This window comes from Afipia sp. 1NLS2, from assembly GCF_000178995.1.
Lineage (GTDB): Bacteria > Pseudomonadota > Alphaproteobacteria > Rhizobiales > Xanthobacteraceae > Afipia.
The window spans coordinates 1-55396 of sequence record NZ_ADVZ01000005.1; the positions used below are offsets into that span (position 1 = coordinate 1).

58 protein-coding genes (1 of these 58 cut by a window edge) are annotated in these 55396 nt (G+C 62.2%); 13 read left to right on the top strand and 45 right to left on the bottom strand.

Annotation, left to right across the window (positions count from 1 at the left end; genetic code table 11):
• Positions 1 to 216 precede the first annotated feature (216 nt).
• Positions 217 to 3198: an excinuclease ABC subunit UvrA gene (gene uvrA / locus AFIDRAFT_RS16120; protein ID WP_040298702.1), complete on the top strand. Its 2982-nt coding sequence runs from the start codon at positions 217 to 219 to the stop codon at positions 3196 to 3198.
• A gap of 75 nt (positions 3199 to 3273) precedes the next feature.
• Here the strand turns inward: uvrA and AFIDRAFT_RS16125 are convergent, their stop codons facing one another.
• On the bottom strand, positions 3274 to 3681 hold the full coding sequence (locus AFIDRAFT_RS16125) for an SPW repeat protein (protein ID WP_009340658.1): 408 nt from the start codon (positions 3679 to 3681) through the stop codon (positions 3274 to 3276).
• 221 nt (positions 3682 to 3902) lie between these two features.
• On the opposite strand from AFIDRAFT_RS16125, the gene AFIDRAFT_RS16130 reads away from it, so the two are divergent.
• Positions 3903 to 4187, top strand: a complete 285-nt coding sequence (locus AFIDRAFT_RS16130) for a GNAT family N-acetyltransferase (protein ID WP_040298591.1) — start codon at positions 3903 to 3905, stop codon at positions 4185 to 4187.
• Between the two features lie 55 nt (positions 4188 to 4242).
• Positions 4243 to 4488: a GNAT family N-acetyltransferase gene (locus tag AFIDRAFT_RS16135; protein ID WP_502685481.1), complete on the top strand. Its 246-nt coding sequence runs from the start codon at positions 4243 to 4245 to the stop codon at positions 4486 to 4488.
• Positions 4489 to 4540: 52 nt separating this feature from the next.
• Here AFIDRAFT_RS16135 and AFIDRAFT_RS16140 read toward each other — a convergent pair whose 3' ends face one another.
• Together AFIDRAFT_RS16140 and AFIDRAFT_RS16145 are read right to left on the bottom strand one after the other, a co-directional pair.
• Complete coding sequence (locus AFIDRAFT_RS16140; RefSeq protein WP_009340661.1) at positions 4541 to 5329, bottom strand: fumarylacetoacetate hydrolase family protein; 789 nt, start codon at positions 5327 to 5329, stop codon at positions 4541 to 4543.
• A gap of 237 nt (positions 5330 to 5566) precedes the next feature.
• Positions 5567 to 5926 carry a DUF3597 domain-containing protein gene (locus AFIDRAFT_RS16145; protein ID WP_009340662.1) on the bottom strand — a complete coding sequence of 120 codons (360 nt, stop codon included), beginning with the start codon at positions 5924 to 5926 and terminating at the stop codon, positions 5567 to 5569.
• Positions 5927 to 6235: 309 nt separating this feature from the next.
• On the opposite strand from AFIDRAFT_RS16145, the gene AFIDRAFT_RS16150 reads away from it, so the two are divergent.
• From AFIDRAFT_RS16150 to trmFO, 4 genes are all read left to right on the top strand, one after another.
• The gene (locus AFIDRAFT_RS16150) at positions 6236 to 7138 is read left to right on the top strand and encodes a DUF2189 domain-containing protein (RefSeq protein ID WP_009340663.1); all 903 of its coding nucleotides are present in this window, start codon (positions 6236 to 6238) and stop codon (positions 7136 to 7138) included.
• A gap of 71 nt (positions 7139 to 7209) precedes the next feature.
• Entirely contained in the window at positions 7210 to 7767 is a 558-nt protein-coding gene (locus tag AFIDRAFT_RS16155) for a type 1 glutamine amidotransferase domain-containing protein (RefSeq protein WP_009340664.1), read from the top strand.
• Positions 7768 to 8284: 517 nt separating this feature from the next.
• Positions 8285 to 8443 carry a DUF1127 domain-containing protein gene (locus AFIDRAFT_RS19605; RefSeq protein WP_002715731.1) on the top strand — a complete coding sequence of 53 codons (159 nt, stop codon included), beginning with the start codon at positions 8285 to 8287 and terminating at the stop codon, positions 8441 to 8443.
• Between the two features lie 126 nt (positions 8444 to 8569).
• Entirely contained in the window at positions 8570 to 10003 is a 1434-nt protein-coding gene (gene trmFO, locus AFIDRAFT_RS16160) for a methylenetetrahydrofolate--tRNA-(uracil(54)-C(5))-methyltransferase (FADH(2)-oxidizing) TrmFO (RefSeq protein ID WP_009340665.1), read from the top strand.
• On the opposite strand, the gene AFIDRAFT_RS16165 is transcribed toward trmFO, so the two are convergent.
• From AFIDRAFT_RS16165 to yajC, 5 genes are read right to left on the bottom strand one after another with little or no spacing between them, the layout of a single operon-like run.
• Complete coding sequence (locus tag AFIDRAFT_RS16165) at positions 10000 to 10866, bottom strand: phytoene/squalene synthase family protein (RefSeq protein ID WP_009340666.1); 867 nt, start codon at positions 10864 to 10866, stop codon at positions 10000 to 10002. The two genes, trmFO and AFIDRAFT_RS16165, sit on opposite strands and share 4 nt — an antisense overlap.
• On the bottom strand, positions 10863 to 11246 hold the full coding sequence (locus AFIDRAFT_RS16170) for an Mth938-like domain-containing protein (protein WP_009340667.1): 384 nt from the start codon (positions 11244 to 11246) through the stop codon (positions 10863 to 10865). The genes AFIDRAFT_RS16165 and AFIDRAFT_RS16170 overlap by 4 nt, the downstream gene beginning before the upstream one ends.
• Positions 11243 to 12295, bottom strand: a complete 1053-nt coding sequence (gene secF / locus AFIDRAFT_RS16175; RefSeq protein WP_197083244.1) for a protein translocase subunit SecF — start codon at positions 12293 to 12295, stop codon at positions 11243 to 11245. Before secF ends, AFIDRAFT_RS16170 begins: the two co-directional genes overlap by 4 nt.
• 18 nt (positions 12296 to 12313) lie before the next feature.
• A complete protein-coding gene (secD, locus tag AFIDRAFT_RS16180) occupies positions 12314 to 13912 on the bottom strand; it encodes a protein translocase subunit SecD (protein ID WP_009340669.1) in 1599 nt (532 codons plus the stop codon).
• Between the two features lie 40 nt (positions 13913 to 13952).
• The gene (yajC, locus tag AFIDRAFT_RS16185) at positions 13953 to 14297 is read right to left on the bottom strand and encodes a preprotein translocase subunit YajC (protein ID WP_009340670.1); all 345 of its coding nucleotides are present in this window, start codon (positions 14295 to 14297) and stop codon (positions 13953 to 13955) included.
• Positions 14298 to 14489: 192 nt separating this feature from the next.
• Here yajC and AFIDRAFT_RS16190 point away from each other — a divergent pair, with 192 nt between their 5' ends.
• A complete protein-coding gene (locus AFIDRAFT_RS16190) occupies positions 14490 to 15485 on the top strand; it encodes an ATP-binding protein (protein WP_009340671.1) in 996 nt (331 codons plus the stop codon).
• Positions 15486 to 15574: 89 nt separating this feature from the next.
• On the opposite strand, the gene AFIDRAFT_RS16195 is transcribed toward AFIDRAFT_RS16190, so the two are convergent.
• The 3 genes from AFIDRAFT_RS16195 to AFIDRAFT_RS16205 form a co-directional block, all read right to left on the bottom strand.
• Entirely contained in the window at positions 15575 to 15814 is a 240-nt protein-coding gene (locus tag AFIDRAFT_RS16195; RefSeq protein ID WP_009340672.1) for a hypothetical protein, read from the bottom strand.
• Positions 15815 to 16064: 250 nt separating this feature from the next.
• Positions 16065 to 17369, bottom strand: coding sequence for a LysM peptidoglycan-binding domain-containing M23 family metallopeptidase (locus tag AFIDRAFT_RS16200; protein ID WP_009340673.1), 1305 nt, complete (start codon positions 17367 to 17369; stop codon positions 16065 to 16067).
• Between the two features lie 144 nt (positions 17370 to 17513).
• Positions 17514 to 18167, bottom strand: a complete 654-nt coding sequence (locus tag AFIDRAFT_RS16205) for a protein-L-isoaspartate(D-aspartate) O-methyltransferase (protein WP_009340674.1) — start codon at positions 18165 to 18167, stop codon at positions 17514 to 17516.
• Positions 18168 to 18327: 160 nt separating this feature from the next.
• On the opposite strand from AFIDRAFT_RS16205, the gene AFIDRAFT_RS16210 reads away from it, so the two are divergent.
• Positions 18328 to 18705: a response regulator gene (locus AFIDRAFT_RS16210; RefSeq protein ID WP_009340675.1), complete on the top strand. Its 378-nt coding sequence runs from the start codon at positions 18328 to 18330 to the stop codon at positions 18703 to 18705.
• A gap of 2 nt (positions 18706 to 18707) precedes the next feature.
• On the opposite strand, the gene surE is transcribed toward AFIDRAFT_RS16210, so the two are convergent.
• The 12 genes from surE to AFIDRAFT_RS16270 all read right to left on the bottom strand — a co-directional run bounded on the left by surE (position 18708) and on the right by AFIDRAFT_RS16270 (position 32070).
• On the bottom strand, positions 18708 to 19472 hold the full coding sequence (surE, locus tag AFIDRAFT_RS16215) for a 5'/3'-nucleotidase SurE (protein WP_009340676.1): 765 nt from the start codon (positions 19470 to 19472) through the stop codon (positions 18708 to 18710).
• Positions 19473 to 19476: 4 nt separating this feature from the next.
• Positions 19477 to 20937, bottom strand: coding sequence for a serine--tRNA ligase (gene serS, locus AFIDRAFT_RS16220; protein ID WP_009340677.1), 1461 nt, complete (start codon positions 20935 to 20937; stop codon positions 19477 to 19479).
• Between the two features lie 131 nt (positions 20938 to 21068).
• Positions 21069 to 21896 (bottom strand): twin-arginine translocase subunit TatC, encoded by an 828-nt coding sequence (tatC, locus tag AFIDRAFT_RS16225; protein WP_009340678.1) that lies wholly within the window; start codon positions 21894 to 21896, stop codon positions 21069 to 21071.
• Positions 21893 to 22339, bottom strand: a complete 447-nt coding sequence (gene tatB / locus AFIDRAFT_RS16230; protein WP_009340679.1) for a Sec-independent protein translocase protein TatB — start codon at positions 22337 to 22339, stop codon at positions 21893 to 21895. Before tatB ends, tatC begins: the two co-directional genes overlap by 4 nt.
• A 58-nt stretch (positions 22340 to 22397) precedes the next feature.
• Complete coding sequence (locus AFIDRAFT_RS16235; RefSeq protein WP_009340680.1) at positions 22398 to 22637, bottom strand: twin-arginine translocase TatA/TatE family subunit; 240 nt, start codon at positions 22635 to 22637, stop codon at positions 22398 to 22400.
• Positions 22638 to 22808: 171 nt separating this feature from the next.
• On the bottom strand, positions 22809 to 24578 hold the full coding sequence (locus tag AFIDRAFT_RS16240) for a cytochrome c biogenesis protein DipZ (RefSeq protein ID WP_009340681.1): 1770 nt from the start codon (positions 24576 to 24578) through the stop codon (positions 22809 to 22811).
• A gap of 105 nt (positions 24579 to 24683) precedes the next feature.
• Positions 24684 to 25439, bottom strand: coding sequence for an SMC-Scp complex subunit ScpB (gene scpB / locus AFIDRAFT_RS16245; RefSeq protein WP_009340683.1), 756 nt, complete (start codon positions 25437 to 25439; stop codon positions 24684 to 24686).
• A 21-nt stretch (positions 25440 to 25460) separates the two neighbouring features.
• A complete protein-coding gene (locus tag AFIDRAFT_RS16250) occupies positions 25461 to 26294 on the bottom strand; it encodes a segregation and condensation protein A (RefSeq protein WP_009340685.1) in 834 nt (277 codons plus the stop codon).
• A complete protein-coding gene (gene nagZ / locus AFIDRAFT_RS16255; protein ID WP_009340686.1) occupies positions 26291 to 27313 on the bottom strand; it encodes a beta-N-acetylhexosaminidase in 1023 nt (340 codons plus the stop codon). Before nagZ ends, AFIDRAFT_RS16250 begins: the two co-directional genes overlap by 4 nt.
• Before the next feature lie 47 nt (positions 27314 to 27360).
• Positions 27361 to 28917 carry an SPOR domain-containing protein gene (locus AFIDRAFT_RS16260; protein WP_009340688.1) on the bottom strand — a complete coding sequence of 519 codons (1557 nt, stop codon included), beginning with the start codon at positions 28915 to 28917 and terminating at the stop codon, positions 27361 to 27363.
• A gap of 103 nt (positions 28918 to 29020) precedes the next feature.
• Positions 29021 to 30814: an arginine--tRNA ligase gene (gene argS, locus AFIDRAFT_RS16265; protein WP_009340690.1), complete on the bottom strand. Its 1794-nt coding sequence runs from the start codon at positions 30812 to 30814 to the stop codon at positions 29021 to 29023.
• A gap of 50 nt (positions 30815 to 30864) precedes the next feature.
• On the bottom strand, positions 30865 to 32070 hold the full coding sequence (locus AFIDRAFT_RS16270) for a deoxyguanosinetriphosphate triphosphohydrolase (RefSeq protein ID WP_009340692.1): 1206 nt from the start codon (positions 32068 to 32070) through the stop codon (positions 30865 to 30867).
• A gap of 95 nt (positions 32071 to 32165) precedes the next feature.
• On the opposite strand from AFIDRAFT_RS16270, the gene erpA reads away from it, so the two are divergent.
• A complete protein-coding gene (gene erpA, locus AFIDRAFT_RS16275; RefSeq protein WP_009340694.1) occupies positions 32166 to 32495 on the top strand; it encodes an iron-sulfur cluster insertion protein ErpA in 330 nt (109 codons plus the stop codon).
• Positions 32496 to 32503: 8 nt separating this feature from the next.
• On the top strand, positions 32504 to 33286 hold the full coding sequence (gene xth, locus AFIDRAFT_RS16280; protein WP_009340696.1) for an exodeoxyribonuclease III: 783 nt from the start codon (positions 32504 to 32506) through the stop codon (positions 33284 to 33286).
• A 107-nt stretch (positions 33287 to 33393) separates the two neighbouring features.
• On the opposite strand, the gene AFIDRAFT_RS16285 is transcribed toward xth, so the two are convergent.
• The 10 genes from AFIDRAFT_RS16285 to AFIDRAFT_RS16330 all read right to left on the bottom strand — a co-directional run bounded on the left by AFIDRAFT_RS16285 (position 33394) and on the right by AFIDRAFT_RS16330 (position 44387).
• Positions 33394 to 34209 carry a tetratricopeptide repeat protein gene (locus AFIDRAFT_RS16285; protein ID WP_009340698.1) on the bottom strand — a complete coding sequence of 272 codons (816 nt, stop codon included), beginning with the start codon at positions 34207 to 34209 and terminating at the stop codon, positions 33394 to 33396.
• Positions 34196 to 35920: a dihydroxy-acid dehydratase gene (gene ilvD, locus AFIDRAFT_RS16290; protein WP_009340701.1), complete on the bottom strand. Its 1725-nt coding sequence runs from the start codon at positions 35918 to 35920 to the stop codon at positions 34196 to 34198. Before ilvD ends, AFIDRAFT_RS16285 begins: the two co-directional genes overlap by 14 nt.
• Before the next feature lie 655 nt (positions 35921 to 36575).
• Positions 36576 to 37994 carry a dihydrolipoyl dehydrogenase gene (gene lpdA / locus AFIDRAFT_RS16295; protein ID WP_009340705.1) on the bottom strand — a complete coding sequence of 473 codons (1419 nt, stop codon included), beginning with the start codon at positions 37992 to 37994 and terminating at the stop codon, positions 36576 to 36578.
• A gap of 63 nt (positions 37995 to 38057) precedes the next feature.
• Positions 38058 to 38858: an SGNH/GDSL hydrolase family protein gene (locus AFIDRAFT_RS16300; protein ID WP_009340707.1), complete on the bottom strand. Its 801-nt coding sequence runs from the start codon at positions 38856 to 38858 to the stop codon at positions 38058 to 38060.
• Between the two features lie 32 nt (positions 38859 to 38890).
• Positions 38891 to 39304, bottom strand: coding sequence for a hypothetical protein (locus AFIDRAFT_RS16305; protein WP_009340709.1), 414 nt, complete (start codon positions 39302 to 39304; stop codon positions 38891 to 38893).
• 28 nt (positions 39305 to 39332) lie between these two features.
• A complete protein-coding gene (locus AFIDRAFT_RS16310) occupies positions 39333 to 40688 on the bottom strand; it encodes a pyruvate dehydrogenase complex dihydrolipoamide acetyltransferase (protein ID WP_009340711.1) in 1356 nt (451 codons plus the stop codon).
• 15 nt (positions 40689 to 40703) lie between these two features.
• Positions 40704 to 42095: a pyruvate dehydrogenase complex E1 component subunit beta gene (locus AFIDRAFT_RS16315; protein ID WP_009340712.1), complete on the bottom strand. Its 1392-nt coding sequence runs from the start codon at positions 42093 to 42095 to the stop codon at positions 40704 to 40706.
• A 16-nt stretch (positions 42096 to 42111) separates the two neighbouring features.
• Positions 42112 to 43131: a pyruvate dehydrogenase (acetyl-transferring) E1 component subunit alpha gene (gene pdhA / locus AFIDRAFT_RS16320; RefSeq protein ID WP_009340713.1), complete on the bottom strand. Its 1020-nt coding sequence runs from the start codon at positions 43129 to 43131 to the stop codon at positions 42112 to 42114.
• A 335-nt stretch (positions 43132 to 43466) separates the two neighbouring features.
• The gene (locus AFIDRAFT_RS16325; RefSeq protein ID WP_009340714.1) at positions 43467 to 43781 is read right to left on the bottom strand and encodes an FtsB family cell division protein; all 315 of its coding nucleotides are present in this window, start codon (positions 43779 to 43781) and stop codon (positions 43467 to 43469) included.
• A gap of 42 nt (positions 43782 to 43823) precedes the next feature.
• Positions 43824 to 44387 carry an NADPH-dependent FMN reductase gene (locus AFIDRAFT_RS16330; protein WP_009340715.1) on the bottom strand — a complete coding sequence of 188 codons (564 nt, stop codon included), beginning with the start codon at positions 44385 to 44387 and terminating at the stop codon, positions 43824 to 43826.
• A 178-nt stretch (positions 44388 to 44565) separates the two neighbouring features.
• Here AFIDRAFT_RS16330 and AFIDRAFT_RS16335 point away from each other — a divergent pair, with 178 nt between their 5' ends.
• The gene (locus AFIDRAFT_RS16335; protein WP_009340716.1) at positions 44566 to 44769 is read left to right on the top strand and encodes a hypothetical protein; all 204 of its coding nucleotides are present in this window, start codon (positions 44566 to 44568) and stop codon (positions 44767 to 44769) included.
• 96 nt (positions 44770 to 44865) lie between these two features.
• Here the strand turns inward: AFIDRAFT_RS16335 and eno are convergent, their stop codons facing one another.
• Complete coding sequence (eno, locus tag AFIDRAFT_RS16340; RefSeq protein ID WP_009340717.1) at positions 44866 to 46149, bottom strand: phosphopyruvate hydratase; 1284 nt, start codon at positions 46147 to 46149, stop codon at positions 44866 to 44868.
• Between the two features lie 161 nt (positions 46150 to 46310).
• Here eno and queF point away from each other — a divergent pair, with 161 nt between their 5' ends.
• A complete protein-coding gene (gene queF / locus AFIDRAFT_RS16345; RefSeq protein WP_009340718.1) occupies positions 46311 to 46787 on the top strand; it encodes a preQ(1) synthase in 477 nt (158 codons plus the stop codon).
• Here the strand turns inward: queF and AFIDRAFT_RS16350 are convergent.
• From AFIDRAFT_RS16350 to tpiA, 11 genes are all read right to left on the bottom strand, one after another.
• Positions 46784 to 47521, bottom strand: a complete 738-nt coding sequence (locus AFIDRAFT_RS16350; protein WP_009340719.1) for an anti-sigma factor family protein — start codon at positions 47519 to 47521, stop codon at positions 46784 to 46786. The genes queF and AFIDRAFT_RS16350 overlap by 4 nt on opposite strands.
• Positions 47518 to 48171, bottom strand: a complete 654-nt coding sequence (locus AFIDRAFT_RS16355; protein ID WP_009340720.1) for a sigma-70 family RNA polymerase sigma factor — start codon at positions 48169 to 48171, stop codon at positions 47518 to 47520. Before AFIDRAFT_RS16355 ends, AFIDRAFT_RS16350 begins: the two co-directional genes overlap by 4 nt.
• 30 nt (positions 48172 to 48201) lie before the next feature.
• A complete protein-coding gene (locus tag AFIDRAFT_RS16360) occupies positions 48202 to 48552 on the bottom strand; it encodes a cupredoxin domain-containing protein (RefSeq protein ID WP_009340721.1) in 351 nt (116 codons plus the stop codon).
• Between the two features lie 11 nt (positions 48553 to 48563).
• Positions 48564 to 49496 carry a metallophosphoesterase family protein gene (locus AFIDRAFT_RS16365; RefSeq protein ID WP_009340722.1) on the bottom strand — a complete coding sequence of 311 codons (933 nt, stop codon included), beginning with the start codon at positions 49494 to 49496 and terminating at the stop codon, positions 48564 to 48566.
• 61 nt (positions 49497 to 49557) lie between these two features.
• Positions 49558 to 50445 carry a 3-deoxy-8-phosphooctulonate synthase gene (gene kdsA, locus AFIDRAFT_RS16370; RefSeq protein ID WP_009340723.1) on the bottom strand — a complete coding sequence of 296 codons (888 nt, stop codon included), beginning with the start codon at positions 50443 to 50445 and terminating at the stop codon, positions 49558 to 49560.
• A gap of 71 nt (positions 50446 to 50516) precedes the next feature.
• Positions 50517 to 51404: a VOC family protein gene (locus tag AFIDRAFT_RS16375; RefSeq protein ID WP_009340724.1), complete on the bottom strand. Its 888-nt coding sequence runs from the start codon at positions 51402 to 51404 to the stop codon at positions 50517 to 50519.
• A 14-nt stretch (positions 51405 to 51418) separates the two neighbouring features.
• Positions 51419 to 51751, bottom strand: a complete 333-nt coding sequence (locus AFIDRAFT_RS16380; protein WP_009340725.1) for an NIPSNAP family protein — start codon at positions 51749 to 51751, stop codon at positions 51419 to 51421.
• 117 nt (positions 51752 to 51868) lie between these two features.
• Entirely contained in the window at positions 51869 to 52675 is an 807-nt protein-coding gene (locus AFIDRAFT_RS16385) for a COG3904 family protein (protein WP_009340726.1), read from the bottom strand.
• Between the two features lie 80 nt (positions 52676 to 52755).
• On the bottom strand, positions 52756 to 54387 hold the full coding sequence (pyrG, locus tag AFIDRAFT_RS16390) for a CTP synthase (protein WP_009340727.1): 1632 nt from the start codon (positions 54385 to 54387) through the stop codon (positions 52756 to 52758).
• A gap of 185 nt (positions 54388 to 54572) precedes the next feature.
• Entirely contained in the window at positions 54573 to 54926 is a 354-nt protein-coding gene (gene secG / locus AFIDRAFT_RS16395) for a preprotein translocase subunit SecG (protein ID WP_009340728.1), read from the bottom strand.
• 124 nt (positions 54927 to 55050) lie between these two features.
• Positions 55051 to 55396: the 3' portion of a triose-phosphate isomerase gene (gene tpiA, locus AFIDRAFT_RS16400; protein WP_009340729.1), read on the bottom strand. 413 nt of this gene lie beyond the right edge of the window; only the last 346 of its 759 coding nucleotides appear in the window; its start codon lies off the right edge, out of view — the gene reads right to left on this strand; it ends in the stop codon at positions 55051 to 55053.

A 55396-nucleotide genomic window follows, 5' to 3' on the forward strand; every position in this document is an offset into this window, starting at 1 on the left:
AAAGAAACGAAAGGCAGAACGCCTGTCAGTTCCTGGCGCGAAGCCCTCACAGATCAGTCGAGACCAAATGATTCCGGTGATCTGGCAAAGCCGACACTGGAAATTTCCGTCCGTTCTTCCTACGTTCCAGTCACGGCCAACCTCTTATGCCTGACGCGCGATCCGGTTTTGCCCGGCACGGCGTTCTTGCTTGTGCCCGGCCCGCTGGAACCGATCATGGACGAAGTCATCAAGGCAAAACAACGTGGACAGGAGGCGAACGCCTCTCGCGCCATCACCATTCGCGGCGCGCGCGAGCACAATCTGAAGAACGTCGACCTCGAGGTGCCCCGCGACAAGCTTGTGGTGTTCACCGGTCTGTCAGGCTCGGGTAAATCCTCCCTCGCCTTCGACACCATCTATGCGGAAGGCCAGCGCCGCTACGTGGAATCGCTGTCGGCCTATGCGCGGCAGTTCCTCGAAATGATGCAGAAGCCGGACGTCGACCAGATCGACGGCCTTTCGCCTGCGATCTCCATCGAGCAGAAAACCACGTCGAAGAACCCGCGCTCGACGGTCGGCACCGTCACCGAAATTTACGACTACATGCGCCTGTTGTGGGCACGGGTCGGTGTTCCCTATTCGCCCGCAACGGGACTGCCGATCGAAAGCCAGACCGTCTCGCAAATGGTGGATCGCGTACTCGCGTTGCCGGAAGGCACGCGACTTTATCTGCTCGCGCCAGTCGTGCGCGGCCGCAAGGGCGAATACCGCAAGGAACTTGCGGAGTATCTCAAGAAGGGCTTCCAGCGCGTCAAGATCGACGGCTCGTTTCATGAACTCACCGAAGCGCCCGCGCTTGACAAGAAATTCCCGCACGACATCGACGTGGTGGTGGACCGCATCGTGGTGCGCCCCGACATGGCCCAGCGTCTCGCGGAATCGTTCGAGACCGCATTGAAACTCGCCGAGGGCCTCGCGGTGGTCGAATTCGCCGACAAGCCGGCCGCCTCAGACGCCGAGAGCAAGAAGCCCGAGAAAAAAACCGCGAAAATCCACGACAAGAGCGGACCCGAGCGGTTGCTGTTCTCGGAAAAATTCGCCTGTCCGGTGTCCGGCTTTACGCTGCCCGAGATCGAGCCGCGGTTGTTCTCCTTCAACAATCCGTATGGCGCGTGTCCCGAATGCGGCGGCCTCGGCATCGAACAGCATATCGATCCTGAACTCATCATCCCGGACAAGGACCTGAGCCTGCGCAAGGGCGCGATCGCGCCATGGGCAAAGTCGTCCTCGCCCTATTACATCCAGACGCTGCAGGCGCTCGGCAAGTTCTACAAATTCACACTCGACACCAAGTGGAAGGATCTGCCGAAGAAGACGCAGACCGCCCTGCTCTACGGCTCGGGCGAGGATGCCATCAAGTTCTCCTATGAAGACGGCACCCGCTCCTACGACACCAAGAAGCCGTTCGAAGGTATCATCACCAATATCGAGCGCCGCTTCGCGGAGACCGAAAGCGAATGGGCACGAGAGGAGCTTGGCAAATACTTCGCCGACGTGCCTTGCGCCGGCTGCCACGGCTATCGACTCAAACCGGAAGCCCTATGCGTCAAGATCGGCGGCAAACACATCGGCGAAATCTCAGAACTGTCGGTAAAGAAAGCCGGCGAATGGTTCGAGACCGTACCAGACCTGCTCAACAAGCAGCAGAATGAGATCGCGGTACGCATCCTCAAGGAAATCCGCGAACGCCTGTCGTTCCTGCTTGATGTCGGTCTGAATTATCTCACGCTGTCACGCTCCTCCGGCACGCTGTCCGGCGGCGAAAGCCAGCGCATCCGCCTCGCCTCGCAGATCGGCTCAGGCCTGACCGGCGTTCTCTATGTGCTGGACGAGCCCTCCATCGGCCTGCACCAGCGCGATAATGCGCGCCTTCTCGACACGCTCAAACGCCTGCGCGATCTCGGTAATACCGTTATCGTCGTCGAACACGACGAGGATGCCATCCGCCTCGCCGATCATGTCGTCGACGTCGGCCCCGGCGCAGGCATCAACGGTGGCTATATCGTCGCGCGCGGCACGCCTGTCGAGATCATGAAAAACCCGAACTCACTGACCGGGAAATATCTCACCGGCGAGAAGTACGTGCCGATCCCCGAGCGTCGCCCGCCGAACCACCGGCGGACACTGAAAATCGTGAACGCGCGCGGCAACAATCTCAAGAACATCTCGGCGGAAATCCCGCTCGGCCTGTTTACCTGCGTCACCGGTGTGTCCGGCGGCGGCAAGTCGACGCTGCTACTCGACACGCTCTACAAATCGATCGCACGCAAGCTCAACGGCGCCGCCGACGCCCCCGCGCCGCATGACCGGATCGAGGGACTGGAACATATCGACAAGATCATCGACATCGATCAATCGCCGATCGGGCGCACGCCGCGCTCCAATCCCGCGACTTACACCGCCGCTTTTACGCCGATCCGCGAATGGTTCGCCGGCCTGCCGGAATCCAAGGCGCGCGGCTACGAACCGGGTCGCTTCTCCTTCAACGTCAAAGGCGGCCGCTGCGAGGCCTGTCAGGGCGACGGCCTCATCAAGATCGAGATGCACTTCTTGCCGGACGTGTACGTCACCTGCGATACCTGCAAGGGTAAACGCTACAACCGCGAGACGCTCGAGGTGATGTTCAAGGGCAAGACCATCGCCGACGTGCTCGACATGACCGTGGACGAGGCGGAGGAATTCTTCCGCGCCGTGCCGCGCATCCGCGAGACGTTCCGTACCCTGCAGCGCGTCGGCCTCGGCTACATCCATGTCGGCCAGCAGGCGACAACGCTGTCCGGCGGTGAGGCGCAGCGCGTCAAGCTCGCCAAGGAGCTCTCAAAGCGCGCCACCGGCCGCACGCTCTACATTCTCGACGAACCGACCACCGGCCTGCACTTCCACGATGTCGCGAAACTGCTCGAGGTGCTGCACGAACTGGTCGCGCAGGGCAACAGTGTGGTGGTAATCGAGCACAATCTCGAAGTCATCAAGACCGCTGACTGGGTGATCGACCTCGGCCCTGAGGGTGGCGATGGCGGCGGCGAGATCGTCGCATGGGGCCCGCCGGAAGACATCGTGCGCGCGCCGCGCAGCTATACGGGTAAATTCCTGGCACCTGTCCTTGCAAAGGGACAAACCGGCCATCTGTGCGCGAATGGCGAAGCGGCAGAATAAAACAAACCCGTTCAGGCGACCGATCCGATCGATCGCCTGAACGCCGAGTTCTCAACCCCGTCATTCAAACAGGGTTTATTGCCCGTGCCGGGCAAGCTCCCGATCGGATAATTCCCAATCCTGCCATAGCTTCAGCGTGGCGAGCAGGAAGACGGCGCCGCCGAGGGCGGCATGCCAGAACCTCAACATGCCGTCGGTCGAATATCCGAACACGTAAGGCGACATGATCAGCCAGACAGCAAGCGCCATCTCGCAACCTTCCTCCCAGCGCCGCAAGGCGATGTATTCGAGTTGCGAAAGGCCGATGATGAGGATGCCTACGACCGCGGTATTCATCAGGATCAATCCCGGATCGGAGAGTAATCCGAGACCGTAGTTGACCTCCCCGTTCATCCAGGGAGAAACGGCGATCAGGATACCGAGCAGCATCCCGACCCAGTCCTCCCACGTCCGATGGGTGTCGAAGAACCGAGCGCCAGACATGGAAACCTCCTGTTTAAAGAGGCATACGGCGGCAGCCTGAACGAGGCGACTTCAACCATCACGACCGGTCGGCCGCAGGGGTATGTCCAGACAAAACCTATGAAACCCCCGAGACTTTACAAGAGCCGTCCGCCCGGCTTTGTTGTCACAGGATCGATCATTCGAAGCACATTCGATCGATATGAGCCTGTCGGGAACGACCCGAAATCCGCGAAGATTAGATGGGTGACACAATGGGTGCGGTTCAGGACAATCCCACGGAAGGCCGCTACGAGTTAACCGTCGATGTCCATCTCGCGGCCACCTACTACAAGCTATCGGACGGCGTCATCACATTCGTCCACACCGAAGTGCCGAAGGAACTCGGCGGCCGCGGCATCGGTTCGCAACTGGTGAAAGGCGCACTCGACGATGTGCGCTCAAGGCACCTCAAGGTTATCCCGCAATGTCCATTCGTGAAGGCCTATATCGATAAGCACGCGGATTACGCCGACCTGCTGAAGTAAGCCATCAATTGGCGATAGGAGTACGCACATTCCAGCCGTTCGCGACAATACGACATTGAGCCGCTTCGAGATGGACGTGGATGGCGATGTCGCCTTCGCACGCTACCGCCGCGAGGGCCGCACCATCGTCATCACCCATGTCGAGACTCCTGCCGCGCTGCGTGGACACGGCATCGCGTCACGCCTGATGGGCGGCGTTCTGGAAACGATCCGGCACGAGGGAGAAAAAGTGGTCGCGGCATGCAGTTTCGCCCGCGCCTTTCTCTCCGAACATCCCGAATATTCGAACCTGAAGTCCTGAAGCCGCATAAAAAAGCCCGCCAATGGCGGGCTTTTTCGTTCGCTTATCAAAATCAGACGATCTTGATCGACATGTCCGGGAAGCCCGCGATCTTGGCAAGCAGCACGTCGCCCTTCACCACCGGGCCGACATTCGCCGGCGTGCCGGAATAGATGATATCACCGGCCTTCAGCTCAAAAGCTTCCGACAGCTTCGAGATCTGCTCGGCGACGCTCCAGATCATCTTGTCGAGATCGGCATCCTGCCGGACTGTGCCGTTCACCGCGAGCGAGATCTCACCCTTGACCGGGTGGCCGACTTTCGCGACCGGATGAATGGGCCCGAGCACGGCAGCATGGTCGAAGCTCTTGCCAATTTCCCACGGCTTCTTCAGCGCGGCCATCTCGTTCTGGAGATCGCGGCGGGTCATGTCGAGGCCAATGGTATAGCCGAACACGCAGTCTAGCGCCTTCTCCGGCGGGATGTTGGTGCCGCCCGATTTCAGCGCGGCGACCAGTTCGACCTCGTGGTGGTAGTTCTTGGTCAGCGACGGATACGGATGGTCGGCCACCTTGCCGGTTGGCACGTTCTGGATCGCGTCGGTCGGCTTCTGGAAGAAGAACGGCGGCTCGCGTGTCGGGTCGGAGCCGCGCTCAATAGCATGGGCGGCGTAGTTGCGGCCAATGCAATAGATGCGGCGAACCGGAAACACTTCGCTCTGGCCCTCGATCGGGATCGTGATCTGCGCCACCTCGAACACCGTTTTCGCGTTCCCCTGCGCCGCCGCCGGGGTGGCCAGCGCCGTACCCGCCAGCACCACCGCGCTGCCGGCCAAAACCGTGCGTCGATCGATATTTGTCATTTGATTTTCCTTTTGTTTCCCAGCGGGCCGTTCGTCCGGCCTCGTTTGAATGCATTTTCATAGCGCGGCTGCCCGGCTGCCGTCATCTCTAAAAACGCGTTCCATCCGGCCAGTCCGCCTACACATTTCCGTCAACCCAGGCGCCGTGCTCTCAAGCAAAAGGCCCGCTGCGCAAGCGCGGCGGGCCCAAAACAGTCGTGACATGACGTCCGTTACAAACCGTACGTTAGAGGCCGATCAATGCTTGATGTCAGCGGGCAGCTTGCCGCCATTCGCAGCAAGCTTGGTCATCACCTGCTTGTGCAGCCAGATGTTCATCGAAGCCGAATCATTGGTGTCGCCGGTGTAGTTCAATTCCTTGGCGAGCTCCTTGCGCGCGGCAAGGCTGGAGTCGATATCGAGCGCCTTCATCAAGTCGACGATCGAGGTGCGCCATTCGAGCTTCTCGCCCTTGGCCTTCACGGCGGCGTCAAGGATCGGCGCCACGTCAACGGTCTGTGCGGGAGCCGCAGCCGGGGCTGCGCCTCCAGCGGGCTCCGCCGCCTGTGCGCTGGTCGTGCCGAAAATAGCGCCCATGATCTTGGAAAAGATGCTCATGCTGAACTCCTTGCTTGCGATTTAAAACAAAATATCGGCGCCGCGAGCGTCACCTGATGCAAAGCCTGCCTTAAGGTGTGCAGCTTGCCAATACGCCCGTCATCCTTCGGCTATCATGTCAGGCCGATGAAAATTTGAAGACGGTATAAGAATGCGCCCTCTCATTCGGATTCGATTGGAACAAATTCACCGAAGCGTGAGTTTGTTCCTGCCAGGGAAGGTTTAGCCTCCCACATCAGACGCGCGTTGCTTCCGCGTGGTCACGGTCGCGAACATCGCGTCAACCGCCATCGAACGGGAGCCTCTGCCATGTCTTCCAGTTATCCCTCTTCCGGCAACACCCTGCCCGTCCCCGTCTACCCGGCCAACGACTTGCCTGCGGTTCGACGAATTCAGATGTCCGATCTGTCCACCTGCCTGCGGAAAGGCTGGGACGATTTCACCGCGCTGCCATCGCATGCGATCATCCTCGCTCTGATCTATCCAGTTATCGGCCTCATCGTCGCACGGCTGATCCACGGCTATTCGGTATTGCCCTTGTTATTCCCGCTGGCTGCGGGTTTCGCGCTGCTCGGGCCGTTCGCCGCCATCGGCCTTTACGAACTCAGCCGACGCCGCGAGGCCGGGCAAAACCCGACGGCATCCGACGCGCTGCACGTTCTGTCATCTCCGTCGCTCGGTGCGATGCTCGCTTTGGGCCTGCTGCTGATGGTCCTGTTTGCGGCATGGGTCACGACGGCACAGGCCATTTATATCGCCTGCTTCGGTTATGCTCCGGCCGCGCGGATACCCGACTTCATCGGCATGGTACTGACCACGCGGCAGGGCTGGACGCTGATCCTCCTCGGCTGCGGCGTGGGCCTGATGTTCGCAATCGTGGCCTTGTGCATCAGCGTTGTCGCGTTTCCGCTGATGCTGGACCGTCATGCCAGCGCGGGACAGGCCATGACGGTTTCCATGAAAGCGGTGGCGGAAAACCCGCAAGCGATGATGGCTTGGGGACTTATTGTCGCAATCCTGCTGGTTCTCGGATCTCTGCCGCTGTTCCTCGGACTTGCGGTCGTTGTGCCCGTGCTCGGCCACGCGACATGGCATCTTTATCGCATGGTCGTCGAACCCGCGACGCAGCCCTATCGGGAGCCGGCACAACCGCCGAGAGAAAAGCGCTACGCTGCCGATTTCCCGGTCAACCTGATCTCCTGGCTGCGGTAACGGCCGCGAAACAAGGAACGTGGCATGGCGCCATCCGTTGACGGCTCGGGCTGCCAGAAACGGAGTGCGCCATGCAACTGTCCGGAAAGAAAATCGCCATTCTCGCCACCAATGGCTTCGAGCAGTCCGAGCTTGAGGTTCCGCTCGCCAAGCTGAAGGCCGCAGGCGCAACCGTCGATGTCGTCTCGCTGCAGCCCGGCGACATCAAGGGATGGGACAAGACTGATTGGGGCCATCCGATTAAGGTCAACAAGACGCTCGATCAAGTCTCGGCCGACGATTACGACGCGCTGGTGCTTCCGGGCGGACAGATCAATCCCGATCTGCTGCGCATCGAGCCCAGGGCGCTCGCCTTTATCAAAAGCATCTACAAGCAGAAGAAGGTGCTGGCCGCGATCTGTCACGCGCCATGGCTCTTGATCGAGGCCGGTCTCATCAAGGGCAAGAAGGTTACATCCTACAAATCGATCAAAACCGATGTGATCAACGCAGGCGGCAAGTGGGAAGATTCCGAAGTGGTGACCGATCAAGGCCTCATCACTTCGCGCAATCCAGGCGACCTCGAGGCGTTCTCGACCAAGATCATCGAGGAAATCCGCGAAGGCAGACACGCACAACGCGCGGCCTGACGCCGTTCGCGCCTCACAGCCTTGTCATTCAGGCGTGGTGTCAAATATCTGGGCCCTGCTGCTCGAGCGCCTTTCATCGACACCAGGCACCGCGCACAGAGCATTCCTGCGCCTTGAGGCGCTCTTCAGACGACATCCGTTGGATGGCCTGAAGACGTCCGACTGTTCCCTGAAAGCCGATCCAAAATAACGAGTAAAATCACATGGCTGCTCCCATAGGCCATGAATTCATATTCAAATTATGATCCATGATTCACAAATTCATTTACGGTTCATGCATATCTTGCATATGTCACGAAGCGCCTCGTCTCACAAAAGAGAACGTGAAAGGCATTTCCATTTATAGAATCATAATAATTTAAGCTGACCCATCGGTCACGAACATATATTACCGTTAGAGATATGCATTATTCGCTTAGCTGCATCGCAACATTTGCGCTGGTATACCAGGAAAAAAAGATTATTACTCTATTCATGCAGTCCTCAAGGACTGAACTACAAATCAAAGGTGACTACCATGATCCTCTCTCTCGTTCGCATCATCAAGGCGTTCCGTGACTACAATCGCGCTTACCGCGAGCTTTCGGAGCTCAGCGAGCGCGAGCTGGCCGACATCGGCATTGATCGTGGCGACATCGAGCGCGTCGCTGCGGGTGCCTACCGCAAGGCCGCTTAAGACGCCTCTTAGAGGTCACACTACGAAACACGACGAACGCCCGCCTCGAGCGGGCGTTTGTTGTTTCTGCCCCCTGAATCATGGTCGCTCGTTGCGCTGCCCGCCGACTGGCCTTAGTGCTGAGCCATGATCGATACCCCTTGGATAACCGAGCCCATTCACGTCATCGGCGGCGGCCTCGCCGGCTCCGAAGCCGCTTGGCAGATCGCCGCGCGCGGATGCCGCGTCGTACTGCACGAGATGCGCCCGATCCGCACCACCGAGGCGCATCGGACCGAGAGCTTCGCCGAACTGGTCTGCTCGAATTCGTTCCGCTCCGACGATGCCGCCAACAACGCTGTCGGCCTGCTCCACGCCGAATTGCGCAAACTGAACTCGCTGATCATGGCCTCTGCAGACGCCCATCAGGTTCCGGCCGGTGGCGCGCTTGCGGTAGACCGCGAGGGCTTTTCGGCCGCCGTCAGTGCCGCGCTGTCCGGTCACCCGCTGATCGAGATCCGGCGCGAGGAGATCGCGGGTCTGCCGCCTGCCGAATGGAGCAATGTGGTGGTCGCGACCGGTCCCCTCACCTCGCCCGCGCTCGCGGATGCCGTTCGCGCATTGAGCGGCGAGGATTCGCTCGCCTTTTTCGATGCCATCGCGCCCATCGTGCACCGCGACTCCATCGATATGTCGAAGGCTTGGTTCCAGTCGCGTTACGACAAGGTCGGCCCCGGCGGCAACGGCGCGGACTACATCAACTGCCCGCTGTCGCGCGAGCAATACGAGGCCTTCGTCGCCGCCCTGATCGCTGGCGAAAAGACCGACTTCAAGGAATGGGAAAGCAATACGCCCTATTTTGACGGCTGCCTGCCGATCGAGGTGATGGCTGAACGCGGACCAGAGACATTGCGCCATGGCCCGATGAAGCCGGTCGGCCTCACCAACGCGCATGAGCCCACGGTGAAGCCCTACGCCATCGTCCAGCTTCGCCAGGACAACAAGCTTGGCACGCTCTACAACATCGTCGGCTTCCAGACGAAATTGAAATACGGCGCGCAAACCAACGTGCTGCGTATGATTCCCGGCCTCGAGCAGGCCGAATTCGCACGTCTCGGCGGCCTGCACCGCAATACGTTCCTCAATTCGCCGAAGCTGCTCGATGCCCGATTGCGGCTGCGCGCGCAACCGCGCCTGCGTTTCGCAGGTCAAATGACTGGCTGCGAGGGCTATGTGGAATCGGCGGGCATCGGCCTGCTGGCCGGATTGTTCGCAGCCCACGAGGCACTCACGCGGCCGATCGCGCCACCGCCCCCGACTACCGCGCTTGGCGCGCTACTCAATCACATCACCGGCGGCCATATCGAGGCGATCGATGCAGGGCCGCGCTCGTTCCAGCCGATGAACATCAATTTCGGACTATTCCCGCCGCTCGCCCAGAACCCGACGAAGAAGGCTGACGGCACGCGGCTGCGCGGGAATGAAAAGACCATCGCCAAGAAACAGGCGATGAGCGCGCGGGCACTGGCCGATCTTGATGTGTGGATCGCGGAGACGTTGAAGGTTACGGACGCGGCCTAATCGCGAAACTCTTCCGACTTGGTTGCCCGCCACAGCGTCCACAACATCCGCAGCCGCGATTGCGGCACCAGCGCGAACGGATTTTGTGCTGGCATGCGTGCGGGATCGAGCGCGCGCCGCACCAGCGCCAGCGGCAAGAACACCCTCTTCGCATCCGCAGGCACCGCAATGAGCAGATCGGCCGCCTTGCCGCGATGGCTTCGCGCCACCTCGGCGAGCACCCTAATCGCAGTCTGCAACTGCGGCGTGGATCGTCCGGCGAAAATATCCGCTTCCTTCACACCCGCTTCGCTCAGCACATCCTGCGGCAGATAAAGCTGCTTGCGCGAGGCATGAAGCGGCAATCCCTCGACTGCCCTGACAATCCCCTGCGCGATGCCGGCATGAAGCGCGGCATGCGCGACCGCCTCGGATGTTCCTCCGAGGATTCGTGCGCTCAGGCTGAACAATCTCCCCGCCGTGTCGTCGCAATAGCGCTCCAACATATCGAGCGACAGCATCGGGTCATCATAGAGATCGAACACCCGCGCATCGACAAGCCGTGACAGCTCGTTGCGTGGCAAATCATGATTGGCCACCGCCGCCATCAACTCGGCTGCGACGGGATTGGCTTCAACGCTGCCGCGCGCGTCACCATCGACCAGATCGCGCCACCATTGCAGGCGGATTTCACCCGGCAGAGGCTGGCTGACGTGATCGCGAATTCGGCGCAGCTCAGTATTGAAAGCGTAAAGCGCCAGCACTGGCCGGCGCGCGCGCGGCGGCATGAACAGCGTTGCCGCATAGCGCTCGAAATCATGATCGCGCACGAGTTGCGCGCAATAGGAAGCGTCGTCCGCGCCGCTCACATCGGCCCCGCTCATACCGCGATCAACGCCGCCGCCACGCGGCGGCCTTCGCCCAGCATGATATTGTAGGTGGTGATGGCGGAGCCGGTCTGCATCGGGTCGAGCACGATTTGAACTGCGTGCAATGCTTCACGTAAAGCGGGATCGGGACGCCAGACTTCGCGGCCCGTGCCCACGATCAGCGTGTCAATCATCCGCGCGTTCTCGAATACACGCGCAAGCGAAGCTTCATCGATCTCACCAGCCCGCGCCACGGACCACGCCCAGATGCCATCCGGCAGGCACAGCAGCGAACCGCGATGCGACATGTCAGCGAAACGGAACCCGCCCTGCCCGTAACCATCGATCGGCGCGGGGCGCGGGAAATGCGGAACCGCTGGCGCGGCCCCGCTCACGGCTTCGAAGACTTGGATGGCTTGGCGGACTTCTCGGGCTTCTCAGGCTTTTCGTCCGGCTCGCCGGTGATTCCCATCCGGTGCGTGCCGACGCCGAGATAGATCAGCATCGGCGCGGCGATGAAGATCGACGTATAGGTGCCGACCAGCACAACACCAAACATCATGGTCGCCGCAAACGAATGGATCGCCTTGCCGCCAAACAACAGCAACGCGAGCAACGCTAGCGTCACCGTGACGTGGGTGATGATCGAGCGCGACAGCGTCGAGTTCACCGACTGGTTCAGCAGGTCTTCCATCGGCATCTTCTTGTAGCGCCGCAGCAACTCGCGGATACGGTCATAGATCACGACCGTGTCGTTGAGCGAGTAGCCGAGAATGGTCAGCAGTGCAGCAATCGAGGTTAGGTCGAAGTCAATTTGCGTGATCGACATGAAGCCGATGGTCAGCACAATGTCGTGGACGTTGGCGACCATCGCGCCCAATGCGAACTGCCACTCGAACCGGAACCAGAGATAAAGCAGGATGCCGACGATCGCGAGCATCAGGCCGAGCGTGCCATAAGCCAGCAGTTCGCCCGAGACGCGCGGGCCGACCACTTCGACACGGCGGTATTCGACCGCATCTCCAAGTGCGCCGCGCACTTTCTGCACCGCCGCCTGCTGCGCGGCATCGCCGCCCGGCTGTTCGGCAATGCGGATCAGGACGTTCTGCGGCCCTCCGAACTGCTGCAACTGTACATCGCCGAGTCCGAGCTTGCCGAGATCGGTGCGCAGCTTGGCGAGATCGGCCGGGCCGGATTTTTCCTGGATTTCAAGCAGCGTGCCGCCCTTGAAGTCGATGCCGAAATTCAGACCATGGGTGAAGTACAGCGTGATCGCGAAGATCGACAGCACCGCTGAGATCGGGAAGCTGAAGCGCCGCAGATCCATAAAATGCAGCGTTGTGTCGTCCGGCACCACGCGCAGCGCGGGAATAACGCCATAGACGCACAACACCGTCAGGATGACGATGAAAACCGCGAGGCCAAGAATAACAAGGTGAGGCATTGTCACGGCGGCAGTTCCTTAAATCGGCACGGTCTGCGGCCGTTTCCATCGCACCCAGGTGGCGACGATCAGGCGCGTGACGGTGAATGCCGTGAACACGGTGGTGACGATGCCGATGCCGAGCGTCACGGCGAAGCCGCGCACCGGGCCCGTGCCGATGTAGAACAGCACTGCGGCAGCGATGAAGGTAGTGATGTTGGAGTCGAGGATGGTCGCGAGCGCACGCGAGAAGCCCGCGTCGATTGCGGAGATCGCGTTGCGGCCGTGGCGCACTTCTTCCCTGATGCGCTCGTAAATCAGCACGTTGGAGTCCACCGCGATGCCGACCGTGAGCACGATGCCGGCGATGCCGGGCAGCGTCAGCGTGGCGTTGAGCAGCGACAGGATGCCGAAGATCATCGCGACGTTGACCGCGACCGCGATGTTGGCGAACAGGCCGAACAGGCGATAGGTCAGCGTCATGAACACGATGACGAGCACCGAGCCGACATAGGAGGCAAGTTCACCTGCCGCGATCGAGTCCTGCCCGAGGCCGGGACCGACGGTGCGCTCCTCGATGATTGTCAGCGGCGCAGGCAGTGCACCCGCACGTAACAGGATCGCGAGGTCGTTGGCCTGCTGCACCGTGAAGTTGCCGGAAATCTGGCCCGAGCCGCCAGTGATCGGCTCCTGAATGACCGGCGCAGAAATCACTTCATTGTCGAGAACAATCGCGAAAGGCTGCTTCACATTCTCGGTGGTCGCCTGTGCGAACTTGCGCGCGCCCGTGCCGTTGAAGCGGAACGAGACAACCGGCTGGCCGGTGCGTTGGTCGAAGCTCGGCTGCGCGTCGGTGAGATCTGCACCGGACACCAGCACCTGTTTCTTGACGACATAAGGGGCATGCGGTGGCTCGGCACCCTTCAGCACCTCGGAATCCGGCGGCACCCGGCCCTGCAGCGCCTGCTCGGGCGACACGGTGGTATCCACCATGCGGAAGTCCATCTTCGCGGTCTTGCCGAGGATTTCCTTCAGTCGCGTCGGGTCCTGCAGACCCGGCACCTGCACGAGCACGCGATCGACGCCCTGGCGCTGGATCAAAGGTTCGACGGTGCCGAGTTCGTTGACGCGCTTTTCAATAATCTGGATCGACTGGTCGACAGCCTGCCGGACGCGGTCGAGAATCGCAGCCTGCGGCACGGTCAGGCGGATCAGACCCCCGCCCGCATCGGACACTTCGAGCGTCCGCTGGCCGGTACCACCAAGAACGCCGCCGATCGGCTGGGACAGTTCACGCAGTTTCGTGAGCGCGGTCGCAAGATCGGCTTCCTTGACCCTGACTTCGACATTGTCGCCCTTGATGCTCAGGCCGGTGTAACCGATCTTGGCTTCGCGCAACGTGCGGCGCGCATCGTCGCGCACCTGATCGAGCTTGTCCTTCTTGACCGAATTGGCGTCGACTTCGAGCAGCAGATGCGAACCGCCCTGCAAATCGAGGCCGAGCACGAGGCGGCGCTGCGCCCAGGCCGGCCAGGTCTTGACGGTCGCCTCCGGGAAGAAGTTCGGCACCGCGCACAGACATACGATCAGAGCCGTAAAAATGACCGCGAGGGCTTTCCATCGGGTAAAATAAAGCATTCGGTCAACCCGTCAGGTCACAGGAAGGCTTGCGCCAGGCTTAGCTGGCGGCTGCCTCTGAAGTGGGCTCGCCCTTCGAGCGGACGGTGGCGATCATCTGCCGCATCTGGCGAATGCGCACGCCGTCGGACACTTCCATCTCGATCTGCTCGTCGTCGACCACCTTGGTCACTTTGCCGACGAGACCGCCACTGGTCACGACGGTGTCGCCGCGGCGGATGTTCTTCACCAGATTGGCGTGCTCCTTGGCCTTGCGCTGCTGAGGGCGCAAGATCAGGAAGTACATGATCACGAAGATCATGGCGAACGGCAGCAGCGACATCAGCATGGAGTTGGTGTCGCCGGCAGCACCGGCAGCCTGGGCGAAGGCAGGAGTGATGAACATACGCAGTATTCCTTGCTGGGCTGACCGGCGGGAAAAGCCGGGTTGAGGCCGTTCGGAGGGGGTAAATTTGCGCGGACTATAGCGGCCAGCGCCCCAATTGCAACGCTGGCCACCCCCATCATTTCCGTGGGTTGCCGGGGTGAGGACGGCTCGCTTAGGGTGCCGCCACAATCAACGGAAACGACCGGAATCATGGCCAAAACCACCCGCAAGACGCCCTCCCGCAAAAGCCGTCCCGCTCGCAAGCCCGCCCCCGCCAAGGGCGACACTCGCAACCGCAAGCCGGTATCGGCCGCGGCAAAGCGGTTAGCGGCAAAACCGGAGGGAATCGAGGAGCGTATCGCCCGGGCGCTGGAGGCCATTGCAGCCGGTCTGCCGAAGTCGAGCGAGGCAGCCTCGACTCCGGAATCGCTGCGGGCGGCGGAGGCCTTCGTCTGGCAGCCAAACGGACGCCTGTTGCCGGTGCCAAAGGTCAGCCGCGTCGACCTCGGCCTTCTGAAAGGCGTCGACCGGATGCGCGACATCCTGATCGAGAACACCGAACGCTTCGCCCGCGGCCTGCCCGCCAACAACGCGCTGTTGTGGGGCGCGCGCGGCATGGGCAAGTCCTCGCTGGTGAAGGCTGCGCACGCGACCGTCAATAATATGGATGGCGTGCGCGGCACGCTGAAGCTGATCGAAATCCACCGCGAGGACATCGAGAGCCTGCCCGCGCTGATGGCGCTGCTGCGTCAGTCCGAATTCAACATCATCGTGTTCTGCGACGACCTATCCTTCGATGGTCAGGACGCGTCCTACAAGTCGCTCAAGGCGGTGCTTGAAGGCGGCATCGAGGGTCGGCCCGAGAACGTCATTCTCTATGCCACCTCCAACCGCCGCCATCTGCTCGCCCGCGAGATGATCGAGAACGAACGCTCGACCGCGATCAATCCCGGCGAGGCCGTCGAGGAGAAGGTTTCACTGTCGGACCGTTTCGGCCTGTGGCTCGGCTTCCACAAATGCAGCCAGGAAGAATATCTGGAGATGGTGAAAGGCTACTGCGCCCATTTTGGCGTGAACCTGCCCGCAGACGAACTTGAGCGCGAGGCGCTGGAATGGTCCACCACCCGTGGCTCGCGGTCGGGCCGTGTCGCCTGGCAATTCGTGCAGGAAATGGCCGGACGCCACCGCGTCAAGCTGGCCAAGTAATTTCAGGATAAGTGATTTCAGAGAGTGACATTCTCAGAGCCCGGAGCGGATGGCGCTCCGGGGCTGACAAATCGGAAGAAAGCCTGCCTCTACAGCAGGTCGCCGTTGCGGGCCTGGGTCGGCCCCATCGGTACGCAGGTGCGCTGACGTTCCCGTCCCGCGATCGCCCCCCTGACCCGCATCACCATGCCGGCCCCGCACGTCTTGGTATCGACGAGCACCGAGACATAGGGCGGAAGAACCAGCGGTTCGCGTTTCAGGAAGGTCGGTTCAGCAGACGCAGGCGCGGCAAACGCCGCAGCTAGAATGAGCAAAGCCACGATACGCATGACATTTTCCTCAACCAACAGACGCAACAAGCACGACTGCCGGAACTCGTTCCGAGCGGAGCGAAATAAATCCCAGACCGGATGAATACGCAACACCGTCGTTAGACGCTGCCGGGAAGTGGCGTCTTTTACCCCGCTGCCGAGGTGTGTCCGGTGTTGCCCGCCGATATACAGGTGAGCGGTGAAGAAAAGGTGACGCATCCGGAGGGTGCGTCACCTTTGCATCAAGTCGAAAAAGAAACGGCGCCGATCAGGCGCCGTTGAGGAATTGAAGCGGGTCGACGGGTGAAGACCCTTTTCGGATCTCGAAGTGGAGCTGCGGGGACCCCACATCTCCCGTCTGACCAGATTTGGCAATCACTTGGCCGCGCTTGATGGTATCTCCGCGCTTGACCTCCAGCTCACTCGCGTGGGCATACGCGGTGACATAGCCGTTGGCGTGCCGCACCAGGATAAGATTGCCGTATCCCTTGAGTTCATTGCCCGCGTAAGCGACGACACCATCCTCAGCCGCCTTGACGGGTGTGCCTTCCGGTACCGCGACATTGATGCCGTCATTCTGCTTGCCATTGGTCTTGGCGCCGTAACCGGCAATCACACGGCCGCGCACCGGCCAGCGGAAGGTCGGCAAGGCATTGGTGGCCTCGGCGGTCTTCACCGAAGACTGGGCATGGGCCTGTTCGATTTCCTTGGTCTCGGTCGCCATCCGCGCCTTTTGCACCGGCTCGGCGGCGGCAGTCACCACGGGCTTCGTCGTGACGGGCGACGACTGTGGGGCCGCCACCACGGCAGGACGAGTTGCCTGCGGCGCCGGTTGCGCGACGGCCAGCGTTTTCGAAGACGACGGAACGGTGATGCGATCGCCGATCTTGAGCTGCGCCGTGACCGGGAGATTGTTCGCCCGCGCCAGTTCCTGGACGGAGATGTGATTGCGGCGCGAGATGTTCATCAACGTGTCGCCGGCAGCAGCGACGTGCACGCTCGACGGCATCGTGGCGGCGCGGGTCGCGGGCGCATGCGAAAGAGCCGGCGCTTCCGCGCGAGCGGCATGCCTCGGAATGATGAGGGACTGTCCGGGCGAAAGCGCACGTGGGCCATGATAGCCGTTAGCGCGCATGATCTCCGCGGTCGAAACATTATAGCGGCGCGCGAGCCCATCGAGGGTGTCGCTGGTGCCGACGATAATCTTCATGCCGCCTTCACGCGGCGTCACGCTGCCGGTGTGCTCGATCGGGTTCGAGGCCGGAGGCGCGTAGGACGACATGCCGCGCCCGCCGCCCGACGTCCCCTGCGCTACCGGATATGACAGCGGCGCCGACACCACGGGCGCCGTCGCCGGACGCGAATATTGCGGCAGCTCACGCTGGGCATAATTGTTCTGACGCACCGAACCGGTCGTTTCCGACCGCTGCGAGGCGAAAGGATTCTGGAAGGAGTTGTCCGAGAAGCGCGAGTCGTAATCCGCGCTACATCCGCCAAAGCTGACGGAGACCAGCGCCATCACCGCAAGAGACGGAGCGCGGCGCGCGCCTAACAAATCGAGAAGACGGGACATGGTTACTCACTGGTACGCAACTGGCACTAAATTGAGTAAACAGCCGTGCAGTAAATAACCCTTTAAGCATCGCGCATGCCCTTGAACACAAAGGGGTAGCGGGAATTTATGGTTACTATTTTCGTAGCAAGCCGGGTTCCAGCCTCACAGCTCTTTCGCAAGTCCCCTGAGCGCGGGAACGAAGCGCACCGGGATCAGATCATCGCGCACGATCCCCGCCTCGGTCTTGCGTAGCCGCACGAGTTGCTGCGCGCCATTCTGCGGACCGACCGGCGCAATCAGAATACCGCCCGGCTCCAGCCGCTCCGTCAACGAGTCCGGAATTGCATCCATTGCCGCCGTCACGAGGATGCGGTCGAAAGTGCCCTGCGTCTCCGGTACGTCGTATCCGTCGCCGAACACGACCTCGATGTTGTCGTAACCGAGTGATGCGAAGCGTCGCCGCGCCGCATCCACCAGCGTGCGATAACGCTCCACCGTCACGACAATCCGGCACAGGCGCGACAGCACCGCCGCCTGATAGCCGGAACCAGTGCCAATCTCGAGCGCGCGGTGTCGCGGATGCGTCCGCAACTGTTCCGTCATGTAGGCGACAACGTAAGGCTGGCTGATGGTCTGGCCGCAGGCGATGCCAAGAGCGGTGTCCGCGTAGGCAAATTCCTTGTCGCGCGGATCGACAAATAGATCACGCGGCACGTCTTCCAGCGCGCGCAGCACCGTCTGGTCGCTGATCCCGCGTCGCCGCAAAGATAGCTGAAAGTTGAGCTTCTCCCGCCCAGATTGCCCTGACGCTGCCATCATCTTCCATCCGATAAACATAGGTTATATCGGATTCTCCGTCAGTAATGGTTTTTGCCTACTTTCCATTTAGCCAATGGAACAAGAACAGGTGACGAACTGCTGAAACCCTCTTATGATCCTGCCCGCGGATCGTACCGGTCCGGCAGGCGGGGATGGAATGGCGAGCAGCGGCGAACGGCGTCGATCTGTGTTCCTGGTCGAAGACGAAGTCATGATCAGGATGATGGTCTCCGACATGCTCGAGGAACTCGGCTATCATGTCGCCGCCGAGGCAGGCGATATCGATGAAGCTGTGCGTCTCGTTCAGTGCACCAATTTCGACATCGCCATTCTCGACGTCAACGTCAACGGCAAGGTGATCTCTCCGGTCGCCGAAGCCGTGCAGATGCGCAATCGTCCGTTCGTATTCGCCACCGGCTATGGCGTGCAGGGATTGCCGGAAAAATTCCGCGACCGCCCTGCGCTTCAGAAGCCATTCCAGATGGAAACGCTGGCGAAGATGATCGAGGTCACGCTGCGCGGCGAAGCCGCGTAACTTCAGAACAACGTCTTCAATTCTTCCGCGAACATGACATCGGTGCGGTCGAGCCGAAGCGGCGTGACCGAAACGTAGTTGTCATCGAGCGCGGCCAGATCCGTGCCCTCACCCGGCGGATCGATTTTCTCGAAAGCCTGGAAGCCAATCCAGTAATACGGATTGCCGCGACCATCCTCGCGCCCATCGATACGCAAAAATCCCTGATTGCGCTTGCCCTGCCGCGCCACCAGGATGCCCTTCACTTCTTCGGGGCGGCACGCGGGAAAATTGATGTTGATGACGGTATCGTGCGGCACGCCGAGCTTCATCACCTTGCGGATGATGTCGGCGCCATAAGCGCGCGCGACATCCCACATCGGCTTGTTGCGGTTTTCCCGGCCGCCGAATTCCTGCGACAACGCGAATGACGGCAGACCGAGAATGGTGCCTTCCAGCGCGCCCGCAATGGTGCCCGAATAGACAACGTCCTCCGCGACATTGCGCCCCTTGTTGACGCCGGAGATCACCACATCCGGCCAGCCCGGCAGCACATGGCGCGAGCCCATTATGACGCAATCGGTCGGCGTGCCATGCACGGCGAAATGCCGGTCGTCGATCTCGCGCAACCGCAGCGGATCGTTCAACGACAGCGAATGCGACACGCCCGACTGATCGAGCTCGGGAGCCACAATCCAGACATCGTCCGACAATTGCCGTGCGATCTCCTCATTGACCTTGATGCCCGGCGCGTGAATGCCATCGTCGTTCGTGCAGAGAATGCGCATCGTCTCAATTATCCTTCGCGATCACCTTCAGACCGCCCATGTAAGGTTGCAGCACGTCCGGCACCGCGATCGAGCCGTCTTCCTGCTGATAAGTTTCCATCACCGCGATCAGCGCGCGGCCGACCGCCGTGCCCGAGCCGTTCAGCGTGTGTACGAAGCGCGGCTTGTTGTCGGACCCGCGATAGCGCGCATCCATGCGCCGCGCCTGAAAATCGCCGCACACCGAGCAGGATGAGATTTCGCGGTACATGCCGTTCTCGCCTTGCCCCGGCATCCAGACTTCGATGTCGTAGGTCTTTTGTGACGCGAAGCCCATGTCGCCGGTGCACAGCGTCATCACGCGGTAATGCAGGCCGAGGCGCTTCAGAACTTCCTCAGCGCAAGACAGCATGCGCTCGTGCTCGTTCTTCGACTCTTCCGGTGTCGTGATCGAGACGAGTTCGACCTTGGTGAACTGGTGCTGGCGGATCATGCCGCGCGTGTCGCGCCCCGCAGCCCCCGCCTCCGCACGGAAGCACGGCGTAAGCGCGGTCAGGCGCATCGGCAATTCTTTTTCATCGAGGATGGATTCGCGAACGAGATTCGTCAGCGGCACTTCGGCGGTGGGAATGAGCCAACGGCGCACGCGACTATCCTCCACCATTTCTGCCAAGAGTGTTTTTGCTCTTTCGCTTGCATTATTAAAATCGAAAATCGCGCCTAGCTTTGCTAACGAGAAAGGCGCGGCATCAATTTCGTGATCGATTGCTTCTCTTTCAAGAATTTCGACCAATTTACGAATATTGAAAGAGCCTGGAGCAGCAAAAAATTGGTCATCTTCAAACTTCGGCAACTGCGCGGTGCCGAACATCGCATCGTCGCGCACCAAAAGCGGCGGATTGACTTCGGCGTAGCCATGCTCGCCGGTATGCACGTCAAGGAAGAACTGGCCGATGGCACGTTCAAGCCGCGCCAGCCCCTTCTTCAAAACGACAAAGCGCGCGCCCGAGAGTTTCGCTGCCGTCTCGAAATCCATGAAGCCGAGGCCTTCGCCAAGCTCGACATGCTCCTTGGGCTTGAACGAATAGCTGCGCGCCGCACCATAGATGTGATGCTGGACGTTGCCGTGCTCGTCGGCACCATCCGGCACTTCATCGAGTGGCAGGTTCGGAATCTGCGCAAGCACGGTTTTCAGCTCATCCTCAGACTGCTTCGCCGCAGCTTCCAGCTCCGGCAGCTTTACCTTGAGGGTGGCAACCTCGGCCATCAGCGTATCGGCACGCGCGGCGTCCTTATTTTTCTTCGCCTCGCCGATTTCCTTCGAGGCTGCATTGCGCCGCGCCAGCGCCTGCTCGGCCTCCTGAATGGCGCCGCGCCGCCTCTCGTCGATCGCGAGCAGCGAAGCCGACAGCGGCTCGAGCCCCCGGCGCTTCAGGGCCGCATCAAAGGCGGCAGGATTGTCGCGAATGGATCGAATGTCATGCATGGCGGATATCCGTCGCAGGCCGGAAGTGGCCGCGGCTGTCAGAATACGGTGGGGTTAGAACAACTCGGCGGCGCGCGGAAGCCCGAATCGCAGGGGTTTCCGCAAGAATAGCAAAGCAGACAGGCCGGGTCTTATTCAGCCGGCGGCAGCGCTGGCGGCGTCTCGGACGGCGCTTCCGGCGGCGTCTGGGCCGCCTTTCGCTTGGCCACGTTCTTCTCGACAATCGAGACAGCGATGATCGAGCCCTCGTAGAGGATCAGGAGTGGTACCGCGAGCGAGGCCTGACTGATGACGTCGGGCGGCGTCAGGACCGCCGCGATGATAAAAGCGACGACAATGAAATACCGCCGCTTGCTCCGCAGTTGCGCCGCCGTCAGCACCCCGATGCGCCCGAGCAGCGTCAGCACCACCGGCAACTGGAACGCGACGCCGAAGGCAAACACCAGCGACATCATCAGCGACAGATATTCGCCGACCTTGGGCAGGAGCGCGATCTGCGCCGTCTCCGCGCCGCCCATCTGCTGCATGCCGAGCGAGAAGCGGATCAGCATCGGCAGCACGAGGAAATAGACCAGCAGCGCGCCGAGCACGAAGAAGATCGGGGTCGCGATCAGATATGGCAGGAACGCGCCGCGTTCATGTTTGTAGAGGCCGGGCGCCACGAATTTGTAGATCTGGGTCGCCACGATCGGAAACGAGATGAATCCCGCACCGAACAGCGCGAGCTTGAGCTGGGTGATGAAATATTCCAGCAGCGCCGTGTAGATAAATTTCGAATTCTCCGGCCCCGCGACCCACACGAACGGCCACACCAGCACGTTGTAAATCTGCTTGGCGAACACGAAGCAAAGGATGAAAGCGAGGGCGAAGCCGAGCAGCGCCTTGATGAGCCGCGAACGCAGCTCGATCAGGTGCTCCATCAATGGCGCCTTGCTGGATTCGATGTCTTCGGCGCTCATGAGGCTTTGGATTCCGGCGCGGTGGGCGGCGCGTCTGGGGTCTCTTTCATCAGCGCGGGCGCCTGTCCTTCGACAGGCGTTGCTGCCGTCTCGGTCGGTTCGGGCGGCGCAGGTTCGGAAACAGGCGTATCGGAGGTAGCCTGCGCGGTGCGTTGTTCTTCCTGCTCACGCTCGCGGGCATGTTCTTCCAGCGAGGCCAGCAGTTTCGTCGGGTGCAGATCGCGCGATGCGGCGCTGATGTCGTCGAACGACTTCTTGATGTCGGCCATTTCGGCCTCACGCATCGCCTCGTTGAACTGGCCCTGGAAGTCGGACGCCATGCGGCGGGCCTTGCCGACCCACTGCCCGATCATACGCAATACGCCGGGCAGTTCTTTCGGACCGATGGCGATCAGCGCAACCACGCCGATGACGACCAGTTCACTCCACCCGATGTCGAACATGAATCATTCCGCTTCGCGTGAGCGCCGCTTCGCTGTCGCGATTTAAGTCCGGCGTCGCTCAGACGGCGTTGCTGCCGACATCATGGCGCTGCGCGTTCGCCTGCGGCGTCGTGGTGCTGTCGATGGTCTTAACCGGCTCGGACTTCTCGGCCGGCTTGTCGTCGTCAGCCATGCCCTTCTTGAAGGCCTTGATGCCCTGCGCGACGTCGCCCATCAGGTCGGAAATCTTGCCGCGACCGAACAACAGAAGGACCACGCCGATGACGACGATCCAGTGCCAAATGCTCATCGAACCCATAGTGTCCTCCACCTGAACGCTTTGCCGGCTGGACCGGCCAATTGGCCTCGAACCTAGGCGTTGGAAGGTCCGAAAACAAGGACTTAAGCCGGATTGCGACGTTCAGGCCGCGTTTCGGCGGCCCTCATTGCCCGGATCGTTAAAATCAGGACAGAAAAACGCGCCCCTCCTTCAACCAAAGGTGAAGGCAAAGGCCTGCACGCCGGGATCGAGGAACTGGATTTCAAAAGCCCGGTCGCGCACCTCGCCTTGCTGGCGGACAAGCTGATAGAGCCGCTGTTCGGTCACAATTCCTTCGCCGTTGGCGTCGGTATCGACGCCATGATCCGCCCCAGGACTGGCGCCATCGACGGTCACCTTGAAACGGACGGGCTTGCCGTCCATTCCAGGCCCGAGCACGAGATGCAGGTCGCGGGCATGGAAACGGTAGCGGATCGCACCCCCCGCCGCATCAAGCGCGACATTCTCGGGATCGACGGTCCACTTTCCCGCAAGCGACCAGTCGTTCAGCTTGAGCACCCCCGCCTCGTAATCGTGGCTTTCGTCCCGCGCCACGCCGCCCGGCGACATGAAATTCTCCGCGCGGTCGTAGCCGAGATAGGTCTCCGGCGATTTGATGTTGGCCATGTCTGGCGCCGCTTCCGCGCCGGTGCCGCGCACATCCACCCGCTGCTCGGGAACATTCTTTCCCGCCTCGCGCAGCAACTGCCGGATCACCTCCTCGGATTTGGCATATTCACCTTCGCCGAAATGATGGTGACGGATGCGGCCCTGAGCGTCGATGAAGTAATGCGCGGGCCAGTACATGTTATTGAACGCGCGCCAGATGCTGTAATTGTTGTCGATCGCGACGGGATAGTTGATCTTCAGATCGCCCAGCGCCTTTTTGACATTGGCCGGCTGCTTTTCGAAAGCGAATTCCGGCGTGTGCACGCCGATCACCATGAGGCCATCGTCCTTGTACTTCTCCGCCCAGGCGCGGACATAGGGAATGGTACGCAGGCAGTTGATGCACGAATAGGTCCAGAAATCGACCAGCACCACCTTGCCGCGCAAGGCTTCCGCCGTCAGCGGCTTCGAGTTCAACCATTCCACCGCGCCGTCGAGCGAAGGAAGCTGGCCTTCCACCGGCAACGCGCCGGCGCTCTCTTGTGGCGCATTCGCCTTCATCATCGACGGGTTGGGCTGCATCGCTCCGCCCGCGGGAGCCATCGCGGTGTTGTCCGGCCCGCGCAATTTGTCGATCAGCGCCTGTTCGACGGCGGAGGTCTGCGCCAGCGAGACATTGGTGAGATAGTTGGTGTCGACACCGAGCGCGATGGCGGCGACAGCGACAAGCACCAGCGCGCCGAGGCCGCGCCGCGCCCATTCGCCAGCACCAAGCGAGCGCTTCATCGCCGTGAACACACGCCCGCCAATCAACAGCGCCAGCGCAAGCGATGTCGCCGCACCCGCCGCATAGGCGAGCAGCAGGAAGGTGGTCTGGACATTGGCGCCCTGTAGCGCCGCGCCGGTCAGGATCAATCCCAGCACCGGCCCCGCACATGGCGCCCACAGTAACCCTGTCGCGACACCGAGCAGCAGCGACGGCAAAAAGCCGCCCGAGCCGTCCGCCGATTGCGACAGCCGCCCGCCGAGCGCGACCAGCGGCTGCGTTGCGCGATCCGCGATGGCGGGAAACAACAGCGCGATGCCGAACAAGGCCAGCAGCACCAGGGCCGCGATCCGGCCATATTCATTGGCCGCGACCGCCCATCCGCCGGCCACGGCCGCGAGCGTCGCGACGGCGGCAAACGTCAGCGCCATGCCAATCAGCATCGGCAGGCCGCTCTTGAGAAACGGCCGGTCGGCTCGCGCAAACACAAACGGCAAAACGGGGAGAATGCAGGGGCTGATGATGGTCAGCACGCCGCCGAGATAGGCCAGGACGAAAAGAAGCATTTTCAGGACTCGCGTTGATCGCACGGGCCCATCACGGCATCACATCCGTCACGGGCTTCGACAGGTCTACGCGGGTGAGACGGCGCGCGTTACACGCGAACCCGATCACGCTCCCGTGGATTCCCCGGAATTGGGCTCTTCCGGGTCCGGGATCGGCGCCAGCGTCAGTTGCAGCTCGTCGCCCGATTCCAGCGGCTCTTCATCGTCGCGCAGCGCCGGATCGTCAGACGGCGACGGCACGCTGAAGCCAGTAGGCAGGCGGGTATCGAGCAGACCAGAACCCTTCAATTCGTCGAGCCCCGGCAGATCGCCCAACTGCTCCAAGCTGAACTGCGACAGGAATGCCTCAGTGGTACCGAAGGTCAGCGGACGGCCCGGCGTCTTGCGGCGACCGCGCGGACGAATCCAGCCCGTCTCCAGCAGCACGTCAATCGTGCCCTTCGAGGTGATGACGCCACGGATTTCCTCGATCTCGGCGCGCGTCACCGGCTGGTGATAGGCGATGATCGCGAGCGTCTCGATCGCGGCACGCGACAGGCGCCGCGTCTCGGTGCTCTCGCGCGTCATCAGCCACGACAGGTCGGCGGCGGTGCGGAACGTCCACTTGTTGGCGACGCGCACGAGGTTGACGCCGCGCATCGCGTAATCGGCCTGCAACTGTTCGAGCAGCGCCTTCACGTCCGCATCCTCCGGCAGGCGCCTGGCGAGCGAAGCCACATCGAGCGGCTCGGTGGAGGCGAACAGCATCGCTTCGAGAAGACGCAACTCCTCGGGGCGCACAGCCGTCTCGGGCGAGGATTCGGCCGTCTCGTGCGAGGGATCGGTGTCCTCGACGGGTTTGGTAGCCAGATTGGTGGCCATGACGGAGTCTCCTTCTTCCACTTACTCGACCGGTGCTTGCGGTTCGGGTGCACCCTGCCCGGCGGCCGCATGCTTACGAAAATAGATCGGCGCGAACGCGTTCTGCTGGTGAATATCGACGATGCCTTCGCGCACCAGTTCGAGCGCCGCCGCGAAGCTCGAGGCCATCACCGTGGCGCGCTGCGAGGGATCGATCACATAGGACACGAGATATTCGTCGAGCCTGCTCCAGTCCTCGGCGACGCCGACAAGCCGCTCCAGCGAAGCACGCGCTTCTGCGAGCGACCAGACTGTGCGCCGCGCCAGATGCACGCTCGCGAGCACATGCTGCTGGCGTTGCGCGGCATAGGCCGACAGCAAATCATAAAGCGTCGCATTCCACTGCGGATGCTTGATCTGCGCAATCTGCTCCGGCAGCCCGCGCGGGAAGATGTCGCGGCGGAATTGCGGGCGCGTTATCAGACGGTTAGCGGCTTCGCGAATTTGTTCGAGGCGGCGCAGGCGATTGGCGAGCGCGCTCGCCATGTCCTCGGCGCTCGGCCCATCGGGCGTCGGCGGTTCGGGCAGCAACAGGCGCGATTTGAGATACGCAAGCCACGCCGCCATCACCAGATAATCGGCGGCAAGTTCGAGCCGCAGCTTGCGGGCCGCCTCGATGAAAACCAGATACTGGTCGGCCAGCGCCAGAATGGAAATCTTGGCGAGGTCGACCTTCTGCTGGCGGGCGAGCGCAAGCAGAAGATCGAGCGGGCCTTCATAGCCCTCGACATCGACAACCAGCGCCGGCTCGTCCTGTGCGCGCTCGGCGCTGACGGCAGGCTGCCCGGTCTCGAAGGATAAAATCTCGGCGCTCATGCGATCCCCGCCTGTGCGATCAGTTCATCAAGCTCCGCGCGGCCGCTGTCGCGGTCGAACGGCTGCGACGGCCTACGGGCGGCCAGCGCACGGTCGGCCCGTCGCAGCGCCTCGCCCGCGAGTACGGGTGCCTCACTTGCCACCGCGCGCATCTCGTCCATCTTGCCGTTGCAATGAAGCGCGACGTCGCACCCCGCCCTGAGGCTCGCGCGGGTGCGCTCGGCGATCGAGCCGTTCAGCGCATTCATCGAGACGTCATCGCTCATCAGCAAGCCTTGGAAGTTCATCGCGCCGCGAATCACTTGAGCAATGATTGTCGCAGAAGTGGTCGCCGGTTGGGCGGCATCGAGGGCGCTAAACACAACATGTGCGGTCATCGCCATCGGCAGATCCGAAAGCTGCGAAAATGCCACGAAATCGGTGCGTTCCAGTTCCGCGCGTGGCGTATCAACGGTCGGCAGCCGCAGGTGGCTGTCCGCGGTGGCGCGGCCATGGCCGGGAATGTGTTTCAAGACAGGTAGGATACCACCATCACGCAATCCATCCGCGACCGCTCGCGCGATGGTTGCAACCTTCGCAGGGGTGGTGCCGTAGGCGCGATCACCGATCACCGCGTCGGCCCCGGCCACCGGTACGTCGGCCAGCGGCAGGCAGTCGACGCTGATACCGAGCGCAGCGAGATCGGCCGCGATCAGGCGCGACGACAGCCAGGCCGCCCGCAGGCCCTTTTCTGGCAATTGGTCATACAATGCACCAAACACAGCCCCGGCCGGATAACGCGGCCAATGCGGCGGGCCGAGCCGCTGCACCCGTCCACCTTCCTGATCAATCAGCACGGGTGCGTCGGGGCGATCCACGGCGGCGCGTAACTCTGCAGCCAGTGCAGCAACTTGCGCCGGGTTCTCGACGTTCCGCTTGAATAGAATGAAGCCCCACGGCTGTTCCGCGCGCAGGAATGCGCGTTCCCCGTCGGTCAGGACGGGGCCGGAGATGCCGGTAATGAAAGCACGGACGGCCATCAGGGGCGATTAGCCCGTGGCCGCCTCAAGGGTCAAGGAAACGGCCGCTAATTCCTCTGGACGATGCACTTACCCCCTGCCGATTGCAGGTTCACGCAGAAATGGGTGGCCTCCTCGGTCGAGGCGAACGGGCCCACGAGGGCGCGGTAGTAGACCCCCTTGGAGCCGAGATCCGCGCGGCGCACAGTCGGATGACGCGAACCGAGGATACCCGGATATTTGCCCTGCAGCACCTTGTAGGAGGTCATTGCATCGGCTTCCGAGCGCTGCGAGGAGACCTGCACGTAGGAGCCGGACGCCGTGGGCACGCCCGCTGGGGCCGCCAGCGAAGCGACGCGCGAGCGCGTCTCAGTGGCCTGAGGGACCGCCTGAGGCGAAAGAGCGAGCGGCGCGTTGGAAGGAGCAGGCGCCGGAGCCCTTGCCGGTGTCGATTGAACCGGCGCGGGCGCAGGCGGCGGGGCCGCATTCGTCTGCGAGGTCGCGTCGGTCTGGTCCGGGCGGATGCTGACCGTACGGATCCGGCGCGGGACCTCCCCGCTCAAGGTTCCGTTGGCGACCCCTGGCCCGGTGGGGCGAACCGCAGGCGAAACCGAGGCGCCGGACGGCGGCGACGGATTCTGGGTCAGCGGCGGGAATACCACGCGTGGCCCGCCGGAACGGGCATCAACATCCACCGGCTGCTCCTCGCGCGATACCATCCGCTCGCCGGACTTGTCGCCGACGCGATCGTAAATCTGTTTCTCGCTCGCCTGTCTTTCGGGAATGACCTTGTTCGGGCTGGAGTCGGCCTTGATGACCGGAGGCTCCCCGCTGCGCGGCGAACCTGCGATCGAGCGATAGGCATAAGCCCCCGCGGTGCCGAGCACGGCCAGCGCGAGCACGGCCGCAACCGTCATCATGCCACCGCGGCGTTTCGGCTGCTCCGACTCGTCCGCATAGTGCTGATCGTAGGCATCTTCGTCATAGCCCTGATCGTAGGCGGCATAAGGCGCACCACCCTGCCGCTGAAGGGGCTGCTCGCCGTAAAGAACCTGATCGTAACGGTCCCGACCCTGACCATACTGGCTCTGGTCATAGCCGCCTTGAGCATAACCATCCTGCGCGTAAGTGCCCTGCCCATAAGCGGCTCGCCCATAAGCATCCTGGCGATAACCGCCATCATCGTAATGGTTCTGGCCGCTCTCTGCGTAGGAGGCGTCCGCTTCCTGCTGAGAATCGAACCGCGACACCTCATAGCCGAGCCTGTAGCCCGAATGGCGATTGTAGGTGTGCTCGGACGTTGTGGCTGGATAGTTGTAATCGTCGCGCGCGGGCGCGGGCTGCGGTGCAGGATCGCGCGGGCGCATCCATGACGGCAGCGGCGGATCGTCGTGGTGAGGATCGTAGGCCATATCGTCGTGCGGATCGGGCTGATCGTCGTAAGCCGGCTCCTCATGAGCGGGAGCGGGCTGGGCCGCATGGCGGCCAAAACTGGAATATGGATCGGTCTGGCCGATCAGGCGGGCAAGTTCCGCCAGCGGGTCGTCCGCGCCCTGCTGATGAGGCGCATGGTTATAATCCCGATCATCGGGCGGAAACGGCCTATCACGGTAACGATCAGACATGTGATCTCGCATCCCCTGCGGAGACGGCAGACTCACGCAACATAATCCAGTTTGCCGTTCCTGGCTGCCGCCACGTCATCCCCGTGTGGACAGACAGCCACCTTCATCGCATCTCGTTCGGAGCATGGACGCCGAGGACGGCGAGGCCAGATGCCAGAACCGAGACGACGCCTTGAACCAAGGCAAGTCGCGCGGTGGTAATTCCAGCATCATTCTCCATAATGAAGCGTAAATGAGGCGCATCCCGGCCCTTGGTCCAGAGTGCGTGAAACTCGCTTGCAAGATCATAGAGATAAAACGCGATGCGGTGCGGCTCGTGGGCCAGCGCGGCGGATTCCAGCGTGCGCGGGAACAAGGCAAGCTGCCGGATCAGCGACAATTCGACCGGGTCGTTAAGCCGTTCCACCTCGGCCGAGCCGAGATAGGCGCGCCGCTTGCCGTCATCCTCGGGCAAATCGGGAACCGTGGCACGGGCGTTCTTGAACACCGAATGCCCCCGCGCGTGGCCGTACTGCACATAGAACACCGGATTGTCCTTGGACTGTTCCAGCACCTTGGCGAGATCGAAATCGAGCACCGCGTCGTTCTTGCGGAACAGCATCATAAAGCGCACGGCGTCGGAACCGACTTCATCCACCACTTCACGCAGCGTCACGAAGTCCCCGGCGCGCTTCGACATTTTCACAGGCTCGCCATTGCGCAACAGCCGCACGAGCTGGACGATCTTGACGTCGAGTTCGCCCTCGCCCGCCGTCACCGCCTTGATTGCCGCCTGCACGCGCTTGATGTAGCCGCCATGGTCAGCGCCCCACACGTCCACCATGTTGCGGAAGCCGCGGTCGAACTTGTTCTTGTGATAGGCGATGTCGGAGGCAAAATAGGTGTAGGAGTTGTCCGACTTCTTCAGCGGGCGATCGACGTCGTCGCCGAACGCGGTCGCACGGAACAGCGTCTGCTCGCGGTCCTCGTAATCCTCGACCGGCGCGCCCTTTGGCGGCGGCAGGTGGCCTTCATAGACATCGCCCTTCGCACGCAAGCCCGCGATGGTCGCGCCGACCTGATCGGTCCCGCCCGCGATCAGCGAGCGCTCCGAGAAGAACACGTCATGCTTGATGTTGAGGGCCGCGAGATCGCCCCGGATCATCTCCATCATCATCCCGATGGATTTGTCGCGCACCAGCGGCAGCCACTCTGCCTCCGGCTGCTTCACAAGCTTGTCGCCATACTCGCGCGCAAGCGCCTCGCCCACCGGCTTCAGGTAATCGCCGGGATAAAGCCCTTCCGGAATCTCACCGATGGTCTCACCCAGCGCCTCGCGATAGCGCAGGTGCGCCGACCGCGCGAGCACATCGACCTGCGCGCCGGCATCATTGATGTAATATTCCTTCGTGACCGCATAGCCCGCCGACGCCAGCAACGTCGCGAGCGCGTCACCGAACACGGCACCCCGGCAGTGGCCGACATGCATCGGCCCGGTCGGGTTGGCGGAGACGTATTCGACGTTGACCTTCTCACCCGCACCGACGTGCGAGCGGCCATAGCCTTCGCCCGTGCGCAGCACCGTGCGCAGCGCCTCGAACCACGCCTCGTTCTTCAGCGTCAGGTTAATGAAGCCCGGCCCCGCGACGCTTACTGCCAGCACCAGCGGATCAGTGCGCAGCTTGTCGCTGATCCTGTCGGCGAGATCACGCGGCTTCACCTTGGCCTCTTTGGCAAGCACCATGGCCGCGTTGGTCGCCATATCACCATGGGTCGCGTCCTTGGGCGGCTCGACCACGATGCGCGACAGATCAATGCCCTCCGGCAGCACGCCCTCGGTCATCAGATCGCGGCAGACGCCATGAACCCGGCCCAGAATGTCTGCAAAAAGATGGGCTGGATGGGTCGGGACGGACAACGCGAATCTCCTGTAACGGCGGCCATAATCGGCCAAATTCCCCTGCGCGCCTAACGCAATTCGAGGGTCGAGTCAAAGAGGCGCTGGTGCTCGGTGATGGCATAGCGGTCGGTCATTCCGGCGATGAAATTGCCGATCCGCCTCGCCGCCTCCTCGTCGCCGTCCACATCCCCATGCGCCCAGTCGGCAGGCAGGTCATCCGGGTGGCGGCTGTAGCGCTCGAACAGGTCGGCGACGACACCCTCGGCTTCCGTCATCACCCGCACCACCCGTTCGTGGCGGTACATGTGCTCCCACAGGAAAGCCTTGATCGCCTGCTCCGCCGCCCTCGCCTTCGGGTTGAAGGCGACAAGCGGGCCATCAGCATGGCGCACGTTCTCCACGGTTTGGGGCGCGGCCCCCGCGATCCGCCACATCGTCTCGGAGAACGCGGATTCGATCCAGTACGAGATCAGCTCTCGTACGAGTTCGGCCCCGTGTCGCGCCTCGTCGATGCCAGGGAAACGCGAAACGATCCGTCCATTGAGATCGGCGATCAGCGGAATGGCGTTGAGGTCGGCGATAGTGAACAGGCCCGCGCGCAGACCATCATCGATGTCATGAGCATTGTAGGCGATGTCGTCGGAGATCGCCGCGACCTGCGCCTCCAGCGAGGCGTAGGACGACAATTCAAGGTCATGCGAGGCGTTGTAGTTTGTGATCCCGATCGGCAGGCCATGAGCCGCATAAGGCCCGAGCGGTTTGCCGTCGCGACCCATTAGCGGGCCGTTGTGCTTGACGATACCCTCGAGCGATTCCCAGGTGAGGTTCAGCCCGTCGAAGGCCGGATAGCGGCGCTCGAGCGAAGTGACCACGCGCAGCGACTGCGCGTTGTGGTCGAATCCGCCGTGATCCTTCAGGCAGGCATCGAGCGCGCGCTCCCCGGCATGGCCGAAAGGCGGATGGCCGAGGTCGTGCGCCAGCGCCAGCGTTTCGGTCAGGTCCTCGTCCAGCCCCAATTGGCGTGCCAGCGCACGGGCGATCTGTGCCACTTCCAGAGAGTGGGTCAGCCGGGTGCGGTAATGGTCACCCTCATGGAAGATGAACACCTGCGTCTTGTGCTTGAGGCGGCGGAACGCGGTCGAATGGATCACCCGGTCGCAATCGCGGCGGAAGGCGCTGCGGTGGCGGCTCGGCGGCTCATTGAAGCGGCGGCCGCGGCTCAAATCGGGGTCGCAGCGGTAAGGTGCGGCAGGCGCCGCCCGTCCCACGGACATTGGGGACGCTCCTTTGGCGTTTGATTCTGGCGTGGCGAGTACTTAACTATGGACAGGAACAGATTCAAACTTTCGGATTCTGAGGGAGAGCGGACGTGACCGCGAATGTGACAATTTCCGAGCGGGCGGCGCGGCGGATCGGCGAAATCCTCAAGGGCGAAGGCGACGGCGCCAAGCTACGCATCAGCGTTGAGGGCGGCGGTTGCTCCGGCTTCCAGTACAAGTTCGACATCGACAAGACCCAGGCCGAAGATGATCTGGTGATCGTGCGCGACAACGCCGTGGTGCTGGTCGACCCCTCCTCGGCTCCGTTCCTCGCGGACTCCGAACTCGACTTCGTCGACGACCTGATCGGCGCCTCGTTCCGCGTCAACAATCCGAACGCCACCGCTTCCTGCGGCTGCGGCACCAGCTTCTCGATCTGACGCCGCCCATGCGCATCGCGACATGGAACGTCAACTCGGTGCGCCAGCGCCTCGACCATCTGCTGACATGGCTCAAAGAGCGCGAGCCCGATCTCGTCTGCCTGCAGGAAATCAAATGCCTCGATGAGGCATTTCCGCGCGAGCCGATCGAAGCGCTCGGCTACAATGTCGTGACGCACGGGCAGAAGACCTTCAATGGCGTCGCGCTGCTGTCGAAATATCGCTTCGAAGAAACCAGGCCGCAGCTCGCGGGTGATCCCGAGGACCTTCACGCCCGCTTTCTCGAAGGCGTCGTGTCGCACAAGGACGGCACCTTCCGCCTTGCCTGTCTGTATCTGCCGAACGGCAATCCCGTGAACACGGAAAAATATCCGTACAAGCTGCGATGGATGGACCGGCTGATCGAATATGCGCGCGAGCGGCTGAAGTCGGAAGAACCGTTCGTGCTTGCGGGGGATTTCAACGTCATCCCGACCCCCGCCGACGTCTACAATCCGCAGGCCTGGCTTGAAGACGCGCTGTTCCTGCCGCAGACCCGCGACAAATTTCAGACGCTGCTCAATCTCGGTCTGACGGACGCCTTCCGCGCGACCTCAGACGCGCCACGGCAGTACACGTTCTGGGATTATCAAGCTGGCGCTTGGCAGAAGAACAACGGCATCCGCATCGACCACCTCTTGATGTCGCCGCCCGCGAGCGACCGCCTCAAAGCCGCCGGCATCGACAAGCATGTGCGTGGCTGGGAAAAAGCCTCGGACCATGTGCCGGTGTGGGCGGATCTGGATTTCTAGATAAGGGATATTCCGGGGCGCGAGTGAACCGAGCCAACCCGGAATCTCAAGGTGCCGGCGCGGGATTCCGGATCATCGTGCAGGAGCGCTATGTCCGGAATGACAGATCAGTCGCGGCGGCCCTGCACCCAGCGCTGCAACATCTGCAGGGCCATGGCGCGGTCGTCTTCCGAGGCCTTCGCAAGCGCCTCATTGTAGCTCTGGTGAATCCATTTCTCGTCCGGCGTGGCGCTTTCCTGTGCGAGCGTCAGCCACATCAGGCCGCGCGCGGCCTGCCGCTGCAAATGATCGCCATTGAACAACATCTGGCCGAGCAGCGCCTGCGCTTCATGCTGGCCCTTGTGCGCGGCAAGACCGAGCCAGCGCACGCCGTACTTCACATCGCGCTGGATGCCTTTGCCTTCCAGATACATCCGGGCGAGGCTGTATTGCGCCTCGGCGCTGCCGAAATATGACGCGGCGTAGGAGAACATCTCCCGCGCCCGCTCTGGGTCGCGCTTGATGTTGGAATTGGCGATACCCGTGGTGTAGTAGCGCCCAAGCGCCACGAATGCATTGGCCACGATATTGGCCTGCGGCGCACCCGGGCTATCCTCGGCGTGCTGGTTGGCGATCCGGCTGAAGTAATCGAAGGCGCGCAGATCGTTGCGCTCAACACCCACGCCATCGGCAAACATCTTGCCGAGCTTCCACTGTGCCGCAGCGTGCCCGTCCTCGGCGGCATATTGCAGGGCGGTCAGTGCATTGCTGTTCGGAGGCAGGGTCTTCTTCACCACCGCGACGCCGGAAGACGTGGTCACCGCTCCGAGCGGCGCCGACGCGCTGTCGGGATCGACCGTTCCGTCAAAGGCATAGGTCCGCGTCATCGCAAAAACGGCGACGGTCGCACACGCAACAATGACGCCACCCTTAAATATCCGCATAGCAACTCTTCTCACCCGCCCGTCCTGGATGGGTCACCGCGCCCTTGATCGCAGGTCCAACCTGTTGGGCGTATTTCCAGAGTGCCCCGGAACCCGTGCCGGTTTCGCGCGGTTTCCAGGCCTTGCGCCGCTCGGCCAGTTCGGCGTCGCTCAATTTCACATTGAGTGTGCCGGCCTCGGCATCAAGTTCGATGATATCCCCATTTTGGATAAGGCCGATCGGGCCCCCGACCGCAGCCTCGGGACCGACATGCCCGACACAGAAGCCGCGCGTGGCACCGGAGAAGCGGCCGTCCGTGATGAGCGCAACCTTGGCGCCCATCCCCTGCCCGTAAAGCGCAGCCGTGGTGGCGAGCATTTCGCGCATACCGGGGCCGCCCTTGGGGCCCTCGTAACGGATGACGATGACCTCGCCTTCCTTGTAGGTCCGTTTGTCCACGGCCTCGAACGCGTCCTCTTCGCAATCGAAGACGCGCGCAGGCCCGGTGAATTTCAGAACGGACATTCCAGCGACTTTCACGATCGCGCCATCGGGAGCGAGGTTGCCCTTCATGCCCACGACGCCACCGGTCACCGTGATCGGCTTGTCGGCGGGGCGCACCACATCCTGATGCGGATTCCATTTCACGCTGGCCAGATTTTCGGCAATCGTCCGGCCGGTGACCGTCAGACAGTCGCCGTTCAGGAAGCCGTGATCCAGGAGCGTTTTCATCAGCAGCGGGATGCCGCCAGCTTCGAACATGTCTTTGGCTACATAACGGCCGCCCGGTTTCAAATCCGCGACATAAGGTGTCTTTTTGAAGATTTCAGCCACGTCGAACAGGTCGAATTCGATGCCGCACTCGTGGGCGATGGCGGGCAAATGCAGCGCCGCGTTGGTCGAGCCGCCGGAGGCTGCGACGACGGCCGCGGCGTTTTCCAGCGCCTTGCGGGTCACGATCTCGCGCGGGCGGATGTTCTTGGCGATCAGTTCCATGACCTTCTCGCCAGCGGCGGAGCAGAAGGAATCGCGGATTTCGTAAGGCGCAGGCGCACCGGCCGAATACGGCAGCGCGAGGCCAATGGCCTCGGAGACGGTCGCCATGGTATTGGCGGTGAACTGCGCGCCGCAGGCGCCCGCCGAGGGGCACGCCACACGCTCGATTTCGTCGAGGTCGGCGTCCGACATCTCGCCGACCGAGTGCTTGCCGACCGCCTCGAACATGTCCTGCACAGTGACCTGCTGCCCCCGGAAATTGCCGGGCAGAATCGAGCCGCCATAGATGAAGATCGACGGCACGTTGAGGCGGCACATCGCCATCATCATGCCGGGCAAGGACTTGTCGCAGCCGGCGAGCCCGATCAGCGCGTCGTAGGAATGGCCGCGGATGGTCAGCTCGACGGAATCGGCGATCACCTCACGTGACGGCAGCGAGGAACGCATGCCCTCATGGCCCATAGCGATGCCGTCGGTGACGGTAATGGTGCAGAACTCGCGCGGAGTGCCGCCAGCGGAGGCGACGCCCTTCTTCACGGCTTGAGCCTGGCGCATCAGCGAAATGTTACAGGGCGCGGCCTCGTTCCAGCAGGTCGCCACGCCGACAAACGGCTGGTGGATCTGCTCGGTGGTGAGGCCCATGGCATATAGGTAGGAGCGATGCGGAGCGCGGGTCGGACCCTCCGTCACATGGCGGCTGGGCAGTCTCGACTTGATGTTGGTCTTCGCGTCCATCTCAAAACCTTCGCCGCGGCAGCCCTTTCGCTCAAAACCCCTGAAAAAGCGGGCTTTCGCAATCGTCACGCGGCGGATCACTGCATCCACGCTACATGAACACGATTTCATGGACGCGTGTGGCCAAATCGCGGCGCGCGCAAGGGCTTACTACGACGAGGGTTAAATGTTCAAAAACTGTGGCGGCTTCGCAACATTTGTTGCGCCAAAACCACCCGCCCGCGTGCGGTGCAGCGTGCCGCCGTCATCGCGGACCGACGGTGCCTGTCGCCTTCAACCGGGCCGATCTGACCCAGCCGGAGACGCTCTCGCCGGTTCTCGGGTTCAAATACATCACGGATGACCAGCCATCGGCAGACTGGGCATAGGCGATCAGGGCGCCCTGCGGGATGACGAAGACGCCGCTTATCGGGCAACGACATCGGGCGCCGCATAGAATTGAAGCCGCCCGGCACCGGTGACAGCCATGCTCAGGGGTGGTGAAAATAGCGGGATGTGCCGGGTCCCGGTCTCTGGCTCCCGGCAGTTTTCGGCGACAAGAACGGGCTCGCCCAGGACGCTGGAGGATAGGCCGGTCAAAACTACCGCCCGGGCCCAGACCGTTTTGACGCCACCCCCGCGCACGTCCGCTCCTTCGCCGGGGGCAGTTACAATTTTACATGTTCAGCATGCGGCCATAGGCGTCGAGCACCGCTTCCTTCATCATCTCCGACAGAGTCGGATGCGGGAAGATGGTGTGCATCAACTCTTCCTCGGTGGTCTCGAGGTTCATCGCCACCACGTAGCCCTGAATCAACTCGGTGACCTCCGCGCCGACCATGTGCGCGCCGAGAAGCTGACCTGTCTTCTTATCGAAGATCACCTTGACGAGACCTTGATCCTCGCCGAGCGCGATTGCCTTGCCGTTGCCGACGAAGGGGAAGCGGCCGACACGGATATCCTTGCCCGCCTCCTTCGCCTTGGCCTCGGTCAGGCCGACGGAAGCCACCTGCGGATGGCAATAGGTGCAGCCGGGAATCAGAAGTTTGTCCATCGGATGCGGGTGCAGGCCCTTGATCGCTTCGATACAGATCACGCCTTCATGCTCGGCCTTGTGCGCGAGCATTGGCGGGCCCGCGACGTCGCCGATGGCGTAGATGCCCGGCACGTTGGTCTTGCCGTAGCCGTCGATCACGATGCAGCCGCGGTCGGTCTTTACGCCGAGCTTCTCAAGCCCGAGGTTCTCGATGTTGCCGACGACGCCCACCGCCGAGATCACGCGCTCGGCGGTGATCTGCTCGGTCTTGCCACCAGCCTCGATGGTGGCGGTGACGCTGTCGGTCTTCTTGTCGAGCTTGGTGACCTTCGCACCGGTGAGGATGCGGATGCCCTGCTTCTCGAACTGCTTGCGCGCAAGCCCTGCGATCTCCGCGTCCTCGACCGGCAGAATCTGCGGCAGCACTTCGACCACCGTCACCTCCGCGCCCATGGTGCGATAGAACGAGGCGAACTCGATGCCGATCGCGCCGGAGCCGACCACCAGCAGCGACTTCGGCATCTTCTCGGGCACCATCGCCTCGAAATAGGTCCAGACCAGTTTCTTGTCCGGCTCAAGCCCCGGCAGCACGCGCGGACGCGCGCCGGTCGCGACGATGATATGCTTGGCCTGATAACTGCCCGCACCGAGCACGCCCTTCGGTGCATCGGCGCTGCCACCCTTCACCGTGATCTTGCCAGGCGCATCGATCGTCGCCTCGCCCCAGATCACGGTGATCTTGTTCTTCTTCATCAGAAAGCCGACGCCGTCATTGAGGCGCTTGGAGACGCCGCGCGAGCGCTGCACCACGGCCTTGGCGTCGTAGCCGACTTTCTCGGCGGACAGGCCGTAATCCTTGGCGTGCTGCATGTAGTGGTAGATTTCCGCCGAGCGCAGCAGCGCCTTGGTCGGGATACATCCCCAGTTGAGGCAGATGCCGCCGAGATGCTGCTTCTCCATGATCGCGGTTTTGAAGCCGAGTTGGGCGGCGCGAATGGCGGTGACATAGCCGCCGGGGCCAGAGCCGATCACAACGACGTCGAATGAGGTATCAACCATAAAATGCTCCGTTCGCCACAAGGCACATCATCGAGAAGAATAAGCGATGGCGCAACACGCGCCTTACTTTTTGTAATAGTCCTGCACCGTCTCCCACGCGACACTCTGCAAGAAGGCTGCGGTCTTGTCGTCGAGGCCTGCGCGATAAGAATTGCCGACGGGCGAGCGATTGTAGACCGACGCCAGTACCGTGCAGGCCGCGAGATAGGTGCCTGCGAGCGTCGGGTGCCGCTTGTCCTCGACATTGAGGACAAGATCGGGCCGCTCCTTCCTGGCGCGGGCGAACGCGAGACCGGCAGGGATCACCAGCATGTTGTTGTCGTTGCCGGCGGTGGTGTAGGCCTCTGCCAGTTGCTCGGTCATCTCCGGCTTGTCGGCATATGCCCACGACATGAACAGCACTGGATCGGCACCATGCTTGCGCACGATCGCGGCATCCTTCGCCACCGACTCACCGAACAGCGACTTGAGCTGCGGATGCACCGGACACTGGCTGCAATCCATCATGATCGCCAAGTCGAACTTCTTGTTACGCGTGTTCATGACGACTTCGTTGTCGCCAACGAACGAATAGGATGCCATGCCATCGGTCGAAAAGAGCGACTCCACATCGTGCCAGTTCAGTCCTGAGCCGCTGATCGTTGCGGAGGTCGCCTTGTAATGCGCAGCCGGATCGGCGGCATTTGCCAGCTTCAGCACATGATTGTGCAGGCTGTTGTTGTAATAAAAGAAGCTGTTGCCGATGTAGAGAACCGTCCTCGGCACCTCATCGAGTTCGGCGACCTTCGGTTTCACCTGCGCGTTCGCGGCGGTGAATGACAGTGCAAGAATGGCTGCCAGCAGCCACCGACCGTTCCGCAGCATTGCCGACCTCACCTTTGCGACAAGATAACCCGTTACGAACGTACGGCCTCACGCAAGACGAGCGCGCGGCGCACCAGCCACCATTGCGAGACGATCACGACCCAGAATGGAATCGAAAGCAACAACACGTTACCGAATTCGAATTTCGCATGGGCGCGGGGCGATGCCCCCGCCGCAAAGCCGACGATGATAAGCACGACCGGGATCAGCATCAGCAGCCGCAGCGCATAGAAGACGGCCTCGCGCCATTGCTTCCGCGTCGCGGCGACAGCGAACACGATAGCACCAAGGGCCGCATAGAACGGCATCAGCGCGAGCTGCTGCGTGCCGCTAAGAGCGCAGCCGCCATGCCAGCAGGCCGCAAGCGACTGCAGAGCGACCGTCGCCACGCCCCCGAGGAGCGCGGAAACGGTGGCTGCAAGAATGATCGTGCCGAAAAACTTCATGAGTATCTCAGGGTGCGAGGCGTACGCCTCACACCACCATCATGACCGGGTTTTCGATCAGCAGGCGGAAGGCGCTGAGAAGCTGCGCGCCGAGCGCGCCGTCCATCGCGCGATGATCGCAGGTCAGCGTCACCGTCATGATGGTCGCGATCTCGATCTTGCCGTTCCGCACCACCGGCCGCTCCTCGCTCATGCCGACCGCGAGAATGGTCGACTGCGGCGGGTTGATGACGGCGGTGAACTGCTTCATGCCGTACATGCCGAGGTTCGACACCGCCGTGCTCGCGCCCTGATATTCCTCGGGCTTGAGCTTGCGTGCCTTGGCGCGCGCGGCGAGATCCTTCATCTCGTTGGAAATCGTCGCCACCGACTTCGCATGCGCGCTGCGGATGATCGGTGTGATCAGCCCGGTCGGAATCGACACCGCGACCGAGACGTCCGACACCTTGTGGCGCAGCATCGCCTCGTCGGTCCAGGTCACGTTGGCGTCAGGCACGCGCTGCAACGCCATCGCCAGAGCCTTGATGACGAAATCGTTGACCGAGAGCTTGTAGGCCGGCTTGCCGTCTTTGTCCTTTGGCGCAAGGCCGTTGATCTCCTCGCGCGCGGCGACGAGCTTGCCGATATCGCAATCGCAGGTGAGGTAGTATTGCGGCACGTCGCGGTCGGACGCCGACAGGCGCTGCGCGATCACCTTGCGCATCTGATCGTGCGGCACCGCCTCGTAATTGTCCTTGTTGAACAGCGACAGTATCTGCGCATCGCTCGGACCCGGCGTGTAGGATGGCGCAGCACCGCTACCGGCGGCGGCAGGCTTCAAGCCCTTGCCGGACTTCGCCTCGTCGATGTCGCGGGCGACGACGCGGCCATGCGGGCCAGTGCCGGTGACGCGCGACAGATCGATGCCCGCTTCCTTCGCAAGACGGCGCGCCAGCGGCGAGGAAAACGTACGTGCGCCGTTTTGAACCGGGGCAGCCTGTGGCGCGGCTGGCGCTGGCGCGGCAGATGCCGTCGGCTTTGCAGCCGGTGCGGGCGCAGGAGCAGCGGCAGGCTTCGGCGCTTCAGCGGCTTTCGGTGCTTCCGCTGCCTTCGGCGGCGGAGCGGATGCGCCACCACCGCTCGCGGCGGCCTTCACGTCCTCGCCCTCACCAGCGAGCACGGCAATCACCTGATTGACCGGCACGTCGGCGGTGCCCTCCGGCACCAGGATTTTCGCGATGGTGCCCTCATCCACCGCCTCGACTTCCATCGTCGCCTTGTCGGTCTCGATCTCCGCTATCACATCGCCGGAGGAAACCTTGTCGCCCTCTTTCTTGAGCCACTTGGCGAGGTTGCCCTTTTCCATCGTCGGCGACAGAGCAGGCATCAGAATGTTGATCGGCATGACCGGACCCTGCCCTTAGCGGTATGAGACGGCTTTGGCGGCGGCGACAACTTCCTCCACCGTCGGCAATGCGAGCTTTTCAAGATTGGCCGCGTAAGGCATCGGCACGTCCTTGCCCGACACCCGCGCGACCGGCGCATCGAGATAATCGAACGCATGCTCCATCAGCCGTGCGGCGATCTCGGAGCCGACGCCGGACTGCTGCCAGCCTTCCTCGACGACCACGGCGCGTCCGGTCTTCTGCACCGAGGCGATCAGTGTCTCGGTATCCATCGGACGAATGGTGCGCAGATCGATGACCTCGGCCTCGATGCCTTCCTTGGCGAGTTCTTCCGCCGCCTTCAGCGTCCACGTCATCGCATGCGACCACGAGATCAGCGTGACGTGCTGGCCGGTGCGTGCGATGCGCGCCTTGCCGATCGGCAGCACGTAGTCGTCGAGCTTCGGCACTTCGAAGCTCTGGCCGTAAAGAATTTCGTGCTCGAGGAAGATCACGGGGTTCGGGTCACGAATCGCGGCCTTCAGCAGACCCTTCGCATCGGCCGCCGTGTAAGGCGCGATCACCTTGAGGCCCGGAATCTGCGAATACCACGCCGCATAGTCCTGGCTGTGCTGGGCCGCGACGCGCGCCGCCGAGCCGTTCGGGCCACGGAACACGATCGAACACCCCATCTGCCCGCCGGACATGTAGAGCGTCTTGGCGGCCGAGTTGACGATCTGGTCGATCGCCTGCATGGCGAAGTTGAACGTCATAAATTCGACGATCGGTTTCAGCCCTGCCATCGCCGCACCGATGCCGACGCCCGCGAAGCCGTGTTCGGTGATCGGCGTATCGATCACGCGCCGCGCCGAGAATTCCTGCAGGATGCCCTGCGTGATCTTGTAGGCGCCCTGATATTCGGCGACCTCCTCACCCATGATGAAGACGTCTTCATCGCGGCGCATTTCCTCGGCGATGGCATCGCGCAACGCATCGCGCACCGTCATCGTCACCATTTCGGTGCCGGCCGGAATGTCGGGATCGGGCGCGGCCTGATTCGCCGGTGCGGCAGGCGCGGCATCCGATTTCGGCACAGCCGGTGCAGGCGCTGCGGCTGGAGCTGTGTCCGCCTTCGGGGCGGGTGCCGGTGCGGCAGGCGCCTTGCCAAGATCGGCGGCGCTTTCACCATCGGCCAGAATAGTGGCGATCGGCGTATTGACGGCGACATCGGCGGTGCCTTCCGGCACGAGGATCTTGCCGAGCGTGCCTTCGTCGGTCGCCTCGACTTCCATCGTCGCCTTATCGGTTTCGATCTCGGCGATGACGTCACCGGACTTGATGGTATCGCCTTCCTTCTTCAGCCACTTGGCAAGGTTGCCCTTCTCCATCGTGGGCGAGAGCGCGGGCATCAATACTTGAATCGGCATGGTCGGGTGCTCGCGCTTAGCGGTAAATGTCGGTGTAGAGTTCGGACACGTCCGGCTCCGGATCGTGCTGGGCGAAATCGGCGGCTTCGTTGACGATCTCGCGCACTTCCGCGTCGATCTTCTTCAACTCCGCTTCATCGACCTTGGCGTCGAGCAGACGCTTGCGCACCTGCTCGATCGGGTCCTGATCGTGGCGAACCTTCTCGACTTCCTCGCGCGTCCGGTATTTCGCGGGGTCGGACATCGAGTGGCCGCGATAGCGGTAGGTCTGCATTTCGAGAATGTAAGGGCCCTTGCCTTCGCGGCACCACGCCGCGGCACGCTCGGCCGCCGCCTTCACCGCGCGCACGTCCATGCCGTCGACCTGCTCGCCCGGAATGTTGAACGCGATGCCGCGCTTGGAGAAGTCAGTCTGCGCGGACGAGCGCGTCACCGAGGTGCCCATCGCGTAGCGGTTGTTCTCGATCACATAGATGATCGGCAGCTTCCACAGCTCGGCCATGTTGAAGCTTTCATAGACCTGGCCCTGGTTGGCCGCGCCGTCACCGAAATACGCAACACTGATATTGCCATTGTTGCGGTAACGGTTGGCGAAGGCCAATCCGGTGCCGAGCGGCACCTGCGCGCCGACGATGCCGTGGCCGCCGTAGAAGTGCTTCTCCTTGCTGAACATGTGCATGGAGCCGCCCTTGCCCTTGGAATAGCCGTGGCGGCGTCCGGTCAATTCCGCCATCACGCCCTTGGGGTCCATGCCGGTCGCCAGCATGTGGCCGTGATCGCGGTAGCCGGTGATGATCTGATCACCCTGCTTCAACACCATCTGGATGCCGGTCACGACGGCCTCCTGTCCGATGTACAGATGGCAAAAGCCGCCGATCGCGCCCATGCCGTAAAGCTGTCCCGCCTTTTCCTCGAAGCGGCGGATCAGAAGCATGTCGCGCAGCGCGGTGAGCTCCTGCTCCTTGGTGAATTCCAGTTTGGCGGCACTGGCCGACGTGCCTTTGGTCGCGGCTGCCGAAGGTTTTCCAGATGGCATGAGATGTCCGGATAAGAGAGGCGATGAATCCTCTCTACTCCAACTCTGATCGGCGTGGAAGGATCGCGTAACGCCGCAGGATTACAAAACATTTTGCAGCGCAGCGACTTGAAATTTATGGCATCGCCCGCGTGCGATTTTGAAATTTGTGTTGTTTGTTTTGCGATCGCGTCACATCGAGACGTTATCGTCGCCTGTGGGGATACGTTTTGCATCCTGTTTATGCACAAGCGAATAAATAAGAACGTGCTGGAAAGCAGATATCAGCAGGCCCCGATGAGAGAAGATTCTTCTCTCATCGGCCAATGCCACAGGTGGCGTACGATATTCCAAGTTCAGCGATTGAGGAGACGAACCAGATCGCGCGGATTTGCGTAGCCGAGCTGGTACCGCGCTTCTTCGTCGAGCATATCGGGATCGACACGGTCGGAGCGCAGAAGCGCAACGTGTTTCTCTTCATCGGCGCGCTGGGCCTTGAGTCGGGCCAGCTCCGTCGTCAGCGTGGCGGCTTCCTTTTCCAACTCGACGCGGGCATTGAGGCCGTAGCGGCCGGTATAGGCGTTGACGCCGAAATAGGTGATGAAACCGGCCGCGATCGCATAGAGCGCGAGGCCGGTCAGGATCGCCTTGAATCGTGCGCGAGAAACCATCCGCGCACGATGCCCCGGCAGGGTTAATGCCGCGCTAATGCCTTACGCCGCGGCAGCTTTCTTTTGCTTTTCAACGAACGCGGCGAAGGCCTCGCCATATTGGTGCAGCACCTTGCCGAAGCTCTCGCTTGTCACCTCGCCCTGCTCGTTGAACGAGTTCCCGACGTGGGTCAGGTAGATTTCCGGTTGGCCCAGGATCGGCCCCGTGATGCCCGGCAATGAGCGCTTCAATTCCATCGCCGCGCTGACGCCGCCGAGCGGGCCCGGCGAGTTGCCGATGATGCCGACAGGCTTGCCCAGAAACGCACTCTGTCCTGAAGGGCGCGAGGCCACGTCGATGGCATTCCGGAGCACGCCGGAGACCGAGCGGTTGTATTCCGGCGTAACAAAGATCACCGCATCCGACGCCTTGATCTTGTCGCGGAACACCAGCCAGTCCGCGGGCGGATTGGCTTCAAGGTCCTGATTGAAGAAGGACAGACCATGCAGGGTCGCCACGTTCAGCTTCAGCGAAGCTGGAGCCATCTTTGCCAGCGCATTGGCGACCTTGAGACTGAAGGATTCCTTGCGAAGGCTTCCGACGATGACCAGAACTTGATGGGGCATGAGCACGTCCTTCGGGCAATGAGGCAGTAGGGTTCGACTGACGCACACATTAGGGCGCGTCACGAAAGATGCAAGTGCATGAAAACCCGCCGGCAAGGCTGCCGTCACGTGAGTATGTTGTCTTGGTCAGCCCCGGCTACGCGCGCCGAGCCCTCCCGGCCTATCAGGAGATTGCGACATGAAGGCTCTTTCCGCCACGGTTGCGTTGCTCGTTCTTGGATCGTCGGTTGCCTACGCAGAGAAAAAGCCGCTTCGCCCGAAGCAAGAATGCATCGATCTGGCGCATGCGCGCGGATTCGACAGAAGTCAGGGTCAGCACGGCACCGCAAACGGGGGCATGAACAAATTCATTCATGACTGCCGGCGCGGGCTGGTAAAGTAACAATGCAAAAGCCCGGCCAGAGGCCGGGCTTTGACGTCATCGCATCACGCAGCAAGCAATCTGGCGAGAGCCCAGCCTGTCGCGAGTGCGACAGGATCAAGCCAATGCGCGAAGTGCTGCGCGACCCGCATAGATCGCCTGGTTGTCGAGCTGCTGCTCGATACGCAGGAGCTGGTTGTACTTCGCAGTGCGGTCGGAACGCGCAAGCGAGCCGGTCTTGATCTGCCCGCAATTGGTGGCGACCGCGAGGTCGGCGATGGTGGAGTCTTCCGTCTCGCCGGAGCGATGTGACATCACGGCCGTATAGGCCGCCTTGTGCGCCATCTCCACGGCGGCGAGCGTTTCCGTCAGGGTGCCGATCTGGTTGACCTTGACGAGGATCGAATTGCCGATGCCCTTCTTGATGCCATCGGCAAGCCGCATGACATTGGTGACGAACAGGTCGTCTCCGACAAGCTGGACCTTCCCACCAATCAGATCGGTCAGTTCCTTCCAGCCGTCCATGTCGTCTTCCGCCATGCCGTCCTCGATCGAGACGATCGGATAGCGGTTGGCGAGGTCCTGCAGGTACTTCGCCTGCTCGGAGCGCGAGCGGGTTTTCTTCTCGCCTTCGTAGACGTACTTGCCGTCCTTGAAGAATTCGGTCGAGGCACAGTCGAGCGCCAGCATCACGTCGCTGCCTGCCTTGTAGCCAGCCTTGCCGATGGCGCTCATGACGAAGTCGAGCGCGGCATCGGCCGACGGCAGGTTCGGCGCGAAGCCGCCCTCGTCGCCGACATTGGTGTTGTGGCCGGCCTTCTTCAGTTCGCCGCGCAGCGTATGGAAAATCTCCGCGCCACAGCGCAGGGCTTCCGCGAAACTCGCCGCGCCGACCGGCATCACCATGATTTCCTGGAAATCGATCGGGTTGTCGGCATGCACGCCACCATTGACGATGTTCATCATCGGCACCGGAAGCGTGCGCGCGGAAGTGCCGCCGACATAACGATAGAGCGGCATGTCGCAGGACGCTGCCGCAGCTTTCGCCACCGCCAATGAGACGCCGAGAATGGCGTTCGCGCCGAGACGCTTCTTGTTCGGCGTGCCGTCAAGCGCGATCATCGCGTTGTCGATCTGCACCTGCTGCTCGGCATCCATGCCACCGATGGCATCGAAAATCTCGCCGTTGACGGCCTCGACTGCCTTCTGCACGCCCTTGCCGCCATAGCGGCCCTTGTCGCCGTCGCGCAGTTCCACCGCCTCGTGGGCGCCCGTCGAAGCCCCCGACGGCACGGCAGCGCGGCCCATCGAGCCGTCCTCCAGAACCACATCGACCTCGACCGTCGGATTGCCACGGCTGTCCAGGATTTCGCGGCCAATAATATCGACGATGGCAGTCATGAGCGCCTCATTTGGATTGGATGGGAAACAGGATGGCTGCTTCTACAGCAAGGATTCCGGCGGGAAAAGCCGCATGGGCGCATAACAGAATTCATGGCCGGATGCAGGACCCGTGACGTACCCCGTCGATTTCGCTATCACCGCGGCAACGGAGAAAACAAATGTCACGAAAGCCGCGTAAATCGGCCGCAAAGGCCCCGCTCCAGCTTGGCCGCCCGGTCACCCTGCCCGCCTCGCCCGACAAGGCAAAACTGGACCGTGTTCCCAACCCGCATCGCGGCACCGGCTATCTGGTGCGTTTCGCGGCACCCGAATTCACCAGCCTGTGCCCGATCACCGGCCAGCCCGATTTCGCGCATCTTGTGATCGATTACGTGCCCGGCGACTGGCTGGTGGAATCGAAGGCGCTGAAACTGTACCTCGCGAGCTTCCGCAACCATGGCGCGTTTCACGAGGATTGCACGGTCGCGATCGGCAAACGCCTCGTACGCGAGATCAAGCCCACATGGCTGCGCATTGGCGGCTACTGGTACCCGCGCGGCGGCATTCCGATCGACGTATTCTGGCAGACCGGCAAACTGCCGAAGAACATCTGGGTGCCGGATCAGGGTGTGCCACCGTACAGAGGGCGCGGCTAGGACGAAGCAGCGGTGAAAATACGCCGGAAGTTCGCGAGATCCTTCACCGGCAGATCGCACACGGCGACATAGGTCGCCTTGCCGTCGCTCCAGCTCAGGGCCTGATAGCCGGACCGGCTCACCACCGGCAGCGATAGTCCCGGAGCAAGCACCGTCAGGCTCACCACATGGGTGTCGTGTTTGTACACGACGGTCGGGACCGGCGTGTTGCCGACGACATCGATACGGCCTCCCGAGAGCGTGAACCCCTGTTGCGCCAGGTTGAGCACCTGAGGGGAACGCGCAATGCGGGAGATGAACCACGGCCTGACGACGTGACTGTCCGAGGAAGCAACGTCGAACGGCTGCGATGCCAGCAACCCACGCACGTGACTTGCGATCACCTGCTGCACGAGCTCCTGCCGCGAACGGTACTGGTCGAGGGCCAGTATCGAAGCCGCGCTGATCAACACCCCAACAATGACCGCCGCCGCCAGCGCGCGCCACGACCACCGCTTTCCCCGGGGGCTTTCACCCGCAACCGTCGCGCCAACGCGCGCCCGCAACGTCGCCGGCATGTCCTCCTGTGGAATAGCCCGCAGCGCGTTGCTCAGAGCAAGCATCTGTTCAAAGCGCAGCCGCAAGCCCTCGTCGCTTGCAAGGCGCTTCTCAAACGCATGCGCGGCATTCGCATCGCACTCACCGTCGAGATAAGCCTGCAACTCAAGATCGTCGTCGTCCGGAGATGCCATCATTTATCCTGCTCTCCCAGCATGTATGCGAGCACGTCCCTGCTTCGCGCCAGGCGCGACATCACCGTGCCGATGGGAATGCCCGCGATCTCTGCAATCTCGCGGTAACTCAACTGATGCATTTCGCGAAGAACGATGATTTCGCGCAGCGGTGCCGGCAATCTCGTCAGCGCATCCTGCACGCTTTCGATGTCCAGCTTGAGCAGCAGTACCTGCTCAGGCGTCTGCACGCCGGACCGATGCGCATCGCCCTGCTCCATCTGTTGGCGGTCTGCCTCACCGAGATCATCAGCGAGAACCACCGCCCTGGGCCGGTTCTTCAGGAGCCAGCTATAGGCCGTGTTCCGGACAACCGAGAGCGACCACGCACGCGCATTGGTGCCGTCGAAGGTCTGGATCGCCCGAAACGCCCGCAGCGACGCGTCCTGCACGACGTCTTCAGCATCCGCGCCGTTACCCGTCAGCCAGCGCGCCAGACGGTAGGATTCCGTCAGGTGCGGCAGAAACACCTCATCGAACAGCGAGCGATCATCGCGATTTGGCAAGGCCGCACCCGGGCACTGCATCATACCGGAGCCATCCGGAAACTCCGGCACCTTGGTTTTAGCACATCGGGTCGATGTCGGCACGACCAGCCGCAGCCGGGGCTTCATGAGCAATCTTCGCCGCCTTTCTGCATCACGTCACGGCGTGACGACAATCTTTCCGGTCATGTGCGGATGCAGACCGCAAAAATAATCGTAGGTCCCCGCACTCGTGAACGTGAAAGAATAACGGTCATCGGTATCGAGCGCCTTCGAGCGGAAACCCTTGTCCTTTGCAACGACCGTATGCGGGATGTCGTCGCGGTTGATCCAGGTCACGGTCGTGCCTACCGGCACAGACAACTCAGCCGGACCAAAAGTGAAATTGTCGATGGTGACTTCCTTAGCCGTGCCTTCCGCCTTCACCACGCCAAGCCCCAGCATCGCTCCGCTGGCAAGGCCGAACACAGCAGCCGCAACGAAGGTCCGGCGATTTGCGATCATTCCCATAATGAGTTTCCTTAACTTGCGAGCGTTTTATCGATGAACGCGAGTGGCTTGCCGCCCTGCACGACATTGATGCTCGTGAGCCCAAGCATGGAGCGAAGCTGCTCCGCCGGAACGCGCATCGGCCCCGGCGATGGAGCAGCACCCGGCGCCGGTTGCGGAAACGCCGTGGACATCGCGGTGTGGAAGGTCACGTTGCCTTCGACCTTCTGCAGCAACTGATGGATGTGGCCGTTGAGCACGGTCACCGAGCCGAAGCGCTTCAGCATCTCCAGCACGCGCATGCCGTCGTCGGTGCCCCAGCCCCATTCGCGATAGACCGTCTGCAGCGGGATATGCGCGAACACCACGATGGGCGTCTCGCTCGACCTGTCCCTGAGGTCGGCCTGCAGCCACGCGAGTTGCTCTGCGCCGAGATTGCCAAGGCCGCCGCTTTTCAGATCGACGACATTGACGAGGCCGATGAAGTGCACACCGTGATCGTCGAAGCTGTACCAGCCTGCGCCCTGCGTGCCCTTGCCGTAGCGATCGAGGTACGCCTTGCCCTGATCCTCATCGATGATGTCGTGCTCGCCGGGAACGTAGTGAATTTTCACGCCGGTCTCACCGAACACCTGATCGGCATTGTCGAACTCGGTGGGTTTCGACAGGTGCGTGATATCGCCGGTGTGAATGATGAAGGACGGCTTGACCGGCATCGCTTTCACGATGCCCACCGCCTCGCGCAAGGTGCCGAGCGCATCGGGATTGGCGGCCTTATCGAACCCGATGTGGCTATCGCTCATTTGCAGAAACGTGAAGCCGGACGACGGCGCTGCGCTCGCGTCGCCGATCAAACCTACGGAATGCGGGACGCCACCGCTGACAGTCCACAGGACGCCGGTTCCAGCCCAGATCATGCATTCGAGGGCGTGGCGGCGGCCGAGGTCGGGATGATCTTTTGACATGGCAGTCTCCCTGAAAGGGCCCACGGAGGGCGCTGTTCAGGAGACTGGGCAGAGAGCGAATTTATTCGCCCGGTCCGAAGATTTTTATTGGCTGCGGTGAGCGCGCCTTCGCCAGCGCATCGAACGCCATCAGGTTCCTCACCAGCGGCTCGAAATCCTTCAACGGCACCATGTTCGGCCCGTCGGATGGCGCATGATCGGGATCGGGATGGGTTTCGATGAAGACGCCTGCGACCCCCACCGCCACCGCGGCACGCGCCAGCACCGGCACGAACTCACGCTCGCCACCCGATGACGTGCCCTGCCCACCCGGCTGCTGCACCGAATGGGTGGCGTCGAAGATCACCGGCGCGCCGGTGGTACGCGCGAGGATCGGCAGCGCACGCATGTCACTCACCAGCGTGTTGTAACCGAACGACGCGCCGCGCTCCGTTACCAGCACGTTGGCGTTGCCGCCGCTGGTGATCTTGGCGACGACGTTCTTCATGTCCCAGGGCGCGAGGAACTGGCCCTTCTTGACGTTGACGACCTTGCCGGTGGCTGCCGCTGCAAGCAGCAGGTCGGTCTGCCGGCACAGGAAGGCCGGAATTTGCAGCACGTCCACCGCCTGCGCGACTTCGGCGCACTGTGTGGCGTCGTGCACGTCGGTCAGCACCGGCAGGCCGAGCGTCTCGCGGATTTCAGCAAATATGGGAAGCGCCTTCGCAAGCCCGATGCCGCGCTCGCTGGAAACGCTGGTGCGGTTGGCCTTGTCAAATGAGGTTTTGTAGACGAGGCCGATGTTGAGCCGCGCGGCGATTTCCTTCAGCGCCGAGGCGACTTCGAGCGCGTGCGCACGGCTTTCCAACTGGCACGGCCCGGCAATGACCGACAGCGGCAGATCGTTGCCGAAGGTGACGTTGCCGACGGATACGGTTTTCGAGGCTGAAACCAAAGGGGTGCTCCGCATTGAGGCCCCCTTTTGCCGGGAGCGCGGGACAAGATCAAGGCGATCCAGCCGCTTTGAAGTTGTTAAGCTTTTTACGCCTGCTCGAAAATCAGCGTCGCCCCAAACGCCGCCTCCGGCGCGATGACCACACGCCCGACCCGGCGGTGATGCGCGATGCCGCTTGCGCTCAACTGCGCTTCGAGATGAACCAGATCACGCACTTCGAGGCGCAGGCCGGACAACTCCGCGCCCTCCCCCGCCATTGTTTTCACAACACCGAATTGGTCGCGAAAGCTCGGCACTTCCATCAGATCGATGTCACCGTGCGGCGTCACAGACTTCACACCGATCGAATTGGAATGCAGCACCCGCACGCCGGTGAAAGCGGAGAGAAAAATGTGATGGTCGGCCGGATTGTCGGCAACCAGCACCACACCACCGACACCAACCGTTCCATTGCCGTGAACCTGACGCGCCGGATTCCAGAAATTCTGCGGAAAATGATGCTGGCAGACGGCAAAGCCCGCATGCGGCGAAAGCCCATCACGCGCGAACGCCAGCGAGAACGCGACCTTGACCGGCGCACCGTCCGGCCCTGCACCATCGCGCTCGAAATCGAACACCTCAAAACCACCAATGCCTGCTTCATCGAATAGTTTTGCATCGGCGCGCGCGTCGGTGCTGGCCAGCAGCACCATGCTCAGGCCTTCATGCGCTTTCAGGAAATCGCGCTGGAAGGCGCCGAACGAAAACTGCCCCGGCGCACAAGGCACGATCTTCTCCGGCTCCGCGACTTCCAGAAGCTCGATGAAGAAGCCCGGCAGCTGGATGATGCGGTTGTGCGTGCCCCACGGATGGCGATTGCGGCCACCGACCTGAAAACCCGCGCGCACATAAAAATCAGCCGCCGCATCGAGATCGTGCACGGTGTGCACCACATGGTCGAGGCCGCGCGGCCGCGACCATGTCTGCGTCGGCATGATCGGACGATCGTTCACTTCACCGAGGAATATGACGTCGGCGTCAGGAAGGAGCTCGCGATGTTCGCGACGATCTGGCCGTCCTTCTCGGTCTCGGCGCGTTCCTTGATCCACTCCGGATCGGACTGGAAGGCATTCCACTTCTTTTCGCGCTCGGCGAGCGAATCCCATTCGAGCAGATAAGTCAGTTCCTGATTGGACGGCCCCACCACCGTGGTGAAGAAACCGGCCTGCTTGATGCCGTGCTTCTCCCAGATCTTCAACGTCTTGGTCTCGAAGCGCTTCGACAGCGCAGGCAGACGGCCCGGCAGGCAGGTATAAACACGCAGCTCATAAATCTTCGACATGGCAAACCCCGGATTTCGATGGCGGCTTTATAGCGCTCCACCGAGGGCATGTCTTTGCCTCGTGCAGCCGATTTCTCTCCGCCATTCGTTCAGCTTGGGGGGAGCCGAGACGATAGATCAACGGGCAAACCGGTCCGTCGCCAGCTTGAGGTCGAACGCCTCTTTTTCGGTAAGCCAGTGAATATTCTTGGTGGCCGACATCACCTGGAGGATCGACGGCGAGACCCCCATTCGCGTCATGTAGGTAAGGATGATACCCGTGGTCTTCTGGGTGTCGGCAACGATGTCGCGGCGGAAGTCCGCGGTTTTCGGCGCTTCGGTGGTGAACTGATGAACGCCGAGTACTGATCCGGGAAAGGCTTCGCGAATTGTCCCGCCGGCAAAAATGAGCACGCAGGCGCTGGCGCAATAAGACGAGCGCAGGCGGCCTTGAGCATCGGCTTTTGCCACCATGGTGGTCAGTCCGCGCGAACGAATGACGTCGCCCATGATGAGGGCCTGATCGAGTTGCCCGCCCGGCGACGACAGCACGACAAAATCGCCTTCGGTCAGTTTCGCCGCGTCCAGCTTCTCGCGAAACCAGATCGCGGCCGCGGCGCCGATCTCACCCGAGACGGCCAGCGCGCGATGCAAGCGCCCAGCCTCCTCGATCCGGATGACCGATGAGGTCAGCGTCGGCGCAAAATACCGGTCCTTCCAGTAGGCCCATGCCGACGGCTGGGACAAATCCTCCCAGGCCCGACCGCCCCACAGAGCGAAGATGAGGACAACGAACAAAACCGATGACAGCCAGCTACGGCCAAACCAGCGAACACGCTTCGCGGACGGCTGCCGATCCGGTGCCCTCGGTTCCGGGCCGGGAGTTGCACCCCATGGCCGCGCCGGTTCATCGCGGGACGGCGGTTTGATGTTGGGAATTTTCATCGGCCCGATCACGCTCGCCAGAATGGCCCGGCGCAGCCTATCCGGCCCGCGGATGCCTGTTCAATGGATTGTGCGAACGATCAAACCAGACGGCTCTGCGCCGCTGCCGCCTCGATGAAGGACGAAAACAGCGGGTGCGGATCCAGCGGGCGCGACTTCAATTCAGGATGGAACTGAACGCCGATGAACCACGGATGATCCTCGTATTCGACGATCTCCGGCAGCACGCCATCGGGCGACATGCCCGAGAAACGCAGGCCGTGCTGCTCAAGCCGGTCCTTGTAGGCGGTGTTGACCTCGTAGCGGTGACGATGGCGCTCTGAAATCTCGGTGACGCCGCCATAGACCTGCGAGACGCGGCTGCCCTTGCGCAGCACTGCCGGAAAAGCGCCGAGCCGCATGGTGCCGCCGAGGTCGCCCGCCTTCGAGCGCTTCTCCAGCTCATTACCGCGCAGCCACTCGGTCATCAGACCGACCAGCGGTTCTTTGGTTTCGCCGAACTCGGTGGAATTGGCGTCCTTGATGCCGACGAGATTGCGCGCCGCCTCGATCACCGCCATCTGCATCCCGAAGCAGATGCCGAAATACGGCACGCGGCGCTCGCGCGCGAACTGCACCGCCTTGATCTTGCCCTCAGCCCCGCGTTGGCCGAAGCCGCCCGGCACAAGGATGCCGTTAACGTGTTCGAGGAACGGCGCGGGGTCCTCGCGCTCGAACACCTCGCTCTCGATCCAGTCGAGATTGACCTTCACCTTGTTGGCGATGCCGCCGTGCGACAGCGCCTCGATCAGCGATTTGTAGGCGTCCTTCATGCCGGTGTACTTGCCGACCACGGCAATCGTCACCTGACCCTCGGGGTTGCGGACCCGCTCGTTGATCTCGTGCCATGGCGCCAAAGCGGGCGGCTGCTTCGGCTCGATGCCGAACGCGGCCAGCACTTCATCGTCGAGACCGGCGATGTGGTAGGCCTCCGGCACCGCATAGATGTTGTCGACGTCGCGCGCCTCGATCACCGCACTTTCGCGCACGTTACAGAACAGGCCGAGCTTGCGGCGCTCCTCCTTTGGGATTTCCCGGTCGGTGCGGCATAGCAGGATGTCGGGCTGGATACCGATCGAACGCAGTTCCTTGACCGAATGCTGGGTCGGCTTGGTCTTCAATTCGCCCGCGCTCGGGATGTAGGGCAAGAGCGTGAGGTGGATGTAGATCACGTCGCCGCGCGGCAGGTCATTCTTGATCTGGCGGATCGCCTCGAAGAAAGGCAGGCCCTCGATGTCGCCCACCGTGCCGCCGACCTCGCAGAGCACGAAGTCGTAACCCTCGTTGCCGGTAAGGACGAAATCCTTGATGGCGTTGGTGACATGCGGGATCACCTGCACGGTCGCGCCGAGATAGTCGCCGCGGCGCTCCTTGGCGAGGATCTCCTGATAGATGCGCCCGGTGGTGATGTTGTCGGCCTTGCACGCCGGGCGGCCCGTGAACCGCTCGTAGTGGCCGAGATCGAGGTCGGTTTCCGCGCCATCGTCGGTGACGAACACCTCGCCGTGCTGATACGGCGACATCGTACCGGGGTCGACGTTGAGGTAGGGATCGAGCTTGCGAAGGCGGACCTTGTAACCTCGCGACTGCAGGACAGCGCCGAGCGCCGCCGATGCAAGTCCTTTTCCGAGCGAGGAAACCACGCCGCCGGTGATAAAAATGTACCGCGCCATGGGAGCCTACCTTTATCGCCACGGGCGAGATTCGCAAAACGAATCGCCCTTCCCCCCGGAAAAAATCATTCCCTGTGGGTTACGTTGAATTTTAAACAAACACAGCCGGTTAGCGGCCACCGCTCAGGCGCGATGGCAGCAAAGCCGGGGATGTGTCCACCGATAGTTCGGGCTTGTTCGAACCCTTACTTGGACTGCGGCGCCTGCGGAGCGGCCGGCTCTGCGGGCTTGAGCGAATCCAGAAGGTTCTTTTCCGGTGCCGGCGAGCCCGATTGCGACGTCGGCGCGGGATTGATCAGCGACTTCGGCCGGTTGTCGTAACCGGCCAGCCAGGACAGGAACAGGCTGGTGATGAAGAAGCCCGCCGCCAGAATTGCGGTGGTCCGGGTCAGAAGATTCGTGGTGCCCCGGCTCGACATGAAGCCACCGCCACCACCGCCGCCGATGCCAAGGCCACCGCCTTCGGAACGCTGCAACAGCACGACGCCGATCAGGGCGGCGACAATGATGAGATGAATGACGATAACGACGGTCTGCATAATGTCTTTCCGTCACAAACAATCGCGACCAGCCAGCCGGATACGCCAATGTCTGAGGGGTTGAGGTTGGCGCGTCTGTACACGATCGGGGCGGTGAATGCCACCCCGACGCGCCTGTCCGGCCCTATGTGGGCACGGCCGCCGCGATGGCAAGGAAATCCGCCGCTTTCAGGCTGGCACCACCGATCAGACCTCCATTGACGTCGATCAGGGACAGGATTTCGGCGGCATTGCCAGGTTTCAGCGACCCGCCATAAAGCAGCCGCACGCCCGCTCCCTCCTCCTTGAACCTGCCCGTCAGCTTCTGGCGGATAAAGGTATGGATTTGCTCGATATCTTCCGATGTCGGGGTCAGTCCGGTTCCGATCGCCCAGACCGGCTCGTAGGCAACGACCAGATTGGCTGCGGTGGCCCCGTCCGGGATCGATCCGGCCAATTGGCCGCCCACGACCTCCATCGCCCGTCCGGCG

Bases quoted from the DNA above. Each gene is read 5' to 3' on its own strand.
- uvrA (WP_040298702.1), top strand. From the start codon at position 217: ATGGACGAAGTCATCAAGGCAAAACAACGTGGACAGGAGGCGAACGCC.
- AFIDRAFT_RS16125 (WP_009340658.1), bottom strand. From the start codon at position 3,681: ATGTCTGGCGCTCGGTTCTTCGACACCCATCGGACGTGGGAGGACTGG.
- AFIDRAFT_RS16130 (WP_040298591.1), top strand. From the start codon at position 3,903: ATGGGTGACACAATGGGTGCGGTTCAGGACAATCCCACGGAAGGCCGC.
- AFIDRAFT_RS16140 (WP_009340661.1), bottom strand. From the start codon at position 5,329: ATGACAAATATCGATCGACGCACGGTTTTGGCCGGCAGCGCGGTGGTG.
- AFIDRAFT_RS16145 (WP_009340662.1), bottom strand. From the start codon at position 5,926: ATGAGCATCTTTTCCAAGATCATGGGCGCTATTTTCGGCACGACCAGC.
- AFIDRAFT_RS16150 (WP_009340663.1), top strand. From the start codon at position 6,236: ATGTCTTCCAGTTATCCCTCTTCCGGCAACACCCTGCCCGTCCCCGTC.
- AFIDRAFT_RS16155 (WP_009340664.1), top strand. From the start codon at position 7,210: ATGCAACTGTCCGGAAAGAAAATCGCCATTCTCGCCACCAATGGCTTC.
- AFIDRAFT_RS19605 (WP_002715731.1), top strand. From the start codon at position 8,285: ATGATCCTCTCTCTCGTTCGCATCATCAAGGCGTTCCGTGACTACAAT.
- trmFO (WP_009340665.1), top strand. From the start codon at position 8,570: ATGATCGATACCCCTTGGATAACCGAGCCCATTCACGTCATCGGCGGC.
- AFIDRAFT_RS16165 (WP_009340666.1), bottom strand. From the start codon at position 10,866: ATGAGCGGGGCCGATGTGAGCGGCGCGGACGACGCTTCCTATTGCGCG.
- secF (WP_197083244.1), bottom strand. From the start codon at position 12,295: ATGCCTCACCTTGTTATTCTTGGCCTCGCGGTTTTCATCGTCATCCTG.
- secD (WP_009340669.1), bottom strand. From the start codon at position 13,912: ATGCTTTATTTTACCCGATGGAAAGCCCTCGCGGTCATTTTTACGGCT.
- yajC (WP_009340670.1), bottom strand. From the start codon at position 14,297: ATGTTCATCACTCCTGCCTTCGCCCAGGCTGCCGGTGCTGCCGGCGAC.
- AFIDRAFT_RS16190 (WP_009340671.1), top strand. From the start codon at position 14,490: ATGGCCAAAACCACCCGCAAGACGCCCTCCCGCAAAAGCCGTCCCGCT.
- AFIDRAFT_RS16195 (WP_009340672.1), bottom strand. From the start codon at position 15,814: ATGCGTATCGTGGCTTTGCTCATTCTAGCTGCGGCGTTTGCCGCGCCT.
- AFIDRAFT_RS16200 (WP_009340673.1), bottom strand. From the start codon at position 17,369: ATGTCCCGTCTTCTCGATTTGTTAGGCGCGCGCCGCGCTCCGTCTCTT.
- AFIDRAFT_RS16205 (WP_009340674.1), bottom strand. From the start codon at position 18,167: ATGGCAGCGTCAGGGCAATCTGGGCGGGAGAAGCTCAACTTTCAGCTA.
- AFIDRAFT_RS16210 (WP_009340675.1), top strand. From the start codon at position 18,328: ATGGCGAGCAGCGGCGAACGGCGTCGATCTGTGTTCCTGGTCGAAGAC.
- surE (WP_009340676.1), bottom strand. From the start codon at position 19,472: ATGCGCATTCTCTGCACGAACGACGATGGCATTCACGCGCCGGGCATC.
- serS (WP_009340677.1), bottom strand. From the start codon at position 20,937: ATGCATGACATTCGATCCATTCGCGACAATCCTGCCGCCTTTGATGCG.
- tatC (WP_009340678.1), bottom strand. From the start codon at position 21,896: ATGAGCGCCGAAGACATCGAATCCAGCAAGGCGCCATTGATGGAGCAC.
- tatB (WP_009340679.1), bottom strand. From the start codon at position 22,339: ATGTTCGACATCGGGTGGAGTGAACTGGTCGTCATCGGCGTGGTTGCG.
- AFIDRAFT_RS16235 (WP_009340680.1), bottom strand. From the start codon at position 22,637: ATGGGTTCGATGAGCATTTGGCACTGGATCGTCGTCATCGGCGTGGTC.
- AFIDRAFT_RS16240 (WP_009340681.1), bottom strand. From the start codon at position 24,578: ATGCTTCTTTTCGTCCTGGCCTATCTCGGCGGCGTGCTGACCATCATC.
- scpB (WP_009340683.1), bottom strand. From the start codon at position 25,439: ATGGCCACCAATCTGGCTACCAAACCCGTCGAGGACACCGATCCCTCG.
- AFIDRAFT_RS16250 (WP_009340685.1), bottom strand. From the start codon at position 26,294: ATGAGCGCCGAGATTTTATCCTTCGAGACCGGGCAGCCTGCCGTCAGC.
- nagZ (WP_009340686.1), bottom strand. From the start codon at position 27,313: ATGGCCGTCCGTGCTTTCATTACCGGCATCTCCGGCCCCGTCCTGACC.
- AFIDRAFT_RS16260 (WP_009340688.1), bottom strand. From the start codon at position 28,917: ATGTCTGATCGTTACCGTGATAGGCCGTTTCCGCCCGATGATCGGGAT.
- AFIDRAFT_RS16270 (WP_009340692.1), bottom strand. From the start codon at position 32,070: ATGTCCGTGGGACGGGCGGCGCCTGCCGCACCTTACCGCTGCGACCCC.
- xth (WP_009340696.1), top strand. From the start codon at position 32,504: ATGCGCATCGCGACATGGAACGTCAACTCGGTGCGCCAGCGCCTCGAC.
- AFIDRAFT_RS16285 (WP_009340698.1), bottom strand. From the start codon at position 34,209: ATGCGGATATTTAAGGGTGGCGTCATTGTTGCGTGTGCGACCGTCGCC.
- ilvD (WP_009340701.1), bottom strand. From the start codon at position 35,920: ATGGACGCGAAGACCAACATCAAGTCGAGACTGCCCAGCCGCCATGTG.
- lpdA (WP_009340705.1), bottom strand. From the start codon at position 37,994: ATGGTTGATACCTCATTCGACGTCGTTGTGATCGGCTCTGGCCCCGGC.
- AFIDRAFT_RS16300 (WP_009340707.1), bottom strand. From the start codon at position 38,858: ATGCTGCGGAACGGTCGGTGGCTGCTGGCAGCCATTCTTGCACTGTCA.
- AFIDRAFT_RS16305 (WP_009340709.1), bottom strand. From the start codon at position 39,304: ATGAAGTTTTTCGGCACGATCATTCTTGCAGCCACCGTTTCCGCGCTC.
- AFIDRAFT_RS16310 (WP_009340711.1), bottom strand. From the start codon at position 40,688: ATGCCGATCAACATTCTGATGCCTGCTCTGTCGCCGACGATGGAAAAG.
- AFIDRAFT_RS16315 (WP_009340712.1), bottom strand. From the start codon at position 42,095: ATGCCGATTCAAGTATTGATGCCCGCGCTCTCGCCCACGATGGAGAAG.
- pdhA (WP_009340713.1), bottom strand. From the start codon at position 43,131: ATGCCATCTGGAAAACCTTCGGCAGCCGCGACCAAAGGCACGTCGGCC.
- AFIDRAFT_RS16325 (WP_009340714.1), bottom strand. From the start codon at position 43,781: ATGGTTTCTCGCGCACGATTCAAGGCGATCCTGACCGGCCTCGCGCTC.
- AFIDRAFT_RS16330 (WP_009340715.1), bottom strand. From the start codon at position 44,387: ATGCCCCATCAAGTTCTGGTCATCGTCGGAAGCCTTCGCAAGGAATCC.
- AFIDRAFT_RS16335 (WP_009340716.1), top strand. From the start codon at position 44,566: ATGAAGGCTCTTTCCGCCACGGTTGCGTTGCTCGTTCTTGGATCGTCG.
- eno (WP_009340717.1), bottom strand. From the start codon at position 46,149: ATGACTGCCATCGTCGATATTATTGGCCGCGAAATCCTGGACAGCCGT.
- queF (WP_009340718.1), top strand. From the start codon at position 46,311: ATGTCACGAAAGCCGCGTAAATCGGCCGCAAAGGCCCCGCTCCAGCTT.
- AFIDRAFT_RS16350 (WP_009340719.1), bottom strand. From the start codon at position 47,521: ATGATGGCATCTCCGGACGACGACGATCTTGAGTTGCAGGCTTATCTC.
- AFIDRAFT_RS16355 (WP_009340720.1), bottom strand. From the start codon at position 48,171: ATGAAGCCCCGGCTGCGGCTGGTCGTGCCGACATCGACCCGATGTGCT.
- AFIDRAFT_RS16360 (WP_009340721.1), bottom strand. From the start codon at position 48,552: ATGGGAATGATCGCAAATCGCCGGACCTTCGTTGCGGCTGCTGTGTTC.
- AFIDRAFT_RS16365 (WP_009340722.1), bottom strand. From the start codon at position 49,496: ATGTCAAAAGATCATCCCGACCTCGGCCGCCGCCACGCCCTCGAATGC.
- kdsA (WP_009340723.1), bottom strand. From the start codon at position 50,445: ATGCGGAGCACCCCTTTGGTTTCAGCCTCGAAAACCGTATCCGTCGGC.
- AFIDRAFT_RS16375 (WP_009340724.1), bottom strand. From the start codon at position 51,404: ATGCCGACGCAGACATGGTCGCGGCCGCGCGGCCTCGACCATGTGGTG.
- AFIDRAFT_RS16380 (WP_009340725.1), bottom strand. From the start codon at position 51,751: ATGTCGAAGATTTATGAGCTGCGTGTTTATACCTGCCTGCCGGGCCGT.
- AFIDRAFT_RS16385 (WP_009340726.1), bottom strand. From the start codon at position 52,675: ATGAAAATTCCCAACATCAAACCGCCGTCCCGCGATGAACCGGCGCGG.
- pyrG (WP_009340727.1), bottom strand. From the start codon at position 54,387: ATGGCGCGGTACATTTTTATCACCGGCGGCGTGGTTTCCTCGCTCGGA.
- secG (WP_009340728.1), bottom strand. From the start codon at position 54,926: ATGCAGACCGTCGTTATCGTCATTCATCTCATCATTGTCGCCGCCCTG.